The sequence below is a fragment of the Geodermatophilus sp. SYSU D01105 genome (genome assembly GCF_054050095.1).
This window is the reverse complement of the sequence record NZ_JBJGYR010000004.1, coordinates 112268-167300: the sequence shown is the minus strand read 5'-3', so window position 1 is coordinate 167300 and position 55033 is coordinate 112268. Positions and strand designations below refer to the sequence as shown.

The window sequence follows — 55033 nt, the reverse complement described above, 5'->3', positions numbered from 1 at the left end:
GAGCAGCAGGAGTCGGGACAGCAGCAGCAGTCCGGCGAGCAGCAGGAGCAGTCGGGGGACCAGCAGCAGCAGTCCGGCGAGCAGCAGGAGCAGTCGGGGGACCAGCAGCAGCAGTCCGGCGAACAGCAGGAGTCGGGACAGCAGCAGGGATCCGGCCAGCAGCAGGGATCCGGCCAGCAGCAGGGGTCCGGCCAGCAGCAGGAGTCCGAGGAGCAGGAGTCCGAGGAGCAGGAGTCCGAGGAGCAGGAGTCCGAGGAGCAGGAGTCCGAGGAGCAGGAGTCCGAGGAGCAGGAGACCGAGGAGCAGGAGACCGAGGAGCAGGAGACCGAGGAGGAGCAGGTCAGTCCGTAGGCCGGCCGTCGTGACGACCCTGATCATGTGAGGGGGAGCGGTGGGCAGGGTCTTCCTCAGCCACGCCAGCGAGGACGCCGAGCTGGCCGGCACCGTGCACGGGTGGCTGTGCGCCGACGGACACGACGTCTTCCTCGACCAGGACCTGCGGGACGGCATCGTCGCCGGTGACGAGTGGGAGCAGCGGCTGCTCGAGCGCCTCCGCTGGGCCGACGCGGTCGTCTGCCTCGTCACGTCGGCCTACACCCGGTCGGTGTGGTGCACGGCGGAGGTGACCTTCGCCCGGTCACGGGGCAGCCGCCTGGTGCCGGTCCGCGCGGAGGCCGGCGCGCGGCACCCGCTGCTGACCGCCGTCCAGCACGTCGACGTCACGAAGGGCGAGGAACGAGCACGGGCCGGTCTGGCCGAGGCACTCGTACGGATCGACTCCGCCGGCGGTCGCGGCTGGCCGGACGACCGCTCGCCCTTCCCGGGCCTGCGCCCCTTCGACGTCGACCAGCACCGGGTGTTCTTCGGCCGCGAGCACGACGTCGAGCAGCTGGCCGCACTGCTCAGGTCACCGGCCGAGCGCGCCGACGGGACCGCTCTGCTGGTGGTGGGGCCCTCGGGGTGTGGCAAGTCCTCGCTGGTCCGTGCCGGCCTGCTGCCGGTGGTGGCCGAGGAGCCCGAGTGGTGGACCCTGTCGCCGTTCCTCCCCGGCACCGACCCGGTCGGCGCCCTGACGCGGGAGCTGGCGGCCGCGGCCCGGCTCCTGGACCGGGACTGGTCGCTGGCCGACGTCCGTTGCCGGCTCGACCACAGGGGGCTGACCGAGCTGGCCGACGAGCTGCTGCTCGCCGTCCCCGGGCACCGCCGACGTCGGCTGCTGGTCGTGGCCGACCAGTTCGAGGAGGTGCTGACCCAGGCGGCTCCGGGCGACCGGGCTCGCTTCGCCGCTCTCCTGCGGCCGGCGTTGACCGGGCCGGTCCAGCTGGTCGCCACCCTGCGGCCGGAGTTCCTCGAGCCACTGCTCACCGACCCCGACCTCAACGCGCTGCCCAAGCGCATCCACCCGGTGCAGCCCCTGCGCCGGGAGTCGCTGCGCGCGGTCGTCGAGGAGCCCGCCCGGCTGGCGGGCATCGAGGTGGACGACGACCTCGTCACCCGGCTGGTGGCCGACACCGACAGCGGTGAGGCGCTGCCCCTGCTGGCGTACACCCTGGCCCAGCTGGCCGAGGGGATCGGCCGGGGCGGCCGGTTGCTCACGAGCCGCTACGAGCAGCTCGGCGGGGTCCAGGGGGCCCTCACCCGCCAGGCCGAGGCCGCCCTCGCCGACGCGATCGCCGCGACCGGCCGCAGCCCCGACCAGGTGGTCAAGGAGCTGCTCCGGCTGGTCACCGTGGACGAGCAGGGCCGCCCCACCCGGTGGCGCGTGTCCCGCGACGAGCTGCCCGAGCAGGTGGCCATCGAGCTGGACGCGTTCGTCGCCCGCCGGCTGCTGACCACCGACCGCGAGGACGACCGCGTGGTCGTCGGGGTCGCCCACGAGGCCTTCCTCACCGCCTGGCGGCCGCTGCGGGAGGCCATCGAGGCCGCGTCCACCGCGCTGCGGGCCCGTCGTGCCGTCGAGCAGGCCGCGGCCGAGTGGGTGGCTGCCGACGAGCCGCTGTCCCGGCTGTGGGAACGCGGCCAGCTGGCCGCCGCGCTGGCCGACACCGGGGCGCGCCTGCAACGAGGACGTGCGCAGGGGACGCTGGTCACCGACCGGGTCGAGCTCAGCGCGCGGGCCCGCGAGTTCCTCCGGTCCAGCATCCGGCGTGACCGGCGACGGCGGCGCCGCAGCACGGTCGTGCTCTCGGTGCTGCTGGTCCTCGCGCTCGCCGGGGCGGGCCTGGCGACGCTCGCGCAGAACGCCGCGCAGCGCAGCGAGCGGGCGGCGGTGGCCCGCCAGCTCGTCGCGCAGGCGGACGAGGCGCGGGCGACCGACCCGCGCACGGCTCTGCTGCTCGGCATCGCGGCCGAGCACCTCAGTCCCGACGCGGAGACCCGGTCCAGCCTGGTCGAGACCCTCACGCACACCCGGTACGCGCGCACCCTGCCCCACGACGACGACGTGGTGGACCTGGCGCTCACCGGGGACGGGGCCACCCTCGCCACGGCCGGCATGGACGGCCGCGTCGTGCTGTGGGACGTCGCCGACCCGGCCCACCCGGCCCGGGTCGGGCCGCTCTTGACCGGCCACCGGGAGTTCGTCTACTCGGTCGAGTTCTCCCCGGACGGGCGCACCCTGGCCTCGGCCAGCGGGGACGGGACGGTGGTCCTGTGGGACGTCAGTGACCCGGCCGGGCCCGAGGCGATCGGCGACCCGCTGACCGGCCACACCGGCCAGGTGCACGCGGCGGTGTTCAGCCCGGACGGGCGCACGCTGGCCACCGCGAGCGCCGACGGCACGGTCCTGCTGTGGGACGTCGCCGACCCCGCCCGACCCCGTCGGCTCGGGGCACCGGTGCCCGCCGGTGGTGACCGCGTGACCACGGTGGCCTTCTCCCCGGACGGGCGCGTGCTGGCCTCCGCCGGTTTCGACCGCGTCGTCCGGCTGTGGAACGTCGCCGACCCGGCCGCCCCACGGCAGATCGGCGAGCCGCTGACCGGTCACCGCAACGCGGTGTGGGCGGTGGCGTTCGCCCCGGGGAGCCCCGTCCTCGCCACCGCGAGCGCCGACGGCACCGCCCTGCTGTGGGACGTCGCCAACCCCCAACGGCCCCGCCGGCTGGGACAGCCCCTGGCCGGCCACGTGAGCCAGGTGTTCTCGGTGGCGTTCGCCCCTGACGGCCGCACCCTGGCCACCGCGAGTGCTGACCGGACCGTCCGCCTCTGGGACCTCGCCGACCCGGCCGACCCGCAGCCGCTCGGCGATCCCCTCACCGGGCACACCGACCGAGCGAACGCGGTGGCCTTCGCTCCGGACGGGAGGACGCTGGTCAGCGGGAGCACCGACCGGACGGTGGTGCTGTGGGACCTCGCCGACCCGGCTCGGCCACGGCCGATCGGCGCGCCCCTGACCGGGCACCCCGACGACGTGTACTCGGTGTCCTCCGCCCGGGACGGGCAGCTGCTGGCCAGTGGCGGGGCCGAGGGATCGGTCCTGCTGTGGGCCGCAGGGGACGGCGGCCGGCGGGAGGTCGGCCGGATCCCCGCGGACCCGGGCGGTGGGGTGCGCCCGGTCACGCTGACCCCGGACGGGCGCGTGCTGGCCACGGCCGGCTCGGACGGGGCGGTGTCGCTGTGGGACCTCACCGACCCGGCCCGGCCGACCCCGTCCGCGGAGCCGCTGGCCGGCCACGAGGGACAGGTGTACGCGCTGGCGTTCAGCTCCGACGGACAGGTCCTCGCCAGTGCGGGTGCCGACGGATCGGTCCGCCTGTGGGACGTCGCCGACCCCGACCGTGCGCGAGCGCTCGGCGGGCCGCTCACCGACCACACCGGGCAGGTGTTCTCGGTGGCGTTCGCGCCGAGCGGACGGGTGCTGGCCAGCGGCGGCTCGGACAACGCGGTCGTCCTCTGGGACCTCGCGGACCCGGCCGAGCCGCGCCGACGGGGCCCCGCCCTGGAGGACCACACCAGCTCCGTCACGTCCCTGGCCTTCGCCCCGGACGGGCACACCCTGGCCGCGGGCGGTGCCGACCACACGGTCCTGCTGTGGGACGTCGCCGACCCCGACGACCCCCGCCGGTGGTGGCCCGTGCTGACGGGACACACCGGCCCGGTGTCCTCGGTGGCGTTCGGCCAGGACGTCAGGACCCTGGCCAGTGGCGGTGCGGACGGCGCGGTCGCCCTGTGGGACCTCACCGACCGGGACCGGCCCCGCCTGCTCGGTCGCCCGCTGGACGAGCAGGGCGGGCCGGTGAACTCCGTCGGGTTCGCCGGTGAGCTGACGCTGGTCAGCGGCGGCGGGGACCGGGCAGTTCGGCTGTGGGACCTCGGCCCGCTCCGTCAGGTCCGGGAGCAGCCTACCGAGCGGGCCTGCGCCATCACCGGTCGCGGACTCGACCGCGCCGAGTGGGACCGCTACGTCGCGGGACTGGCGTACCGCGACACGTGTGCAGCCTGATCATCGCCCCCTCGTCGCGGGAGGTTCGCAGTGACGACCCGGACTCCGACCGACGCCCTCATCGATGCCTGGCGCGAACAGCGGAGCTGGTCCCGCACCGCCAGCCGGCTCAAGAAGCGGCTCGTCCGGTGGCGCACCACGGCTCTCGCGCTGGCCATCGCCGGGGCCGTGCTGGCCACGCTCGCCACCCAGGTCGGGCTCGGCAGCAGCGTCGGCCGGGGACTCAGCGTCGCCGCCGCCGTGGTGCTCGCCGTGGTGCCGGTCATCCGCACCGCGCAGCTGGGACGCGACCGGGTCGAGGCCTGGACCCGGGCCCGGTCGGTCGCGGAGGGGCTCAAGGAGGAGGTCTACCTCTACCTCACCGGGACCCCGCCGTACGACGGCGCCGGCCGGGAGGCCGAGCTCGCGAAGCGGACCTTCGCCATCACCGACGACGCCGAGGACCTCGCCGGCCACACCCTCGGCCGGCCGAGCGAGGACGAGCCGCTGCCGCCCGTCGAGGACGTGCAGTCCTACCTCAGTGCCCGCGTGCAACCGCAGATCGACCGGTACTACACGCCCGGAGCGGCCCGGCAGCAGCGGCGGCTGGCGACGTTCCGCGCGATCGAGTTCGGGCTGGCGCTGCTGGGCGCGTTGCTCGGCGCCGTCGCCGCCGCCACGCGGCTCGACGCCGTCGGCGCCTGGGTCGCGGTGGTCACGACGGTGGGGGCGGCGATCACCGCGCACGTCGCTGCGGCCCGCTACGAGCACCTCGTCATCGCCTACCTGTCCACCGCCCGGCAGCTGAGAGCCCGGGTGGCGCAGTGGCGCGACGGCACGGACCACAGCCCCGGAGCGGCCGCCCGGCTGGTGCGCGACTGCGAGGACGTCATCTCGCGCGAGAACGAGAGCTGGATGGCCGCGTGGAGCCGCGACGACGGCGGGAGGGCCGAGTCCGCACCCGCCGGGCGCTGACCGGCCGCGGCCGCGACGGGGCACCTGCGGCGGCTCGTGAGCCGCCGGCCGGGGACCCGCGGCGATGTGCGCCTCGGGCGCGGGCGACGGGTCCGACGACGCCGTGAGCGCACATCACCGATGCCCGCCGAGGCCGGCTGCCGCCGTCCTCGGAGGGTGTGCCCATCCGACGCGCGGCGCCGGTGGGCACACCCTCCGAGGACTCAGCAGGCTACGGCCCGGTCACGGCGCGGTGGGGCCCTCGTTCGACTTGGCCGGGGGGATCAGCGGGTCCGGCACGGGAGCGTCCGTCCCCCGAGGGCCGCCCGTGCCCGACGCCGGCGCGGGGGGCGGCACGACGACGTCGACCCCCTCGACGGTGACCCCCTCGGCATCGGCCGTGTCGGTGCCGGCGTGGTGGCGGCCGGACGCACGACCGGTCAGCTTGTCGATGCTGCCCTGCAACGGAGCCGGGGCGGCGGTCCTGGCCTTGTCGAGGGCCTGCTGGACCTCGGGTCGTTCCATCACCCCGGCCGCGGCCTGCCTGATCTGCTCGTACCGGTCCTGTCCGGCGCGCGCGCCGAGCACGTACCCGACACCGAAGCCGAGTGCCAACGACAACCTGCCCATGCCTCTTCTCCAGCCCTTCTCGAGTCGTTCCCCTGTCTCGGCGAGCACCTTCGGCGCCGCCTCGGCCGCCGCGCCCACCGTGAGCAGCGCGTGCAGACCCGTCCGTCCGGCGTTGCCGGCGCCCGCGGCCACCCTGGGGAGGGCTGCCACGACCGCCTCGGTGGCCGCACCGGTGGCCTGCAGGGCCGAGTCCGTCCCGGCGCGGGCGGCACGCCAGGCCGCCTCCCCGGTCGTGGCCAGCCACGGCGCGAGGCGCGCGGTGACCGCGTCGGTGTGGGTCCGGGCCGCCGTCGAGGCCTCGCGTCCCCACCGCGCGGCGTCGACGGCCGCACGGCCGACCGACCGGGCACCTGCCGACGCGCCCTCCCACGCCAGGCGACCCGAGGCCTCCAGGACCGGTCCGGCCGCCGCGGCGAGCTGAGCGGCTCGAGCGCGGGCGGCCGCACCGGCGGCGGCTGTGCCGACGGCGGCGCGGCGCGGCGCCGGCCTGCGCCGGGCGGGTGCGCGTCGCCGGAGGGTCGCCGACCCGAGAGCCGGCCGGCCGCGCCGGCGCACCGCCGCGACGACGGCCGCGGCCAGGCCCACGAGCACGAGCACGGCGGCCGCCACCGAGCGACCGCGTCCCGCGGAGTCGCTCCCGGCGAGCCGGCCGCCGTCCGCTCCCGGTGCGGCTCCGGTCGTCGCGCCCTGCGTCGGCCCTGCCTCGGTCTGCATCGGCTCGCCCTGCGTCGGCTCGCCCTGCGTCGAGTCGGCTCCGGCGGGCTCGGCCTCGGTCGGCAGGAGGCTCTCCGAGCCGGCCCGCGAGTACTCGATCCCGTAGTGCCGGTAGAGCTCCGCCTCCTGCTCCTGGGACAGCTCCCGCGAGGGACCGAACCGTGGCGCGGCGTCGACGTCGGCCCGGATGACCGCGACCTGCACCCGGTTCCCGCTCCCGGTGGCGTCGAGGAGCGGGACCACCACGGTGACCTCGTCGCGTTCGGCGTACAGCCACTCCGGCAGCCCGGTCGCCTCGTCGGCCAGCAGGGCGGCGCACACGCCGATCTCCTCGCCGTCCCGGTCGACCACCGTTGCGCCGACCCAGTCCCTCGCTGCGTCCCGATCCGGCAGTGTCATGGCTTCTTCCTGTCGTGAGCGGCGGGCGACGGAGCCGCCACGCGGGCGGCCGTCGCCCCGAGCTACCCACCGGTGGGCGCGTCAACCCGGCGTCGTCGGCCCGGGCGTGCCGCGGGGACCCGTCGGCGCCGCGCGCTCACCAGCGTGATCGCCGTCCTCCCACCGATGAGAACCGCCGTCGGCCATGGTCTCTCCCACGACACCGGACATCCCGGCGCGGACACAGCAGCCGGGCGATCAGTTGAGGAGCACGCTTTGGGCGCGATCAAGGTCCACGAGTTCACCACCGTCGACGGGGTGGTCGACGTCCCCATGTGGACGGTCGACTACGGCTTCCCCGAGGACCTCGCCGCCTCGATCGGTGCCCTCACGGCCTCGTCGTCGGGCATCCTGCTGGGCCGCACCACCTTCGAGATGTTCGCGCCGGCCTGGTCGACCCGGACCGTGGAGGAGGACGAGGGCGCCCCGTTCTTCAACGACACCCGCAAGTACGTCGTCTCCTCCACGCTCACCGACGCCGAGTCGGTGTGGCAGAACTCGACCGTGGTCGGGGGGTACGACGCCGACCGCCTGCGCGCGCTCAAGACCGAGGTGGACGGCGACTTCTACGTGAGCGGCAGCGCCACCCTGGTGCGCGCCCTGCTGGCCGACGGCCTGGTCGACGAGCTGCACCTGTACGTCTACCCGGTGGCCCTCGGGGAGGGCATCCGGCTCTTCCCGGACGGCGCCCCGCGGACGCCGCTGTCCCTGCTCGGTGCCGAGAGCCTCAGCAACGGGGTGGCGCACCTGAGCTACGGCCAGGCGCCCGCCGCCGGCTGAGCACGGCCGGGAGGGCCGGGCTCCCGTCCCGGGAGTCCGGCCCTCCGCCGGCCGTGCGGGGAGCGCTGCAGCAGCCGGCCCAGCCGGTCGGCGTGCCGGCGCAGGACCGGGAGGAAGGGCGCCTGCAGGGCCCTCCACCATGACCCTGCCGGTGTCGGGGACGACGTGATGGGGGGAGCCGATCGGCCGTGGCCGGCCCGGCGCTACCCGGGGAAGGGCAGCGGCGAGACCCCGGGCGGATCCGCGACCACCCGTGCGCGCGGTCGCCCGCGGAGCCCGCGCTGCGCGGTCGACGCCCGCCGCGCCGCCTGGCGGGCCACCCGCCGCGCCGACTCCTGCCGTTCCGCGGTACGGCGGGCGTGCAGCTCGAGGGCCTCGTCCGTGCCCGGCGCGGAGAAGCCCTCCGCGGTGAGCCGGCAGGCGGCCAGCCGGACCCACCGCGTCCGGTCGTCGACGTCCCGGACGCCGACGACCAGCCCCACCCCCTGGCGCCGCAGCGCGAGCGACACCCCGCGGACGGCGGCCTCCGCGGCGCCGGCCGCCTCCGCAGCGGGGCCGTGGAGCCACGTGACGTGCCCGACCTCGGCGCGGGCGCGGTCGTCGCGCTCACGCCAGGCGATGTCGGACAGCGGCGAGAGCGCGACCTCGAGCGCGTGGCCGAGGTCGTCGACGACGACGTGCAGGTCGGTGCCGCCGTCGGCGCCCGGCACCCGCTCCACCCGGGGCCGGTGGCCCTGCCCGGTGAGCCACCCCGTCAGGCCGTGCTGGTACCGCAGGTGCTCGTACGCGCGACCGGCCGCGGCCCCCGGACAGAGGAGGCCGCACGGTGCCTCGGCGGGATGACGGAAGGAGGGCCGGCCCCCGGCGATCGAGACCCGCAGCCGCGACCCGCAGCCGCCGGCCTCGCGGGAACACCAGAACCCGCCGCCGTAGTGCCGCTCCAGCCGCCGGGCCTCGACGGGGCTCTCCGGCAGCGCGACCGCGTGCGTGCCCGCGGGCCCGTCGGTCACCGCCCACACCAGTTCGCTCGACACCCGGCCCTCCTCCACTCCGGGACGGACGGTAGGGCGGGGGTACGACAGGACGGCGGTGTCCGGCTGCGGGCTTCGCCCGCGCGGAGCGGGGGTATCGCGGCACCACGTTGTCCGGCGGGTTTCCTGCGACGAGGGAGGACCAGCGATGAGCACCCGGGTGGAGAAGTCGATCCAGGTCGACGTGCCGGTGCGCACGGCCTACGACCAGTGGACGCAGTTCGAGGACTTCCCGCACTTCATGGGCGGGGTGCGCGAGGTGCGCCAGCTCGACGACGAGCGGCTGCACTGGGTCGCCGAGATCGCGGGCGTCCGCCGCGAGTGGGAGGCCAGGATCCTGGAGCAGGTGCCCGACCAGAAGGTCGCCTGGGCCGCGACGGAGGGCGCGACCAACGCCGGAGCGGTCCGGTTCCAGCCCGCCGGGGCCGGTTCGACCATCGTGTACCTGTCCCTGGACTACGAGCCCGAGGGGCTGGTGGAACAGGTCGGCGACAAGCTCGGCATCGTGGAGCGTCAGGTCCGCAGTGACCTCGAGCGCTTCAAGGCCCTGGTCGAGAGCGAGGGCTACGCCAGCGGCGGGTGGCGCGGCTCCGTCAACGAGCACCTCGACGTCGGCACCCCGGATGCGGGTGCCGCCTTCGCCACCCGCGGGGACAGCGGCAAGGCGGGGGTCTCGGCGACGACTGTCGTGGCCGGTGTCGCCGCGGTGGCCGGTGCCGCGGCCGCGGGCGTCGCCGCTGCCTCGTCCTCGGGCGGCCGCGAGGCCGAGGAGAACGAGGGGACGGTCCAGCCGCAGGAGGTCACCGTCGTCGCGCAGCCGCCCGCCGACGCGGTGCGCGACGACGTCCTGATCGAGGAGTCGGACCCGGAGGGCTACACCACGTCACCCTCCACGGAGGGCGTCGAGAAGGGCGTCCGCGGTACCGGCGACGACCCCATGATCGGAGGCGGCAGCCGCTGACCCCCGTGTCGGTGGAGGGCCGGGTCCCTCCACCGACCGCGGGTGCGGCCGTGCCGCCGCCACGCCCGCCGGGACGGCCGGGCTCAGCGGGGGCGGCCCCGGCGACGGGCCGGCCGCGCCAGGGACCAGTCGAGCACCCAGGTCTGCCCCGGCGCGAGGCCGGCCCACCGGCGCGACGCGTCCCGCACCGACGCCGCGGCGGCCTCCAGTCGTTCCCGCGGGTACTCGGCGGCGGCGAGCTCGGAGGGGAGGACCTGCGCGCCCCGCGCGAGACGACCGACGAGGTCGGCCAGCCCCTCCGCGCGCTGAATCCGTCCGGCACGCTCGCGCTTGAGCCGCTCGGACCGCTCGGCGGCGTGCGGGGGCTGGCGGCCCGACACGTGCCGCATGCTCCGCCACACCACGCCGTCGGCCACGCACCCCCAGATCCCGTCGGACACCTCCAGCCCGGCCTCGACCACCGCGTGCACGAGGTCGTGCGGGAGGTCGGCACCCCCGCCGGCGCCCCGCATGGCGAACACCACGCCGTCGTCACGCTCGACGAGGGTCTCCACCGGACGGCGGTCGGCCATCCGCCGGAAGGTCATCCGCACAGCCGCAGTGTCGGCCGCGGGTCAACGGGGTTTCAGCGCCGCGCCTCGGAGGGGGAGCGGCCGTACCGCCGTCGGTAGGCGGCGGCGAAGCGGCTGGCGCTGGAGAAGCCCCACGCCGCGGCGACGTCGCTGACCGTGAGGGCGGGCCGCGCCAGGAGGTCCGCGTGCGCCCGCTGCAGCCGGATCCCGGTCAGGTACTCGGTCGGCGTGCAGCCGAGCCACTCGCGGAAGCCCTCCTGCAGCCGCCGGACGCTGGTGCCGGCCAGCGCGGCCATCTCCCCGGCGGTCCAGGGCCGGGCCGGGTCGCCGTGCAGGTGGTCCACCACCCGCTTGACCGTCCGGGGCTGGGCCACCACCGCCCGGCCGCCGTCCGGGCAGCTGCTGAGCAGGAACCCCGCGGCGATCGCCCCCGCGAGCTGCTCGCGCACCACGCTGGTGCCGAACAGGTCGGGTGCGCGCAGGTGGGCGGAGAGGCCGGCGACCAGCTGGCGCCACGCCAGCCCCTGCCCCGAGTCGAGGTCCACCTGGTCGGGCAGCGAGCACCGCGTGCCCGCGCGGTCGCTCCCGAGGACCCGCTCGGCCTCCCGCTCCAGCCACGCGCTGTCGAACTTGACCCCGAGGACGGTGCAGGTCGCGTCCCAGTGGCTGATCAGCGACGGGGTGTCGGCCCGGAACACCGTCCCCTGCCCGGGCAGCGAGGTCACCCGGCCGTGGCGTCCCCTGCTCTCGAGGTGCCCGGTCAGCGGCATGTTGACCTCGTAGGCGCCGGGGTAGTCGCACTCGATCGCCACGTCGGCCCCCCAGCCCACGTGCCCCACCAGGACGTGGCCCAGGTCCAGCGTGCGCAGCGTCAGCCGCGGCTCGGAGGCGCCGCCCAGCTGGCGCAGCTCGTGCGGGAAGTACGCCTCGGCGACGACGCGGGACGCCTGCCCCCAGTCGGAGGGTCCGCTGCGCCGCCGTCCGGACACGCGTTCGAGGTTACCCGAGCCGCCGGCCCGCCTGAGACGCCGATCACAACACCGCCGCGCAATGGGTGCCGGCGCCGCGCGATGGGTGTCGTGGGCTCCCCGCCGCCGACCTAGCTTTCCCGACCAACCACGGCCCGCCCGTGGAGCCGACCGAGTCCGGAGGGGACCGATGACGATCACCCAGCAGCCCGCCGACGCCACGGAGCAGCGCGACCTGTCCTGGCTCGACGACGTCACGATGACCGAGCTCGAGCGCAACCCCTACCCGACCTACGAGCGGCTCCGCCGCGAGGCGCCGCTGGCGTTCGTGCCGGTGCTCGGCTCCTACGTCGCCTCGACCGCCGAGGTGTGCCGCGAGATCGCCACCAGCCCCGACTTCGAGGCCGTCATCACCCCCGCCGGCGGCCGGACGTTCGGCCACCCGGCGATCATCGGGGTGAACGGCGACGTCCACGCCGACCTGCGCTCCATGGTGGAGCCGGCGCTGCAGCCGGTCGAGGTGGACCGGTGGATCGACGACCTCGTGCGGCCCATCGCCCGCAGCTTCCTCGAGCAGTTCGAGGACGACGGGCACGCCGAGCTGGTCGGCCAGTACTGCGAGCCGGTCAGCGTGCGCGCCCTCGGGAACCTGCTCGGCCTCCGGGACGTGTCCTCCGACCAGCTGCGCGACTGGTTCCACAAGCTGAACCGGTCGTTCACCAACGCCGCGATGGACGAGAACGGCGAGTTCGCCAACCCGGAGGGCTTCGCCGAGGGCGACGCCGCCAAGGCGGAGATCCGCGCGGTCGTCGACCCGCTCATCGACCGCTGGACCACCGAGCCCGACGACAGCGCGATCTCCCACTGGCTGCACGACGGCATGCCGCCCGGCCAGACCCGCGACCGCGAGTACATCTACCCGACGATCTACGTCTACCTGCTCGGCGCGATGCAGGAGCCGGGCCACGGCATGGCCTCCACGCTGTTCGGGCTGTTCAGCCGGCCCGAGCAGATGGAGGAGGTCGTCGACGACCCGACCCTGATCCCGCGGGCCATCTCCGAGGGCATGCGGTGGACCTCGCCGATCTGGTCGGCCACCGCCCGCATCTCCACGAAGCCGGTCACCGTCGCCGGCGTCGACCTCCCCGCCGGGACCCCGGTGATCCTGTCCTACGGGTCGGCCAACCACGACACGGACCGGTACGAGGCGCCGACCGTCTACGACCTGCACCGCCCGCCGCTGCCGCACCTGGCCTTCGGCGCCGGCAACCACGCCTGCGCCGGCATCTACTTCGCCAACCACGTCATGCGGATCGGCTTGGAGGAGCTCTTCGAGTCCATCCCGGTCATGGAGCGCGACACCCGGGAGGGCGTCGAGTTCTGGGGCTGGGGCTTCCGCGGCCCGACGAGCCTGCACGTCACCTGGGAGGTCTGAGATGACCTGCGCCCCTGCACAGACCCACGCGGTCACCGTCGGGGACCGGCGCGTCGAGTGCGCACCGGACCAGTCCCTGCTCGACGCGTTCCTCCGCGCGGGCGTGTGGATGCCGAACTCGTGCAACCAGGGCACCTGCGGCACGTGCAAGCTGCGCGTCCTCGACGGCGAGGTCGACCACCGCGGCTCGCCGTCGGAGACCCTGACCGACGAGGAGCGGCGAGCCGGCATGGCGCTGGCCTGCCAGGCCAGCCCGCGGTGCGACACCGTCGTCAGCTCACCGGCCGCCTCCGGTCCCGTCCGCGGCACCCACCCGCTGCGCGACCTGGTGGCCACCGTCCTCGACGTGGAGGACGTCGCGCGCGACACCCGGCGGCTGCTGCTCGGCCTCGACGAGCCGCTGGCGTTCTCCGCCGGGCAGTACGTGGAGCTGGTCGTCCCGGGCAGCGGCGTGCGCCGCCAGTACTCGCTGGCCAACACCCCCGAGGAGGACAAGGTCCTCGAGCTGCACGTCCGCCGGGTCCCGGGGGGCCTCGCCAGCGACGCGTGGCTGTTCGGGTCCGTGGCCGTGGGCGACCGGGTCGAGCTCACCGGCCCGCTGGGCGACTTCTGCCTCCCCGCCGAGGCCGAGGACGAGGGCGAGCCCATGGCCTGCATCGCCGGCGGGACCGGGCTGGCCCCGTTCGTGGGCATCGTGCGGACGGCGCTGCGGCGGCGACCCGACCGCGAGATCGTGCTCTTCCACGGCGTCCGCGGGGCCGAGGACCTCTACGACGTCGACCGGCTGACCGAGCTCGCGGCCACCCACCCGGGCTTCCGGTTCGTGCCGGTCCTGTCCGAGGAGCCCGATCCCGCCTGCCGGGCCGGCTTCCCGACCGACGCCTTTCTCGAGGACGTCGCCAGTGCGCGCGGCTGGTCGGGGTGGCTGTGCGGCCCGCCGCCGATGGTCGAGGCCGGGGTCAAGGCGTTCAAGCGCCGCCGCATGGCGCCCCGCCAGATCCAGCGGGAGAAGTTCACCCCCGCCGACGCCCTCGGCACGGAGGCCGCCGGGGCATGAGGACAGCCGGGAGCGCCGGCGCCCGGTCCGACCGGGCGCCGGCGCTCCCCGCTCTCCCTGGTCAGACCCGGGGCAGCCCCACGAGGATGCCGTCCCCGTCCCGCATCGGATCCAGCGGATCGGTGTCCACGTGCCGCGCCGTCCGCCACTCGCCCGGGGCCCAGGCGCGCACCAGCAGACCGTCCTCGGCCAGGGCGACCAGCGCGCCGCCCTCCGTGGCCAGCATCTCGGCCTCCACCCGTTCCTCGTCGCCGACCGCGATCCGCACCGTCCACACCGGCATGCCGCGTTCCCCCTCGCCTCGGAGGTGCTCATAGCTGGCACCCGCACTGCGAGAACCCAACCCGTCCTGGGGGACGAGCGTCAACACCGCGTGGGCGCGTCGTTGTCCCCCGGGCGCGTCGTGGCCGACCAGCCGACCGCGAGCAGCCTCCGCGGGCCGTCCCCGGTGGCACAGTTCCCGCATGGACGAAGCGGGCGCCCGGGCGACGCTGCAGCACTACTTCGACCACACCGCGGCCGGGGAGGACGAGGTCGCACACCAGATCTACGCCGAGGACGCCGTCCTGGAGTTCCCGCAGTCGGGCGAACGGTTCGAGGGCGTCGCGAACCTCCTGGGCTGGCGGGTGGCGTACCCGGCGCAGGTCGACTTCGAGATCCAGCGCGTGCGGGGCCAGGGCGACGTGTGGGTCGTCGAGCTCCGGCTCCGCTACGACGGCGGGCCGTGGAAGAACGGCGTCGACATCCTGGAGTTCCGTGGCGAGCTGGTGGTCCGCGAGACGGCGTACTCCATGGACCCCTGGGAAGCGCCGCAGTGGCGGGCCCGCTGGCGGGCGGCACCGCCGGTCGGCTGACCCGCCGCGCCGGCCCGCCGTGTGCGTCACCGGGACGGTCCGGGATCGGGCACGCTTCGGCGCATGAGCGACACCGCGCAGGTCGCGCTGACGGTCGTCTGCTACGCCGTGGCGGCCCTGGCCCAGCTGACCGCCCTCGTGCTCCTCGCGCGGGAGGCCCGGCGCAGCAGCAGCGTCCTCCGCCGGTGGCACGAGGCCGACCCGCGACAGCGCGCGGAGCTCCCCGGCCTGGTCGGCGACCTGCTCGGCAACTCCTTCGACCGCGGCGCCGCCGTCGTCCTGCTGGTGGTGGGCGTCGTGACCGGCGCGCTGGGCCACTTCCTCAGCCTCTGACGCAGGGTCGTCCCCGAACGCGGAACCGGGGTCGGATCCGGGCGTTCCCCGATGGTCCGTGGCGCCCGGCGACGACAGGCTCGTGCCATGACATCGACACCGGTCCCTGACGCCGCCCCCCTCCGCTCCGCCCGCCCGCAGCTGCGCCGCAGCAGCACCGACCGGATGGCCGGCGGTGTCTGCGGAGGCCTCGCCGACCACCTCGGCGTCGACGCGGTGCTGTGGCGGGTCGGCTTCGTCGGCCTCACCCTCGCCGGTGGCGCCGGCGTCGTCCTCTACCTGCTGCTGTGGGTCCTCGTCCCCGCCGGCCCCACGCACCCGGGGGAGGCGCTCAGCCCGCTGGAGCAGCTGGTCCGCCGGCTGCACGACGCGGTCACCCGGGCCCGCGCGCGGACGCCGCAGGGCTGAGGCGCCGTTCACCGATGAGTCCGCGGCGGCGACCCGGTCCTCCCTCCGGGGGTGCCGAGGGGCGCCCGAGGAGGGACGAGATGACCGACGACGAGATCAGGGCGGCCGTCGCCGCCGAGCGCCGCGAGCAGGTCGCCCTGTACTCCTCGCTGTCCCCGCAGCAGTGGGACGCCCCGAGCCTGTGCGCGGGCTGGCGGGTGCGGGAGGTGCTGGCCCACACCACGATGCCCTTCCGCTACTCGCTGCCCCGGGTGGTGCTGGAGCTGGTGAAGGCGCGGGGCAGCTTCGACCGGGTGGCCGACCGGCGGGCGCACCGCGACGCCGAGACGCTCAGCCCGGCCCAGCTCCTGGCGTCCCTCCGGGACCACGTCGACCACCCCTGGTCGCCCCCCGGCGGCGGGCCGCTCGGGGCCCTGTCGCACGACGTCATCCACGGCCTGGACGTCTCCGTGGCCCTGGGGCTGGACGACGAGCACGCCTCGACCGAGCGGGTCGCCACGGTGCTGGCCGGGTTGCGGCCGAAGAACGTCGCCTACTTCGGCGTGGACCTCGACGGGGTCCAGCTGCAGGCGACCGACACCCCCTGGACCCACGGCGCCGGCCAGGCGGTCCGCGGCCGCGCCCGGGACCTGCTGTTGCTGGTCTGCGGCCGGCGGCTGCCCGCCGGCCGCCTGGAGGGGCCGGCCGCCGCGCGCTTCGCGACCGCCGGCTGACGGCCCGGGGGCAGCACACGACGATCGACCCTGCCGCAGCCCGGACGACGGTGGCACCGTCGCAGCACGCGGGTTCGGGCCGGCAGTGAGGAGCGTCGGGCATGGACGAGGCCACCGTTCGGGCAGCGCTGCTGCACTACCTCGACGCCAGTGCGGCCGGGGACGAGGACACCGCCTCGGAGATCTACGCCGAGGACGCCGTCCTGGAGTTCCCGCAGTCGGGGGAGCGGTTCGAGGGCGTCGCGAACTTCCGGGAGTGGCGGCGCCAGTACCCCGCGAGCCGCATCGACTACGCGCTCGACCGCGTGCGGGGCGGCGGCGACGTGTGGGTGGCGGAGCTGCGGGTCAGCTACGACGGCGGCCCGGAGCTCCGCGGCGTCGACGTCCTCGAGTTCGACGGCGGCCGGGTGACCCGCGAGACCATCTACGTGGCCGACCCCTGGGAGCCACCGGCCTGGCGCGCCCGGTGGCGGGCCGCGCCAGCCCGCGCTGCGGACACCACCGGCTGAGGGACCCGCGAATCGCGCACCCGCAGGCGGGTCGCTACGGTTGCCAACAGCCACAGTCCGGTGACCGCTCGTAGAGCAGCGAGGGCGAACCGGACGGCGCCGGGGGAGGGCCGCCGTCGACGCGTGGAGGAGGGGCAGCCGCAGCGTCCTCCCGCGGGACCGGGACAGGCACGGGGGGATCGGAGGTGCTCATGTCCATCCACGAACGCGGCCAGGCACGACCCGCAGGGGCCTCGACCCGCCGGGCCCGCTGAGGCCCCCGCGGCCGGGCACCGGCACGAGGACACGCGCATGGACATCCCCGCGATGCGGGCCTGCTTCGCCAAGGCGGCCGCGGCCGGCGACGAGGCGCCGCTGTACTTCTACTCCCACCTGTTCCTGACCCACCCCGAGACCCGGAAGCTGTTCCCCGTCTCGATGGCCCACCAGCGCGACCGGCTGTTCTCCGCGCTCGGGGACGTCGTCGCCCACGTCGACGACCTCGACCGGCTGGTCCCGATCCTGCAGGCGCTGGGTCGCGACCACCGCAAGTTCGGCACGGTCGCCGAGCACTACCCGGCCGTGGGCGCCAGCCTGCTCGCGACGCTCAAGCACTTCGACCCCGAGTGGAGCCCGGCCCTCGAGCAGGACTGGACGGCGGCCTACCAGCTCGTCGCGGAGGTGATGATCGAGGCCGCCGACGAGGCCGCCGACTCCCCGCCGTGGTGGGACGCCGAGGTCGTGGCCCACGAGCGCCGCACCGTCGACACCGCGGTGATGTGGCTGCGCCCCGAGCCGGAGTTCCCCTTCGAGGCGGGGCAGTCCATCTCCCTGGAGAGCGACGTGCGCCCCAAGCTGTGGCGCTACTACTCGCCGGCCAACGCCCCGCGCCCCGACGGGCTGCTGGAGATCCACGTCCGGGCCTACGACGGCGGGCCGGTGAGCACCGCCCTCGTGCGCCGCGTCGGACAGGGCGACGTGCTGCACCTGGGACCCCCGCTGGGGCACATCCTCTACGACGCGGAGTCCGACCGGGACCTGCTGCTCGTCGCCGGCGGCACCGGGCTGGCGCCGCTCAAGGCGGTCGTCGACCACGTGGCCCGCAACGGACCGCCGCGGCGGGTCGACCTGTTCGTCGGCTCCCGCACCGAGGAGCGCATCTACGACCGGGCCGACCTCGAGCGCCTGGCCGCCGAACACCCCTGGCTGACCGTGACCTTCGCCGTCTCCGGAGACGACCTGTCCTCGCTGGAGCAGGGGGACGTCGGTGAGGTCGTCGCGCGGCGCGGCCCCTGGACCAGCCGCGACGTCTACGTCGCCGGCCCCGCGGCGATGGTCGAGGACACGACGACGCGGCTGGTCAAGGACGGCGTCCGCCCCGAGCGCATCCGCAGTGAGGTGTTCGCCCCGAGCCGGCTGGGACCCAGCCTTGACGGAGAGGTGACCGAGTGACGATCGAGCAGGCCGGGCAGGGGCGCCGCGAGCGCCGGCTGAGCCCCGGGGACGTCCGCAGCGTCCAGTTCGACCGGGGCACCATGCTGCGCCCCGGGTACAGCGACGTCGAGGTCGACCGCTTCCTCGACCGGGTGGCCGAGGAACTGGCCTCCCTGCACGCGGAGAAGGCCGAGCTGCGCGACCAGGTCAACGCCCTCCGTGAGCAGGTCGCCGGCGCCACGGCCGTGGAGGCGCCCAGTGAGCAGGCCGTGCGGATCCTCGCCACCGCCCAGCAGACCGCTGACAGCTACGTCGCCGAGGCGGAGGACTTCAGCCGGCAGATGACCGCCGACGCCCGTGCCCAGTACGAGGAACAGGTGCGGCGGGCCCGTGAGAACGCCGGGGCGATCATCCAGGCCGCGCAGGAGGCCGCGGCGAGGATGGCCGGCGGTGGTGCGCAGCCGCTCCCGGCCCAGGGCGGCGAGCGGACGACCAGCCAGGACCTCGAGGACCAGGTGGCCTACCTCAAGGCCTTCGCCCAGGCCTGCCGGGTCCAGCTCCGCGCCTACCTGGAGGCCCTGCTCGCCGACGTGGAGAACGAGTGGGGCCGTGCCGACCCTGCCTCGCTCCAGCAGCTGCCGCCGCGTGCACCAGCGGGGCGGACCGAGACGCCGGCGCTCCCGCGGAACGTCGCCCGCGAGGTGCCGCTCGACGACCGCACCAGCGAGAGCCCGAAGGTCAGCGGCACCGAGGGGAGCGGGGTGGTCAGCCGGCGCAGCTGAGCGGTCCGGACCGGTCGGCAGGCGGGCGGCGCACCGTCACCCGATCGGGCGGAGGCCCCGGTCACGGAGGGCGACGCCTCGGCGCGGCCCATGGCGTCCGGCCATGATCGCCTCGATGCGTCACCGCCGCCGCCGCAGCCTGCCGGTCCTCCTCGCCGGCGTGGGGCTGCTGACCGCCACCTCCGCCTGCGCCGACCGCGGTTCGGGCGAGGCCGCGGCCCCGTCGTCCAGCGCGAGCTCCGCTGCCGGCCCGGCCGCCCCCAGCCCGGCCGCCGAGGAGGCGGGGCTCAGCAGCGAGGACGAGCTGGCTGCCGGCCTGCTGCCTCCCGAGGCGTTCGGCCCGGACGCCCAGGTCGTGACCGTCGACGTCCGCCAGCTCACCACCTCCGGCTCGGGCGGGCTGCCGCCGGGCGGGACGGTCACCCCGCCGGAGTGCGGGCAGAGCGTCGGGTCGACGCGGCTGACCCCCGAGGACTTCGGTGTCGTCGTCGCGCAGACGGCGACCACCGGTACCGGCGTGACCGCCCAGGTGCTGGCCGAGAGCGAGCAGGTGGACGGCCAGGAGCCGGAGTTCGACGAGCTGGTCGCCCGGTGCCCGGAGGTCACGGTGGAACTGCCCGACGGCTCCCGGGCCACCATCTCGTTCACCGACTTCGAGGTCCCCGACGTGGGCGACACCAGCGACGGCGTCGCCTTCACCACCGCCGTGCAGGGCGCGGACGGGACCAGCGTGACCGTCCCGACCCTGATCGCCGTGGCCGCCGACGGGCAGCGGCTGCTCTTCCTGCAGCAGACCGTCGCGACCTCGGCGCCGCTGGACGAGGCGGCCTTCACGGCACTGTTCGAGGACGCGTTCGAGGCCCAGCAGCAGGCCTGACACCCGATCGGGCGACAGGAGGGCCGGAGACGCCCTCCGGCCCTCCTCGTCCCGGTACAGATCGACCCCGACCGCGCCGATGGAGTGCGGCAGGGACGCACGGGACCGCCGCCCAGCCGGGTCGCGTCGTGCGCGGGGAGGAGCGGACGTGGCGGCAGTGCGCAACCGGATCGGTGCGACCGTTCTCGCGCTGGTCATCGCGGTCGCGGGAGGCGTCCTGGCGGCGGCGCCCGCGCAGGCGGCGCCGGCGGTGCGGATCGAGAAGATCTACTACAACAGCCCGGGCACCGACACCCGCTCGACGGTCAGCCTGAACGCCGAGTACGTCCTCCTCCGCAACACCACGACGCGGACGCAGACGATCACCGGCTGGACCGTCCGGGACGCCGCCGGGTGGGTCTACGCGTTCCCGGTCACCACCATCGCGGCCGGCAAGAGCGTCGTGCTCCGCACGGGCAAGGGCACCAACGCAGGCGCCACCCGCTACTGGCAGCGCACCAACTACGTGTGGAACAACGACAAGGACACCGCGCAGCTGCGCACCCGGGCCGGTGCGCTGGTGCACTCCTGCAGCTACAACGCGCCCACGGCGGTCTCCAGGACCTGCTGACCTGGCGGCCTCAGCCGACGGGGACGTCCTCGGGCTCGGTGAGCCGCCACGGCCGGACGACGGTGACCAGCACGGTGATCGCCACGAGCAGGGCACCGACCACGACGATGCCCATCGCGGCGGCGTCGTTGCCGAGCACGCCGACGAGCGGGGCCACCGCGGCGCCGACGCCGAACTGGACGGCGCCCAGCAGCGCCGCGGCCGCGCCCGCCGCCTCCCCGTGCCGCGAGAGCGCCAGGGCCGGCGCGTTCGGCAGCGCGAGGCCGCCGGAGAACAGGACCGCCCACAGCGGCACCACGACACCGGCCAGCCCGCCGGTGCCCGTGAGCGCGAGTAGGAGCAGCACCGCGCCGGCGACCGTCCCGGCGACGATGCCGGCGACCAGCACCTGGGCGGAGGTCCACCGGCGCAGCACGAGGGGGTTGAGCTGGGTGGCGGCGATCAGCCAGACCGCGCCGGCCCCGAACAGCAGCCCGAACTGCTGCTCGTCGAGCCCGAACTGGCGCTGGAAGACGAACGAGGAGCCGGAGACGTAGCTGAACAGGCCGGCCATCGTCAGGCCCGCCACGACGACCAGGCCGACGTAGGTCCGGTCCCTCAGCAGCCCGCGGTAGGTCCGCAGCGTCCCGGCCAGGCCGCTGCTGCGGCGGCGCTCCGGGGGCAGGGTCTCCCGCAGCCCCAGCGCCCCGACGGCGAGCAGCAGCAGGCCGTAGACCGCCAGCAGCGCGAAGATGCCGCGCCACGAGGTGAACCGCAGGATCTCCCCGCCGATGGTCGGGGCGAGCACCGGCGCGGCGCCGAGGACGAGGAACAGGCGGGACAGCATCGTCGCCGCGGCGCGCCCGGTGTACAGGTCGCGGACGACGGCCAGCGCGATCACCGCGCCCGACGCGGTGCCCACCCCCTGCAGCACGCGCAGCACCCCGAGGACGGCGACGTTGGGCGCGACCAGCACCAGCAGCGAGGCCACCACGTACAGCGCCGTCCCGGCCAGCAACGGCCGCGTGCGCCCGAAGGCGTCCGACAGCGGGCCGAGCACCAGTTGTCCGAGGGCGAGGCCGACCAGCGTGCCGGTGAGCGTCAGCTGGATCATCGCCGACGTCGTCCCCAGGTCCGCGGTGATCGTGGGCAGGGCCGGCAGGTACATGTCGATGGTCAGGGGCCCCACCGCGACGAAGGCCCCGAGCACCAGCGCGAGCAGGGGCCGACTCATCGGCGGTGCCGCGGGGGAGACGGCTGCGGGGGTGTCCCGGGTGGCGGGGTCCTGCGTGGTGGTCACGGGGGTCCTTCGGCTCGGACGGCGTCGACACGGCCCTCGTCGGCCGCCACGTACGACGAGGACAAGTCCGACCGGTGCCGGCTCATTCCACCGGCTCCGCGCGCCGGCCCTACTCCAGCGTGCCGGTGTAGATGACCTCCTCGGCGAGGGCCCGGAGCTTGACGTTGCGGTCGTTGCTGGCCCGGCGCAGCAGGTCGAACGCGGCGTCGGTCGGTGATCCGCAGCCGGGTCGTGAGGATGCCGATGGCGATGCCGATCCTGCGGTTGCCCTCCAGCGCCGCCTGCAGGCCGGTCGTGCTGCGGTGGGCCTCATCCAGGTCGCGCTGCAGCCGGTCGACCTGGGAGGACATGCGTTCCTGGAGCTCGGCCTGCCGGATGCGCAGCGCGGCGCGCACGACGGGCTCCCGCGGCCGGGCGGGGGGGACCGCGCCGTCCCCTGAGGGCTCCCGGCTGTGAGGAGTCGTGGACAAGGACCACCCACACGTGCGAGCCGTCGGCGGCGAGCGCCGGGCGGCGGGGCGCCGTCTGTTCGACCCCACGCGTCTCGGGAGACCCCAGCCGCCCGGGACCCGGCTCGTGCCGAGGCGGCCGCGGGTCGGCCAGGATGGTCGCCCGTCCCCCGACCAGCCCAGGAGCGCAGTCGTGACCGCTGTCCCCGGTTCCCCGCCGCCGGCCCCCCACGTGGTGCCGGCGTTCTTCGTCACCCAGCGGGTCACCCTGATGGTGAACCGCTACGAGGTCGTCGCCGCCAACCCCGACGGCAGCGAGGCGCACACGCTGGCCTTCGCCGAGCAGAAGCGGATGAAGCTCAAGGAGGAGGTGGTCTTCTACAGCGACGCGAGCAAGAGCCGCCGGCTGTTCTCCTTCAAGGCGCGCCAGCGGCTCGACGTCCACGCCGAGCACGACGTCCTCGACGAGCACGGCGCCGTCCTCGGCACGTTCAGCAAGCGCTTCGGGGCCAGCCTCCTGCGCTCCACCTGGGAGCTGTCGGCGCCGGGGATCACGGCCGTCGGCCGAGAACGCCGCCCGGTCATCGCGATCCTGCGGCGGATCTGGGAGCTCATCCCGTACCTCGGCGACGTCTGGATCCCCTTCGTCTTCCACTTCGACTTCGTCGACACCACGACCGGGGCCACGGTCCTGGTGAGTGAGCGGCAGAAGAGCATCCGGGACCGGTACACGGTGACCGTGCCCGACCCGCGGCTGGACTTCCGCGTCGCCGCGGCCATGGCCGTGGCGCTCGACGCCCTGCAGAGCCGCTGAGGGCGCCGGCCGGTACATGACGACTGCTCGACAGAGGCAACTCCCCCCGTCAATGGGGGTGCCGGGCGGCCGTCCCGTTCCCTAGATTCACCGGCAGCGGGGGTGGTCGTGAGCAGACCCGTCGAGCGCGGGCCCGGCTGCACCTGCGGGTGGGCAGAGACCATGCTCGACGGGACCGACCGCAGGCCGTCCGGACGTCGGTGGGCCGTGGGCTGCGGCGCGCTCCTCCTCCTCGCCGCGTGCACGTCCTCCCCCGCGGAGCGGGCGGAGGAGGCGGGCCCGGTGGCCGACTGCGGCACGGCGGAGCGGGCCGCGCCCGACCCCGACCGGCCGGTCGTCACGCTGGACCTCCGGCTCGAGGACGACCGCCGCACGGTGACCGGGACGGAGACGGTGGCCTTCACCCCGGACCTGCCCGTCCAGGAGCTGTGGTTCCGGCTGATCCCCAACGCGCCGCAGTCGGCCGGCCACGAGCTGCGGGTCGACGCCGTCCGGGGGGACGACGTGACCGGCGGCCGGCACGTCGCCGCCGAGGCCGCGCCCGGGACCCCCGGCGGTCTCTACCGGGTCGACCTGCGGGCGCCGGTCCCGGCCGGGCAGACCGTGTCCGTGGAGCTGGACTTCACGCTGCGGCTGACCACCGGCCGGACCCCGGCCGGCTTCGACCGGTTCGGCGTCCGGGAGGACGTCACCTGGTGGGCCAGCGGCTTCCCGCTGCTGACGTGGGAGCCCGGGCACGGCTGGGCGCGGGACCCGTTCAGCGAGATCAGCGGCGAGACGACCGCCGCCACGGTGGCCGACACGACCATCCGGGTGTCGGCGCCCGAGGAGCTCACCGTCGTCATGACCGGCGACCAGGAGCAGCCGCAGGCGGCGGCCGGCGGCCGGCGGGTGTGGGAGTCGCACGAACCGGTCTCCCGGGACGTGAGCGTGGCGGCGGGGGAGTTCGACAGCGCGCAGGTGCAGGCGGGCGACACCGTGGTGACCGCCGCCGTGCTGCGGGGGTCGGACACCTCCGCCGAGGAGCTGGCCGAGGACACCGCCGCGGCGATCACCCTGCTGGAGGCCCGGTTCGGGCCGTTCCCGTACCCGACCCTCACCGTGCCGCTGGTGGACGACGACGGCGGCGGCGAGGAGTACTCCTCCTCGATCCTGCTGGGCGACGAGGACTTCGGCCTGGTGGTCCACGAGGTCGCGCACATGTGGTTCTACGGCATGGTCGGCAACTCCCAGTTCCGCGACCCCTGGCTCGACGAGTCCTTCGCCACCTATGCCGAGACGGTCGTCGAGGACTGGGGGTACGACGAGGACGACCTGGACCGGGGTGGGCCGGTCGCCGGCACGATGGCCCAGTTCACCGACCAGGACGACTACGAGCGCCGGGCCTACTCGAAGGGCGCCGCCGCCCTCCTGGCGGCGCGGGAGGCGGTCGGGGCGGCGGCCTTCGACGAGGCGGTCCGCTGCTACGTCGACACGCAGGCGTGGACGATCGCGCGGCCCGAGGACCTCGCCCGCGCCCTCGAGGGCCTCCCGGACGCCGTCGACGTCCTGGTCGACGCCGGGGCGCTCGACCGGGCGGACGTGGAGGCCGCGGGGAACTGACCGGTCGCCCGCCTCGTCCGGCCGTCAGGCGGGCGCCGGCGGCGCGTACAGGTCCAGCGGCGCGGTGCCGGGGTAGCGGACGGTGAACCGGCCGCGCGTCCGCTCCGCACCACGGTGTCCGCGGTGGGCCGGCGCCGACCCGACGGGCCGGCCGGCGGGCAGCAGGCTGCGGTGGTCCAGGTAGTCGAACACCGCCAGCGGGGCCGGCGAGACGCCGAGCCGGCGCAGGTGCTCGGCCACCGGGTGGTCGCCGAGCTCCAGCGCGCCGGAGGCCGCTCCGATGCCCAGGCGCAGCCGGCCGGCCATCGGCACCACCGTCTCGACGAGCTGCCCGTCCCGCTCGCTGTACATGACCGCGGGCCGCCGGTCGGGGAACACCGGCCCGGCGGATCGGACGGTGAGCGACAGCACCGGCGTCGCGCCCTCGGCCAGGGACACCCGCCGGGCCGTCCGCTCCTCGGCGAAGTCCATGTCGGCGACGAACTTCGGGAACCCCCACAGCGCGACCCCGGCGTCCCGGGCCTCGGCCGTGGTCACCGGCAGGTGCAGCACGAACAGCGGCAGCCGGCGGCGCAGCAGCGGCAGCAGGCGTGGGGCCGGGCCGCGGGTCACCACGGCCGCGACCGAGAGCTCCCCGTAGGGCGCCAGCAGTCGGGGCGGGTCGTCGGCGGTGGTCACCGCGCGGTAGCGGAAGGCGGCCACCGACAGGAGGGCCCGCCCGTCGGCCCACCGGACCGGCCGCAGCAGGCCGGCGGGGAGGGCGGCGGCGACCGCGGCGGGGTCGGCGGGGTGCACCGAGGCGAAGCAGGCGCTGTCGGGGTAGCGCAGCGGCAGCCGGAACGAGCGGTCGCCGACCCGGACCTCCGGGGACGGACCCGCCCACTCGTCGGGATCGTCCCGGTTGGTCACGGCGGCTCCCCTCGGCGGCTGCCCCCAGCCTGCACGGCGCCGTCACGGTGTCCAGGGGCGCCCGGCCCCGTGGAGGGATCCCCCTCCCGGGGGAACCGGACGATCCGGCACCGCGCTGGGGTGGAGAGCGACGGGGACGCCGCCGATGCCTTGACCGTGGTGGAGCACGCCCCCGGCGCGCAGCGTGGCGCGCGGACCCGCCAGCGCACCGACCGGTCGCTGCGGGTCGTGCGCGCGGCCGCTGCCGTGCTGGGGGCGACCTACGTGGCGTCGCTGGCCGCGTCGGGCCTGGGTGCCACCGGCCGGCTCGCCGTCCTGGCCGGCGGGGGGAAGCTGCTGTTCCTCGCCGGGCTGGCCGCGCTGCTCGCCGCGCGGGCGGCCGTCGCGACCCGGGACCGGGCCGCCTGGCTGTGCTTCGCCGCCGCGGTGGCCTCCTACCTGGCCGGTGCGCTCGCCCAGCAGCTCCACTACGCCTCCCTGCCGGTGGTGCCGCGCCCCTCGTGGGCCGACGTCGGCTGGATGGGCCTGTACCCGTTCGCCTACGTCGGCCTGGTCCTCCTGCTGCGGGCGCGCGTGCGCCGGCTGACGTCGAGCACGTGGCTCGACGGCGTGGTGAGCGGGCTGACCGCCGCGGCCCTGGGCTCGGCGTTCGCGCTGGGCGCCCTCCTGCGGACGGCGGAGGGGCCGCCCGGCGCCGTCGTCACCGCCGTCGCCTACCCCGTCGCCGACCTGCTGCTGCTCGTGCTCATCGCCGGCGCGCTGGCCGTCGTGGGCCGCGGCGCCGGTGGTGTGTGGTGGTGGCTGACCGGCGGCATGGCGCTGTTCGGGGTCACCGACACCGTGTACGCCTACCAGGTCGTCCACGACTCGTTCGTCCCCGGCTCGGTGCTGGACCTCGGCTGGGGGCTGGCGTTCGGCTGCTTCGGCCTGGCGGCCTGCTCCGCTCCGCGGTCCGGGGGGACCACGCGGCTGGAGGGGCTGGGCGCGCTCGCCGTCCCCGGGGTGTGCGCCGTGGCCGCGCTGACCCTGCTGTTCACCGGCTACCTGGAGGGCGGCGACCCCCTGGCCGGCGTGCTCGCCCTCGGCGCCGTCCTGGCCGCTCTGGCACGCACCGCCCTCACCTTCCGCGACGTGCGCGCGCTCGCCGACAGCCGCCGCCAGGCGCGGACCGACGACCTCACCGGCCTGCCCAACCGCCGGCAGGTGTTCGAGGCGCTGGCCGGTGTCGACGCGCACCTGCGCGCGGGCGGCAGCGTCGCGGTGCTCGTGGTCGACCTGGACCGGTTCAAGGAGATCAACGACTCGCTGGGCCACGCCGTCGGGGACGCGCTGCTGCGCCAGGTCGGCCCGCGTCTGCTCGCGCAGCTGCGTGGCGGGGACCTGCTCGCCCGGCTCGGCGGCGACGAGTTCGTCGTCGTGGCGTCCGACCTGGACGACACCGGTGCCCTCGCCCTCGCCCAGCGGCTGTGCGCCACCCTGGAGGAGCCGTTCCGGCTGGGCGGCATGGCGCTGCGCGTCGACGCCAGCGTGGGCATCGCCGTCGGTCCGCAGCACTCCCGGTCGGCCGAGGAGCTGCTGCAGATGGCCGACCTGGCCATGTACTGCGCCAAGGCCACCCGCTCCGGGGCCGCCGTCTACGACGAGGAGCGGCACGGCTCCGGGCGGCACCGGCTGGAGGCCGTCGAGCAGCTGCGCCAGGCCATCGCCGGCGGCGAGCTGGTCCTGCACCACCAGCCCAAGCTGACCCTGGCCACCGGCGCGGTCGAGGGCGTGGAGTGCCTCGTGCGCTGGCAGCACCCCACCCGCGGGCTGCTGTACCCCGACGCGTTCGTCGAGCTGGCCGAGTCCGCGGGGCTCATGTCGTCCCTGACGTCGGCGGTGGTCGACCTCGCCCTCGCCCAGCGCCGCGCGTGGGCCGACGACGGCCGCGAGCTCACCGTCGCGGTCAACGTCAGCCCCTCGGACCTGGTCGACGAGCGGTTCCCCGACGAGGTCGCCGCGCTGCTGCACCGCCACGGCGTCCCCGCGTGCGCGCTGGTCCTCGAGGTCACCGAGAGCCTGCTCATGGCCGACCGGGAGCGCGCCGCCCGCGTCCTCGCCCGGCTGCGCGAGGCCGGCGTCGGCGTCTCCATCGACGACTACGGCACCGGGTACTCCAGCCTGGCCTACCTGGCCGCGCTGCCGGTGACCGAGCTGAAGCTGGACCGTGCCTTCGTCGCCGCGCTGACCGGCAGCCCCCGGTCGGCGGCGATCGTCACCTCGACCCTGCAGCTGGCGCACGCGCTCGGCCTGACGCTGGTGGCGGAGGGGGCCGAGGACCAGGCGACCGTCGACGCCCTGGCCGTCCTCGGCTGTGACGTCGTCCAGGGGTACCACCTCAGCCGGCCGCTGACCGCCGGGCAGCTGGCCGACTGGCTGGACGCCTGGTCGGCCCGCCGCGACCGCGTCGGCTGAGCGCGGGGCTCAGCGGGGGAGGGGGAAGACCAGCAGCGAGCTGGACGCGGTCGCCACGGCCTGCCCGGCGGCGTCGCGGACCTCGCCCTCGGCGAAGGCGACGCGCCGGCCCGGCTTGACCACCGTGCCGACGGCGGTGAGCGGCCCGCTGCCGGCGTGGACGGACCGCAGGTAGTTGACCTTGATCTCGATCGAGGTGTAGCCCGTGCCCTGCGGCAACGTGGAGTGGACCGCGCACCCCGCGACGGTGTCGAGCAGGGTGCACACCAGGCCGCCGTGCACGACGCCGATCGGGTTGTAGGCCGACTCGTCGACCGCGCAGCGGAACTCCACCCGCCCCTCGGTGACCGAGACGACGTCCATGGGGAACAGCCGGGCGATCGGGGGCGGGGGGAGGAGCCCGTCGCGGATGGCCTCCAGCGTCTCCAGCCCGCTGCGCTCCAGTGCCCCGGCGGCCACCACCATGGGGTCGTGCCAGGTCACCGTGCGCGAGCGCGGCTCCCCCCAGGCGGCGGGGGAGGTGGTCGGGTCGGCGGTCTGCTCGGTCGTCACCCGGCTAGGTTCGCACATCGAACCCAGCGGGTCGCGCTCGGCCGGCCGACCGCCCTCCCGGGGCACCCCGACGACGACAGCGGGCGGGGACCCCGGAGGGTCCCCGCCCGCTGTCGTTTGCCCGGTCACGCCGGGGTCCCGCCTCGGCTCCTGGCCCCGTCCCGGGTCCCGCCCTGAGCCTGCGAAGGGTGGGGAGGACGGGGTCTCGCCTCGGCTCCTGGCCCCGTCCCGGGTCCCGCCCTGAGCCTGCGAAGGGTGGGGAGGACGGGGTCCTGTCTCAGCTCTTCGGCCGTGCGCCGGCGCGCAGGGCGCCGAGCAGGTCGTGGTTGAGCCGGGAGATGGTCTCCATCGAGATGCCCTTGGGGCAGGAGGCCGAGCACTCCCCGATGTTGGTGCAGCCGCCGAAGCCCTCACGGTCCTGCTGGGCGACCATGTTGACCACGCGGTCGTTACGCTCGGGCTGCCCCTGCGGCAGCAGCCCGAGGTGGGTGACCTTGGCGGCCGTGAACAGCATCGACGACGCGTTGGGACAGGCCGCCACGCAGGCGCCGCAGCCGATGCAGGTCGCGGCGTCGAACGCGGCGTCGGCGTCCTTCTTCGGCACCGGGACGGAGTGGGCCTCCGGGGCGGTGCCGGTCGGGACGCTGATGTAGCCGCCGGCCTGGATGATCCGGTCGAACGCCCGCCGGTCGACGGCGAGGTCCTTGATCACCGGGAACGGCGTCGCACGCCACGGCTCGACGTCGATCGTGTCGCCGTCCTTGAACGACCGCATGTGCAGCTGGCACGTGGTGGTCTGCTGCGGCCCGTGCGCCATGCCGTTGATCATGACGCCGCACATGCCGCAGATGCCCTCGCGGCAGTCGTGGTCGAACGACACCGGGTCGTCGCCGGCCTGGATCAGCTGCTCGTTGAGCACGTCGAGCATCTCGAGGAAGGACATGTCCGGCGAGATGTCGGTGACCTTGTAGCTGACCATGCGGCCCTTGTCGCGCGGGCCGTTCTGCCGCCAGATGCGCAGGGTGAGGGTCATGCCGCGCTTCTCGGCCCGCGCGTCCTGCGCGCCGACCGTCGAGTGGGCGCCCTCGTGGGTGACTGTCACTTGTAGCTCCGCTGGGCGAGGTGGACGTACTCGTACTCGAGGGCTTCGCGGTGCAGGACGGGCGGAGCGCCTTCCGGCGTCCACTCCCACGCGGCGACGTAGGCGAAGTTCTCGTCGTCGCGCAGCGCCTCACCGTCGGGCGTCTGGCTCTCGGCCCGGAAGTGCCCACCGCAGCTCTCGTTGCGGTGCAGGGCGTCGACGCACATCAGCTCGGCGAGCTCGATGAAGTCGGCGACCCGGCCGGCGTGCTCGAGGGTCTGGTTGAAGCCGCCCTCGGTCCCGGTCACCCGCAGGTTGGTCCAGAACTCCTGGCGGATCTCGGGGATCCGGTCCAGGGCCTTGCGCAGGCTCTCCTCGGAGCGCTCCATGCCGCAGAGGTCCCACATCAGCCGGCCCAGCTCCCGGTGGAACGAGGCGGGGCTGCGGGTGCCGTTGATGGAGAGCAGCTTCTGCACCTGCGCCTGGACCCCCTGCAGCGCCTCGACGGCGGCGGGGTGGCTGTCGTCGACCTTGGGGAAGGGGGCGTCGGCCAGGTACTCGGTGATCGTCGACGGCAGCACGAAGTAGCCGTCGGCCAGGCCCTGCATCAGGGCGCTGGCGCCGAGCCGGTTGGCGCCGTGGTCGGAGAAGTTGGCCTCACCGATCACGAACATGCCCGGGATCGTCGACTGCAGGTCGTAGTCGACCCACAGGCCGCCCATCGTGTAGTGGACCGCCGGGTAGATGCGCATCGGGGTCTCGTACGGGTTCTCGCCCGTGATCTGGGCGTACATGTCGAACAGGTTCCCGTACTTGGCCTCGACCGCCGGCCGACCCATCCGCGCGATGGCGTCGGCGAAGTCGAGGTAGACGCCCAGCCCGCCGGGGCCGACGCCGCGGCCCTCGTCGCACACGTTCTTGGCCTGTCGCGAGGCGATGTCGCGGGGCACCAGGTTGCCGAACGAGGGGTAGATGCGCTCGAGGTAGTAGTCCCGCTCGGCCTCGGGGATGTCCCGCGGGTCGCGGGTGTCGCCGCGCTCCTTGGGCACCCACACGCGGCCGTCGTTGCGCAGCGACTCGCTCATCAGCGTGAGCTTGGACTGGTAGTCGCCCTTGACCGGGATGCAGGTCGGGTGGATCTGCGTGTAGCAGGGGTTGGCGAAGTACGCGCCCCGCTTGTGCGCCCGCCAGATCGCCGTGGCGTTGGAGCCCTTGGCGTTGGTCGACAGGTAGAACACGTTGCCGTACCCGCCGGTGGCCAGGACGACGGCGTCGCCGAAGTGCGTGCTGATCTCGCCGCTGACCAGGTCGCGGGCCACGATGCCGCGGGCCCGGCCGTCGACGACGATCAGGTCGAGCATCTCGGTGCGCGCGTGCTGCTCGACGCTGCCGGCCGCGATCTGCCGCTCCAGGGCCTGGTAGGCGCCGTAGAGCAGCTGCTGGCCCGTCTGGCCGCGGGCGTAGAAGGTCCGCGACACCTGGGTGCCACCGAAGGAGCGGTTGTCGAGCAGGCCGCCGTACTCGCGGGCGAAGGGCACGCCCTGGGCCACCGCCTGGTCGATGATGTTGACGCTGACCTCGGCGAGGCGGTGCACGTTGTTCTCGCGGGCGCGGAAGTCGCCGCCCTTGACCGTGTCGTAGAACAGCCGGTGCACGGAGTCGCCGTCGTTGCGGTAGTTCTTGGCGGCGTTGATGCCGCCCTGCGCGGCGACGCTGTGCGCGCGGCGCGGGCTGTCCTGGTACCAGAACGACTTGACCTTGTAGCCGGCCTCGCCCAGGGTCGCGGCGGCCGAGCCGCCGGCCAGGCCGGTGCCGACGACGATGATCGTCATCTTGCGGCGGTTGGCGGGGTTGACCAGCCGGCCGCGGAAGCGGCGGGTGCTCCAGCGCTCGCCGATCGGCACGTCCATGGGTGCCTTGGTGTCGGCGATCGGGTCACCGACGGTGAAGAGGTCGAGAGGCATCGCGGTGGAGCTCCTTAGTCGATGAGCCCGAAGAGGACGGAGAACGGCACGAGCAGGAAGCCGCCGATGAGGACGACGGAGAACGCGAGCGCGAAGAGGTTCACCGTCTTCTCGCGGCGCCGGTTGCTCTGGCCGAGGGTCTGCGTGGCGCTCCAGATGCCGTGCCGCAGGTGCATGCCGAGCAGGATCAGGGCGATGGCGTAGAAGATGACCACGATCGGGTTGGAGAAGCCCGCGACCAGGCGGTCGTAGGGCGTGGTGCCCGGTCCCTCGGGGTTCGCGACGCCGAGCGTCAGGTCGAGGATGTGGTAGATGATGAACGCCAGGACGATCACGCCGCCCCACCGCATGGTGCGCGAGGCGTAGCTCTGGGCCACCGCCTTCTTGGTGACGTACCCGTGGGGCCGGGCGCGCTTGGCCTGGCGCCACAGCGAGACCGCCGCCCAGATGTGCGCCCCGACCGCGACCAGGAGGACGACGCGGATGATCCACAGCGTCGTCTGCGCGGGGACCGCCGGCTCCCCGATCGTGCGGATCCACTCCGAGTAGTGGTTGAACGACTCGCGGCCGGTGAAGGCCTTGAGGTTCCCGATCATGTGCGCGATCAGGTAGAGCACCAGGATGATGCCGCTGACCGCCATCACGATCTTCTTGAAGACCGAACTGGTCTTCGCTGCCTTCGGGGTCCTGCGCTGACCCGCTTGCGTCACCGTCACCACGGCTGCCAACGCTAGGTCGTCGCCGTGCCGTCGGCCACGTCAACGCGAGGTGACACAGCTCTCGTAAGGGTGCCCTAACCGCTCCGACCCGCTAAGGTGCGCTCGGCCGCCGTTCAGGTGCGTCTCGCGGCGGAGCCCGACCGGGGCCGCCGGTGCACCCCGGAGGGGGAGGAGCACGGCATGGCCGGACCCACTCGCGGCTTCCTGGGCCGCCGACAGAACCGGGACCCCCGGCTCCCGCCCGGGCAGTACGACGCCGGCCGGGACTGGCCGGTGCTCACCGCGGAGCCGACGCCCCGGATCAGCCCCGAGACCTGGAGCATCACCGTCGACGGGCGGGTGGAGAACCCGACGACCTGGACCTGGGACGAGGCCCACCGGCTGCCCCGATCGGAGTACCGCGGGGCCATCCACTGCGTGACCACGTGGTCGAAGTTCGACACCTGGTTCGCCGGGGTCAGCGTGGACACCCTGCTCGAGGCGGCCCGGCCGACCGCCGACGCGCACTTCGTCATCGCGACGTCCAAGACCGGCTACACCACGAACCTGCCGCTGGAGGACGTCACCGGTGGCAAGGCGTGGGTCGTGTGGGAGTACGACGGCGGCCCGCTGCCGGTCGAGCACGGCGGGCCGGTGCGGCTGCTCGTGCCGCACCTGTACTTCTGGAAGAGCGCGAAGTGGGTCACCCGGCTGACCCTGCTGCAGCGCGACCAGCCCGGGTTCTGGGAGCAGAACGGCTACCACGACCGGGGTGACCCCTGGCGCGAGCAGCGCTACCAGGGTGACTGAGCTGCCGCACCGTCCGCAGGCGCCCAGGGGCGGCTGGCGGACGGCGACCGTGACCGAGGTGCGGCACCCGCTCGAGGACGCCGTCCTGCTGCGGCTCGACGTCGCCGACCGCGTCGAGCACATGGCCGGACAGCACTACGTCGTCCGCCTGACCGCGCCGGACGGCTACCGCGCCCAGCGGTCCTACTCGATCGCCTCCGCACCCGGCGACCCGCAGGTCGAGCTGTTCGTCGAGCGCCTGTTCGAGGGGGAGGTCTCCACCTACCTCGCCGACGTGGTGCAGCCCGGCGACGAGCTGGAGGTGCGCGGCCCGATCGGCGGCTGGTTCGTGTGGGACGGCGCGATGCCGGCGCTGCTGGTGGGCGGGGGCACCGGCGTCGTCCCGTTCGTGGCGATGCTGCGGACCGCGCGCGACCTCGGCCGCACCGACCTCCTGCGCACCGCCGTCTCCACCCGGACGCTGGCCGAGCTGCCCTACGCCGACGAGCTGGTGGCGGCCGGCGCGCTCGTGGTGACCACGCGGGAGGCGCACGGCATCCGGCCGGCCGGGCGGCTCACCCCGGCCGACCTGGTGCCGCTGTGGGAGCCGGGCCAGACGGCCTACGTGTGCGGGTCCCCGGCCTTCGCGGAGGCGGCCAGCCAGCTGCTGGTCGGGATGGGCGTGCCGGCCGCCGACATCCGGGTCGAGCGGTTCGGGCCCAGCGGCTGACCCGCGGCCGGCCCGGCCCGGGCGACGGGCCACCCGCGACCTTGCCGTCGGGCATGCCGCCGCACGCGCCGGGCGGGTGCGGCTCCCCGTGTCGGGGGCGCCGCGGGCCGCCCGGGAGAATGGGCGCATGCGCAGCGAGGTCTCCCCGGTCGAGCACGTCGACGAGGAGCTGCGCGGGGAGATGCTGCGGTGCTGGACCGAGGTGACCAACGCCGGAGGGGCGGTCGGGTTCGTCCCCCCGGTGACGGAGGAGGACGTCGAGCCCTTCCTCGACGCGCTGGTCGCCCGCGTCAACGAGGGGCGGGAGGTCGTCGCGCTGCTCCGGGTGGACGGCGAGGTCGCGGGGTTCGCCGTGCTGTCGCTGTCGGTCAGCCCGCTGCGGCAGCACTGGGCCACGGTGCTGCGCGTGCAGGTGCACCCGAGCCGGCAGGGGCGGGGCCTGGGCCGGGCGCTGATGACCGGCGTCCACGACATCGCGCGGCGGCGCGGCCTGGAGTTCCTGCACCTGACCGCCCGTGGCGGCACCGGGCTCGAGCGGTTCTACCAGGGTCTCGGGTACGCCGAGTTCGGCCGGATGCCCGGCGCGATCCGGGTCGCGCCCGGTGACGACCGCGAGGAGATCCACCTGACCTGCCGGCTGTAGCGGCCGTCCCGGGGGTTGAGCGCCGGTCGCCCGTCCTGGATCCCGGGGCCGGTGCGCGGACTGCAGATCACCTCACCGGCGGGCTTCGAGGACTTCATCGGGGAGCTCGGCCGCCCGCCGACGCGCCCGGGCCTGCCCGAGCCGAGCGAGCCCGACGTGCCCCGCCTCGTCGAGGCCGCCGCCCGCTACTGCGGCGAGGTCCTCGGCCCGCCGCTCTCGCTGGCCGACGTCGCACCCCCCGGCTGACCGTCCCGCCTGCTCCGGCTCAGGCCAGCGGGTCGCGCCCGCCCAGCGTCCCCTCGGCGGAGACCAGCCCGAGTCGGGCGAAGAGCTCCTCGGCGTACCAGCCCTCCTGCGCGGTCCGCCGGACGACGGCCGCGTGCGGTGCCCGGCCGTAGGCGAAGGCGTTGAGCGCGGCGGAGGAGTCCCAGACGCTGAAGGTGCCCTGCAGGCCGATCGGGGCCTCGCCGATGCCGAGGGCCAGGCGCAGGCCGGGGCTCTCGTGCAGGTCCGCGGAGACCGGCGGGACGGCGCGCCAGAACGCGAGCGCCTTGCGCGGGGTGAGCCGGGCGCGGGTCACCGCCGCGACCGGGCCGTCCCAGCGCTGCGGCCAGGGGCGGCCGAAGGGCTCCTCCCGCGACCACCGGCCGCGGGCGGCCAGTGGCCGCAGCCGGGCGGTCCACTGCTCGTCGGCGATCCGCTGCCAGCGGCCGACGACGGGGCCGGCAGCGAAGGCGTCGGCCGCCCGGGCGTCGTCCCACACCGCGAGGAGCGCCCAGCGGCGCGGGTCGGCGTCCCGCACGGTGAAGGTCCGCCCCGTGCCGGTGCCCAGCAGCTTGGCGAACCGCAGGCCGGGAGTGCGGCGCAGCGCCCGGCGGTCGGTGGCCATCCGCACCAGGGCCCGCGGGACCGCCCGGCCGGGCACGCCCCACACGTGCAGGGTGGCCAGCCGTCGCGAGGTCATGTCCACCGATCCTCCCCGCCCCGCCGTCCCCGCGCCTCCTCCGGACGTGTGCCCCCGCCGGTTGGCGGGGTAGGTCCTGCCCGGTCGTGCCGGCACTCGAGCAGCCGGGCGGACGGCGGGCCGATGGAGAGGGAGGCCCCCGTGGCGCAGTCGGTTCGCGAGCAGCTGGGGGAGACCGACGCCCCCGCCGAGGACCAGGTGGCCCAGGCGTTCGACCGGATCGTCGACGAGGGTGCCCAGCGGCTGCACCGCTCGTGGCGGGAGGTGCTGACGACCGGTCTGGCCGGTGGCCTGGAGGTGGCCACGGGGGTGGTGGCGCTGCTGGCCGTCTACGCCGAGACCGGCAGCCACCTGCTGGCCGGCGTCGCGTTCTCCATCGGGTTCGTCGCGCTGATGCTGGCCAAGAGCGAGCTGTTCACCGAGGGCTTCCTGGTCCCGGTGACCGCGGTGGTCGCGGGCCGGGCCAGCGCGGCGCAGCTGGGCAAGCTGTGGGCGGGCACCCTCGTGGCCAACCTGGTCGGCGGCTGGTTGGTCATGTGGCTGGTCGTGCACGCACTGCCCGAGCTGGGGACCACGGCGGTCGAGTCGGGGCGCACCTTCGTGGAGGCGCCGCTGGACCTGCGCGCGGTCTGCCTGGCGCTGCTGGCCGGCGCCTTCATCACGCTGATGACCCGGATGCAGCACGGTGCGACCTCCGAGGCCGGCAAGCTGGCCGCGTCGGTCGCCGGGGCCTTCCTGCTCGCCGGCCTGGTGCTGTTCCACTCGATCCTGGACTCGCTGATCCTCTTCGGCGCGCTGCACGCCGGCGCCCCGTACGGCTACGGGGACTGGCTGGCCTGGTTCTGGTACACGACGCTGCTCAACGTCGCCGGTGGGCTGCTCGTGGTCACCTTCCTGCGGTTGGTGCGCAGCAAGGAGCTCATCGAGCGGGAGCGGGCCGCCGCGTCCTGAGGGCGCCGTCCGCCGAGCCTCCCGCGCGACGGGCCCGCGGCTGGCCATGCTGGCGCACGTGATCGAGCTCGACGGCCTCACCAAGCACTACCGGGACCGCGTCGCCGTCGACGACCTCACCGTCCGCATCGAGCCCGGCCGCGTGACCGGCTTCCTCGGCCCCAACGGCTCGGGCAAGACGACGACGATGCGCTGCGTGCTGGGCCTGACCCGCCCCACCGCCGGGACGGCGACCGTGCTCGGCCTGCCCTACCGGGAGCTGGACCGGCCGATGCGGCGGGTCGGCGCGCTGGTCGACCCGCGGGCCCGTCACCCCGGGCGGACGGCGTACCAGCACCTCGCGGTGCTGGCGCAGAGCAACGCCCTGCCGATGCGGCGGGTCGACGAGGTCGTCGAGCTGGTCGGGCTGGGCAGCGTGGCCCACGAGCGGGTGCGCGGCTTCTCCCTCGGCATGGGCCAGCGGCTGGGCATCGCCGCGGCGTTGCTGGGCGACCCGGAGGTCCTGCTGCTCGACGAGCCGGTCAACGGGCTGGACCCGGAGGGGATCCGCTGGGTGCGCGAGCTGCTCCGCGACCTGGCCGCGGAGGGCCGGACCGTCCTGGTGTCCAGCCACCTGATGAGCGAGATGGAGGACACCGCCGACCACCTCGTCGTGCTCGGCCGGGGCCGGCTGCTGGCCGACGTGTCGATCGCCGACCTGCTGGGTGCGCACGCCGCCGTCCGGGTGCGCAGCCCGGAGGCGCCGGTGCTGTCGATGGCGCTGCGGCGGGCCGGCGCGCACGTGTCGCTCGAGGTCGACGGCGCGCTCCGGGTCGCGGGCCTGGACGTGACCGAGGTCGGGGACGTCGCCTTCGACGCCCGGGTGCGGGTGCACGAGCTCACCCGCGTGATGGCCTCGCTGGAGGCGGCCTACCTGGCGCTGACCGGTGAGGACGTCGAGTACCGGGCGGGTGTGGCGTGAGCCCCTCCCGGACGACCGGCGGGGTGCCGGCGCGGGCGGTGCTGCGCAGCGAGTGGACCAAGCTGCGGTCGGTCCGGTCCACCTGGTGGTGCACGGTCGTCCACCTCGCCGTGGTCGCGGCCTTCGGCTGGCTGGCGGCGGCGAGCACGCAGTCCGCGGTGCGGGCCGACCTGGCCGTGGGTGTGGCGCTCACCGGCTTCGGCTTCGGCCAGCTGGTGCTCGTCGTCCTCGGGGTGCTCGCGGTGACCGCCGAGTTCGCCACCGGGTCGGCGCTGGTCTCGCTCACCGTGGTGCCGCGGCGCACCCGGCTGCTGGTGGCCAAGACCGCCGTCGTCACGGCGTGGGCGGTGCTGCTCACCGCGCTGCTCGCGCTCGTCTGCTGGCTGGCCGCGCGCACGCTCACCGCCGTCCCCGGCGGGGTGCCGCTGGGCGACCCGGCGGTGCTGCGCTCGCTGGGGCTGCAGGTGGCCTCCGCGGCGCTGGTGACGGTGCTCGCGGTCGGGCTCGGCGCGGTGCTGCGCTCGACCGCCGGCGGGGTGGGGCTCGGCGTGGTGCTGGTGTTCGTGCTGCCGCCGCTGCTCGCCCTGGCCGGGGGCGTGGTGGCCTCCCGGGCCTCCCAGGCGCTGCCGGCGCTGCGGGTCGGCGAGGACCCGTTCCTCGCCGTCCCGACCAGTTGGCCGGTGGGGCTGGTCGTCTGCGGCGCGTGGGCGCTGGGTGCCTGGGCGATCGGCGCGGTGCTGCTCGAGCGCCGCGACGTCTAACCCTGCGCGGCGGCCCGCCGGATCGCCGTCAGGTACCGGGCGGTGGCCAGGCGCTGGACGGCGGTGCTGACCGGACCCCCCAGACGCGCGAGCGGGGAGGCCAGGCGGGCGAAGACCCGCAGGGTGAACACGACCTCGCCGCCGGCCGTCCGCCGCACGAGGAACGCCTCCTCGCCGCTCTCCGGGTGTCCGGGCAGGGTGCCGTAGGCGAAGCCGCGCTCGTCGCCGGTGGTCTGCGCCCACACGACCCGGCACGGGATGTCGTAGCCCAGCCGCGGCAGGCCGGCGGTCAGGACGACGACGGTGCCGGGCTCGGACGCCGGACCAGTGGCCCGCACCCGCAACCCGACGCTGCGCTGGGCCCGCCAGTCGAACACCGCGGCGACCGCGCGCGCGAAGACCCCCGGCCCCGCCCCGACGACGATCGAGCGCTCGACGGTGTCGTAGCCGGCCGGCAGCGCCGCCTCCCGTGTCGCGCCCACCTCGGGATAGGTGAGCGGCGTCGTGGCGTACGCGGCCGGGTCCGCGGCGCGGAGCAGGCCCATCAGCGCCGGCTCCCGTGGGTCCGTCCCGGGGCCCGTCCCTCGGTCATGGCCCCAGTCTGCCGTGGCCCGGCCCGTGGACCGCGCCGCCGCCCTCGTGCTCGCGGCGCCGACCGGCGTCCGGCGCCGCGACGTCCCGGCGTGATCCCGTAGGTTGGGGCGCACTGTGCTGCCCGCCGTCACCGCCACCCGCTACGTCGTCCCGCTGCGCGAGGGTGGCTCGCTGCCCGGTCTCATGGAGGCCGACGACTTCGGCACCTACGTGGTCAAGTGGCGGGCCGCCGGGCAGGGCATGAAGGTCCTGGTCGCCGAGGTGGTCTGCGCCGAGCTGGCCCGCGCGCTGTCGCTGCCGGTGCCCGCGCTGGTCACCGTGGACGTGGCGCCCGAGCTGGCCGTGGGGGAGCCCGACCCCGAGGTGCAGGAGCTGCTGCAGCGCTCGGCCGGGGTGAACCTCGGCCTGGACTACCTGCCGGGGGCGCTGGACTTCGAGGCCGGCGTCGCCTCGGTGGCGCCGGAGCTGGCCGGCCGGGTGCTGTGGTTCGACGCGCTCATCGGCAACGTCGACCGCTCGTGGCGCAACCCCAACATGCTGTTCTGGCACGGCCGCCTGCAGCTGATCGACCACGGCGCGGCGCTCACCTTCCACCACAACTGGCCCGGGGCCGCCGCCGCGGTCGCCCGGCCCTACGACGCCGGCCAGCACGCGCTGGTCGAGTGCGAGCCGCGGGTGGCCGACGCCGACGCCGCCCTCGCGCCGCGGGTCACCCGGCCGGTGCTCGAGACGGTGCTGCGGCAGGTGCCCGACGAGTGGCTGGAGGGTCCCACCCCGGAGGAGGGCCCGGACGCCGTCCGCACCCGCTACGTCGACCAGCTGCTGGCCCGGCTGGCCGCCCGGGACGCGTGGCTGCCGCCGCTGGTGGCCACCGCCGCCGCGGGCGGGACGCGCCGCACGGCACGCCGTGGCGAGAACCGGCCGTCGTGGCTGGGCCCTCCGCCGCCGGAGGGGGTCACGCAGCGATGAGCCGGGACACCTTCGAGTACGCGGTGCTGCGGGTGGTGCCGCGCGTCGAGCGGGGGGAGGCGCTCAACGCCGGGGTGCTCGTCTACTGCCGGCAGCGCGACTACCTGGGGTCCCGCGTCCACCTCGACGTGGCGCGGCTGCGGGCCCTGGACCCCACCGCCGACGCCGACGCGATCCGCCAGGCGCTGCAGGCGGCCGCCGACGTCTGCGCGGCCGACCCCGCCTCCGGCGCGGCCGGCCGCGAGGCGCTGGGCTCCCGGTTCCGGTGGCTGACCGCTCCGCGCAGCACCGTCGTCCAGCCCGGCCCGGTGCACACCGGCCTCACCGAGGACCCGGACGCCGAGGCCGACCGGCTGCTGCGGCTGCTGGTGCTCCCCGTCGAGACCTGAGACCGCCCGGCTCAGGCCGGGGGGAGCGGGCCGAAGAAGCCGACGATCCGGCGCAGCGCCCCCGCGCCGTCCAGCTCGCCGAAGTCGGTCCCCTCGAGCGCGACCGAGCCGTCGGCGGCGACCATCCGCCAGCCGAACCGCACGTAGCCGTCGTGCTCGTCGACGCCGCTGACGACGTCGATGTGGGCGCCCGGGTTCTCCTCCTGGAAGGACCCGATCAGCGCCGCCAGCCCGTCGCGCCCCTCGACGCGGGACAGCGGGTCGCAGTAGACGCCGTCCTCGGCCCAGCACGTCTCCAGCAGGGTCCGGCGCGCGGTCGCGTCGGGCTCCCGCCACGCCGCGGCGTACTTCTCGACGGCCGCGCTCCCCACGGTCAGCGTCACGCCCGGCACGCTAGGGGGACCGGCGGCGCCGTCGGCAGGGGCCAACGACCCGGCTCCGCCCCTCCCGGGCGCCGCCCCGAGCCCGAGCGGGGTGGGGGCAGGAGGCCCGCCGTCAGCCGGGGAGGAGCGCGTCGATCCGGCGGGCCAGCTCCAGGTCGAGCTCGGTCACCCCGCCGGCGGAGTGGGTGGCCAGCGTCAGGTGCAGGGTGCGCCAGCGCAGGTCGACGTCCGGGTGGTGGTCCATCTGCTCGGCGACGAAGCCGATGCGCACGATCGCGGCGACGGCGTCGGGGAAACCGGGCAGCTCGACGCTGCGCCGGATCCCCGCGCCGTCCCCGCTCCACAGCGGCAGCCCGGCGAGGGCGGCGGCCAGCTCGTCGGGGGACAGCAGCGGCGGTCGGGGCACGGCGGTCAGTGTGCCGCGCCCGGCGGCCTCGCCGCAGGGTCCGCGGCGCGCGGAGCGGGGGGTGGGACGAGGCCGTCCGTCAGAGGTGCAGGCCGCACTCGGTCTTGGTGCGCCCCGCCCAGCGGCCCGCGCGCGGGTCCTCGCCCGGGGTCACCGGACGGGTGCAGGGCGCGCAGCCGATGGAGGCGTAGCCGATCTCCTGCAGCGGGTTGACCGGCACCCGGTGCGCGGCGATGTAGGCGTCGACGTCGTCCTGGGTCCAGGCGGCCAGCGGGTTGACCTTCACCATGCCGCGCTTGGCGTCCCAGTCGACGAGCCGGGTGCCCGCACGGGTCACCGCCTCGTCCCGGCGCACGCCCGAGCCCCACGCCACGTAGCCGGCCAGCGCCTCCGCCAGCGGCCGGACCTTGCGCAGCGAGCAGCACAGGTCGGGGTCGCGCTCGTGCAGCCGCGGGCCGTGCTCGGCGTCCTGCTCGGCGACGGTCTGCGGCGGGGTGACGTTGACCAGCGTGATCGGCAGGACGCCGCTGATCCAGTCGCGCGTGCCGATGGTCTCGGCGAAGTGGTAGCCGGTGTCGAGGAAGACCACGTGCACGCCGGGCACCGCCCGCGAGGCCAGGTGCGCCAGCAGCCCGTCGGCCATGGACGACGTGATCGCGAAACCGTCCCCGAAGGTCTCCCCGGCCCACCGCAGCACGGCGAGGGCCTGCTCCACCGGGTCGGTGATGCCCTCGAAGCGGGCGTCGGCCTCTCGGGCGAGCTCGGGGGTCGGCGCGATCGCGGTCGTCATGGGTGCTGGACTCCTGTCCCGGTCAGCCGGACGGTGAAGGTCCGCAGGCAGGCGGCACAGTGCCACTCGCCCGCGTCCCCGTGCGGGGTGAGCTCCTCGTCCCCGCAGTACGGGCAGAAGAACACCGGCAGGTGCCGACGGCTTCCGCCGCCCGCCTCCTCCTCCGTCACAGCAGCCCCGTCACAGCAGCCACGACTCCTCGGCCCGCGCGACGTAGGCGGCGAAGCCCTCGCCGTCCTCGCGCCGCTGGAGGTACCCGCGCAGCACGCGCTCGCAGTAGTCGGCGGTCTCGGCCTTGGTGACCTTGTGCCCGCGGAACTTGCGGCCGAAGGAGGCCTCGGTGCCGAGGTGGCCGCCCAGGTGCACCTGGAAGCCCTCGACCATCTCGCCCGAGTCGTCACGGACCATCGAGCCCTTGAACCCGATGTCGGCGGTCTGGAACCGGGCGCAGCTGTTGGGGCAGCCGTTGACGTTGATGCCGATCGGCACGTCGAAGTCCGGCAGCCGCTTCTCCAGCTCGGCGTAGAGGTCCTGGGCGTGCTGCTTGGTCTCGACGATCGCGAGCTTGCAGTACTCCAGGCCGGTGCAGGCCATCGTGCCGCGGCGGAACGCGCTCGGCCGGACGAGCAGGTCGTGCTCGGCCAGCGCGGCGACCAGGTCCTCGACCCGCTCGTCGGGCACGTCGAGGATGACCATCTTCTGCTGCGTCGTCGTCCGGGTCCGCCCCTGCCCGTACTCCTCGGCGAGGTCGGCGATCCGGGTCAGCACCGTGCCGCTGATCCGGCCGGTGCGCAGCGCGAAGCCGACGGCGTTGCGGCCGTCCTTCTGCCGGGCGACGCCGACGTGGTCGCGCGTGGCGTGCTTCGGGGGCGCCGCCGCCGGGCCGTCGGGGAGCGGCTGGCGGAGGTACTCCTCCTCCAGGACCTGGCGGAACTTCTCCGGGCCCCAGTCGGCCATGAGGAACTTGATGCGAGCGCGGTTGCGCTGCCGGCGGTAGCCGTAGTCGCGGAAGATCGAGGTGCACGCCGCCCACACCTCGGTGACCTGGTCGGGCCGGACGAAGACGCCGACCCGCTGGGCGAACATCGGGTTGGTCGACAGGCCGCCGCCGACCCACAGGTCGTAGCCGGCCTCACCGGCCTCGTTGCGGACGCCGACGAAGGAGACGTCGTCGATCTCCGGCTCGGTGCAGTGGTCGACGCAGCCGGACATCGACGTCTTCCACTTGCGCGGCAGGTTGCTGAACTCCGGGCTGCCGACGTACTTCGCGACCGTCTGCGCCATGACCTCGCTGGCGTCGAGGACCTCGTCCTCGAGGACGCCGGCCAGGGGGCAGTTGAGCATCCCGCGCGGGGTGTCGCCGCAGGCCTCGGTCGTGGTCAGCCCGACCGCCTCGAGCCGCCGCCAGATCTCCGGGACGTCCTCGATGCGGATCCAGTGGTACTGGATGTTCTGCCGGTCGGTGACGTCGGCGACGTCGCGGCCGAACTCGGTGCTGATGCCGCCGATGGTGCGCAGCTGGGCGCTGGTCAGCGACCCGCCGTCGGTCCGCACCCGCATCATGAAGTAGGAGTCCTCGAGCTCCTCGGGCTCGAGCACGGCGGTCTTGCCGCCGGGGATGCCCTGCGCCCGCTGGGTGTAGAGGCCCATCCAGCGCATGCGCCCGCGCAGGTCGCTGGGGTCGATGCCGCCGAAGCCGGTGTGCGCGTAGATGTCGAGGATGCGCTGACGGACCTCGAGCCCGTCGGAGTCCTTCTTCATCCGCTCGTTCGGGTTGAGCGGCTCCCGGTAGCCCAGCGCCCACTGGCCCTGGCCTCGCTGCGGGCGGTTGCTGGTGCGGGGGGTGGTCACGAGGGCACTTCCTTCTGCGCCGTCCGTCCGGGCGCTGGCACCGGGACGGGGAGGGGCGCTGCCAGATCGGGAGGTCGCAACCGGGGGCTGCGAGGGGACCGCGGTGTCAGCGCGCGGCGCGACAGATTGCGCTGCTCACCAGCGCGAGGTCGACGTGACGGCGCGCGACGAGGAACAGTCCGCGATCAGTCACGCCCTCCATGGTCCCACACGCGGGCGCACCCGCGGGCTGTGACTCAGGAGACAGGGGCGGCGGCCCCGTCCATGGCGTCGCGGATGCGGGCGACGGACTCGGCCAGGGGCGTGACGGAGGTGTCGATGACCAGCTCGGCGCGCGCCGGCGGCTCGTACGGGTCGTCGATCCCGGTGAAGCCGGGGATCTCCCCGGCCCGGGCGCGGGCGTAGAGCCCCTTGACGTCGCGGTCCTCGCACACCTCCAGGGGGGTGGAGAGGTGGACCAGCACGAACCGGCCGTGCTGCTCGACCAGCGCCCGGGCCTCCTCGCGAGCCGCCTCGTAGGGGGCGATGGCCGCGACGACGACCGTCCCGCCGTGCTTGACGACCTCACCGGCCACGAAGCCGATCCGCCGGATGTTGAGGTCGCGGTGCGCGCGGGAGAAGTCGAGCTCGCTGGACAGGTGGGTGCGCACGACGTCGCCGTCGAGGACGGTGACCGGTCGTCCCTCGGCCTCGAGGTCGGCGACGAGGGCGTCGGCGATCGTGGACTTCCCCGCGCCGGACAGCCCCGTGAGGAACACGGTGACGCCGCGCTGCTGCGTGCCTGCCATGCCGCCAGTCTCGCCCAGGGACCGGGAACGCCGCGGACCCGGGCGGGGGGTCACTCGGGGCGGTCCTCGGCGAAGGACCGCCACGCCTCCTCGAGCGCGGCCAGCTCGGCCACCGGGCCCGGCAGCTTGCCGGCGACCACGTCGGCGAGGGTGACCTCCTCCAGCACCCGCCGGTAGGCCTCGCGGGCCGCGACCCACACCGACGCCAGCGGGGCGGCGGTCCCCGGGTACTCGACGTCCTCGGGCCGCTGGCCGTGCACCTCGGCGAGGAAGCCCTGCTCGACGCGCATGACGCGCGCGATGGAGACCTCCTCCGGCGGCAGGGCGAGCCGGTAGCCGCCCTCCCGGCCGCGCTGACTGGTCACCAGCCGGGCGTGCTGCAGGTCGCCGAGGATGGACTGCAGGAACCGGCCGGGGATGTTCTGCGCGGTGGCGATGCGGTCGCAGGTGAGGGCGCCGGGCGCCGCGGCGGCCAGCTCGACGGCGGCACGGACGGCGTAGTCGACCCGGGCGGTGATGCGCACGACAGCCATCCTGCACTGTCTGGGAGGGTGTGCCGGTGTCCCAGCTGCGATTCACCACCCTGGTGGAGGCGCCGCTGACCGTGTCGTTCGACGTCGCCCGCTCCCTGGGCCGTCCGTGGCGGGTGCCGCTGGAGGAGGTCGTCTCCGTCCGGCCGGTGCGGGACGTGTACGCCGTGGCCCCCGGTCGCGGGTGGCGGTGGCTCACCCACTCCCGGCGGTTCACCGCGACCGCCGCCGGCACGCTCGTCGACGAGCAGGTGGACTGGGCGACCGCCCTGCCGCGGCCGCTGGGCCGGGTGCTCGACCGGCTGCTGCGCCGGCGGGTGCTGCGGTCGATGCAGGCCCACCTCGACGCCTACGCCGCGGCCGCCGCCCGGCGCGCGCTCGACGTTGTCCAGGTGGTGGGGGCCGCGCTCGTCGAGGGCGACCGGGTGCTCGTGGCGCAGCGCTCGGGCGGCCCCTACGACGGGTTCTGGGAGTTCCCCGGCGGCAAGGTCGAGCCGGGCGAGGACGACCTCGCCGCGCTGGTGCGCGAGATCGGCGAGGAGCTCGGGGTCGTCGTCGTGCCGCAGGCCTTCGTGGGCGAGGTGGTCCTGGACGGCGTCGTCGCCGGGGGGCTGCCGGGCGCGTCGACGCTGAGGGTGTGGTGGGCGCGGATCGCCGCGGGGGAGGAGCTCACCGCGCACGAGCACGCCGAGCTGCGCTGGCTGACCGCCGACGAGCTCGAGGCGCTGGACTGGATCCCGGCCGACCGCCCCCTGCTCCCGGCCGTGCGGGCCCTCCTCGCCCGCCCCTGACACGCCGTGGACGCCGTCCCGGGAGGGACGGCGCCCACGGCGCAATTGCCTGAACGGCCCCACTGCGGGGCCCTCCTCCTACTTGAAGACGTCCTTGACCTTCTCGCCGGCCTGCTTGAGGTTGCCCGACGCCTGGTCGGCCTGGCCCTCGGCCTTCAGGTCGCGGTCGCCGGTGGCGTCGCCCGCGGCCTCCTTGCCCTTGCCGGACAGCTCCTCGGCCTTGTTCTTCATCTTGTCGATGCCGCTCATGCCGGACTCCTCTCGTCGGTCGGGTGGTGTGCTACCCCGACCGGGCGATCCCGACACCCGGCCCACGACTCGGTGTAAGTGTTCCGGCCAGATGTGACGTGAGCCGTAAACCCTGCGGTGGAGGGAGGGGGTGGCCCGCGCAAGCGGGATTCCACCCTGTGAGATCCTGAGCCGAGGTCACAAGTCGGTGACGGTCGTGGACGCTCTTCGCGGGCCCCGCCTAACGTCGCCCGACGTACCGGCCAGACTCGGTACCTGTCCGCACGACCACCGGCTGTCCGGCCGCAGGCGCTGGACGCTGGCCAACCAGTCCGTTCCCCCCGCGCCGCGCGGGACGAGGGAGGCATTGCACGTGAAGTTGAGCAAGCGCTCTGCTGCGCTCATCGCGACCGGGTTGTCCGGCGCGATGCTGCTGTCCGCCTGTGGCGGCGACGACGAGGGCGGCGGCTCCGGGGCCAGCGCCGACGGCGGCACCTTCAGCATGTACATCGGCGAGCCGGAGAACCCGCTCGTCCCCGGCAACACCACCGAGAGCGAGGGCGACCAGGTCGTCAACTCGCTGTGGACGGGTCTGGTCAAGTACTCGCCCGAGGGCGAGGTCGAGTTCACCGGTGTCGCGGAGTCGATCGAGTCCCAGGACAACCAGAACTGGACGATCACGCTGAAGGACGGCTGGACCTTCCACGACGGGACGCCGGTCGACGCGCAGTCCTTCGTCGACGCGTGGAACTACACCGCCAACCCCGCGAACGCCCAGGACGGCGGCTCGTACCTGTCCCGCATCGCCGGGTTCCAGGAGCTGCAGGACGGCGCCGCGCAGGAGCTCTCCGGTCTGGCCGTCGTCGACGACCGCACCTTCACCGTGCAGCTGAGCCAGCCCTTCTCGCAGTGGCCGGCGGTCGTGGGCTACAACCCCTTCTACCCGCTGCCGGACTCCTTCTTCGAGGACCCGGAGGCCTTCGGCACCCGGCCGATCGGCAACGGCCCGTTCCAGGCCGAGGAGGACTTCGTCCCCGGTGAGGGCGTCACCCTGACCCGGTACGACGACTACGCCGGCGACGACAAGGCGCAGGCCGCGTCGGTCCAGTACATCGTCTACGCCGAGGTGGGCACCGCCTACACCGACGTCCAGGACGGCAACCTCGACATCGTCGACGTCATCCCGCCGGACGTGATCGACTCGGCGCGCGACGAGTTCGGTGACCGGTTCATCGAGACCGAGTCCTCGCAGATCACCTACCTCGGCATGCCGACCTACGACCCGCGCTTCGCCGACAAGCGGGTCCGCCAGGCCATCTCCATGGCCGTGGACCGGCAGGCGATCAGCGACGCGATCTTCAGCGGCACCCGCGCCCCGGCGGACTCCTTCATCCCGCCGGTCCTCGACGGCTACCGCGAGGGTTCCTGCACCTACTGCACCCTCGACGCCGACCGGGCCAACCAGCTCCTCGACGAGGCGGGCTTCGACCGCAGCCAGCCGATCGAGCTGTGGTTCAACTCCGGTGCCGGCCACGACGCCTGGATGGAGGCCGTCGGCAACCAGCTCCGGCAGAACCTGGGCGTGGAGTTCGTGCTCCAGGGCAACCTGGACTTCGCCGAGTACCTGCCGCTGGGTGAGGAGAAGGGCTACACCGGCCCGTTCCGGTACGGCTGGAGCTTCGACTACCCGAGCGCCGACAGCTACCTGACCCCGCTGTTCAAGCCGGAGTCGTTCCCGCCGCTGGGCTCGAACTACTCCTTCTACGACAACCCGCAGTTCAACGACCTGGTGCTCCGTGGCGACCAGGCGGCGACGACCGAGGAGGCCATCGCCGACTGGCAGGCCGCCGAGGACCTCCTCGCCGAGGACATGCCGTTCGTCCCGATGTTCTTCACCGAGATCCAGTCGGTCACCTCGGAGAACGTCGACAACGTGCGGCTCGACCTGTTCCAGCGGGTGGTCGTCTCCGAGGTCACCGTCACCAGCTGACCCCACCCGCAGGACCCGCACCACCCGCCGGGGGCGCCCGTTCTGACCAGGACGGTCGCCCCCGGCGGCGCGCGTGCCCCGTACCGGGCACGATGGAACCCGTGTCACCGGAGGGCCTGCGGTGACACGACGACCCGAGGGGGAACATGGGCCGCTACGTCGCGCGCCGCCTTCTGCTCACCATCCCGGTACTGCTCGGGGCGTCGTTCCTGATCTTCGCGATGGTGTACGCGCTGCCCGGCGACCCGATCCGCGCCCTGGGCGGTGACCGGCCACTCTCGCCGGCCGTCGTCGCCGAGCTCCGCGAGCGGTTCCACCTCGACGAGCCGCTGTGGTCCCAGTACTGGGAGTACCTGAAGAACCTGTTCCAGGGCGACCTGGGCACCGACTTCCGCGGCCGGCCCGTCCTCGACACCATCGAGCGGACGCTGCCGGTCACGATCGAGCTCACCATCGTCGCCGTCGTCTTCGAGGCGGTCATCGGCCTCATCGCCGGTGTGCTGGCGGGCATCCGCCGCAACAGCTTCTTCGACAACCTGGTGCTGGTCTCGACCACGCTGATCGTCTCGATCCCGATCCTGGTGCTGGCCTTCGTCGCCCAGCTGCTGTTCGGCCTCGAGCTCGGCTGGTTCCCCATCGCCGGCACCCGCGAGGGCCTCTACAGCTACATCCTCCCGGGCCTGGTGCTGGCCTCCGGCTCGCTGGCCTACGTCGCCCGGCTCACCCGCACCAGCGTCGCGGAGAACCTGCGCGCCGACTACGTCCGGACGGCGAGGGCCAAGGGCCTGCCCAACCGGACGGTCATCGTGCGGCACACCCTCCGCAACAGCCTGATCCCGGTGGTCACCTTCATCGGCGCGGACATCGGCACGCTGCTGGGCGGCGCGATCGTCACCGAGTCGGTGTTCAACCTGCCCGGCATCGGGCGGGAGGTCTTCGACTCCGTCCGGTCCCAGGAGGGCGCGGTCGTCGTCGGCATCGTGACCCTGATGGTCTTCTTCTTCATCTTCTTCAACCTGGTGGTCGACGTGCTCTACGCCGTCCTCGACCCGAGGATCCGCTATGACTGATCAGCAGCAGATGGACCTGCGGCATGACGAGGTCGAGGCCGGCACCACCACCGGGCTGGCCAGTCCGTCGGTCGACGTCACCGAGGCCCGGCAGAACAGCCTGTGGAGCGACGCCTGGGGTGAGCTGCGGCGCAACCCGCTGTTCTGGATCGGTGCCCTGCTCGGGCTGCTCTTCCTGCTCATGGCGATCGTCCCGCAGCTGTTCGCCCGCGGTGCCGACCCGCGGGCCTGCGACCTGGCCAACTCCAAGGCGCTGCCCTCGGCCGACCACTGGTTCGGCTTCGACACGCAGGGCTGCGACTACCTCGCCAACGTCGTCTACGGCGCCCGCAACTCGCTGATCATCGGGGTCTTCGCGGTCCTCGTCGTCCTCGTGCTCGGCGTGATCGTGGGGGCCATCGCCGGCTACTTCGGCGGCGCCACCGACGGCGTCCTGTCCCGGATCGCCGACATCTTCTACGCCCTGCCGCTCATCCTCGGCGCCCTGGTGCTGCTGCGCGTCGGCCCCTCGACCGACCTGCCGATCATCAGCGACCGGGGGCCCGGGGCGGTCGCCCTCGCGCTGGCGCTGTTCGGCTGGATGACGGCGATGCGGCTGGTCCGCTCGCAGGTCATCGCGGTCAAGAGCTCCGACTACGTGGCCGCGGCGCGGGCGATGGGCGCGTCGAACAGCCGGATCCTGGTGCGGCACATCCTGCCCAACGCCGTCGCGCCGGTGCTGGTCTACACGACCATCACCATCGGCGTGCTCATCGCCGCGGAGGCCACGCTGACCTACCTCGGTGTGGGGCTGCAGCGGCCGGCGATCTCCTGGGGGCTGCAGATCGAGGCCGGGCAGGAGTCGATCCGCAGCGCCCCGCACCTGGTGCTGTTCCCCAGCATCGTCCTGACCCTGACCGTGATGGCCTTCATCATGATGGGCGACGCGCTGCGCGACGCCCTGGACCCGAGGCAGCGCGCATGACCCGACCCGACCTGTCCTCCAGCACCGCCGCGGCGCCCGCGGTGGGCGCCCCGGTGCTCGAGGTCGACGACCTCCACGTCGAGTTCCGCACCCGCTCCGGTGTGGTCAACGCCGTCAACGGCGTGAGCTACAGCCTGGCGGCGGGGGAGACCCTCGCCATCCTCGGCGAGTCCGGCTCCGGCAAGTCGGTCTCCGCGCAGGCGATCATGGGCATCCTCGACAGCCCGCCCGCGGTCATCACCGGCGGCGGCATCTGGTTCGACGGCAAGGACCTGCTCACGCAGTCCCCCGAGGAGCAGCGGAGGGTGCGCGGGCCGGGGATCTCGATGATCTTCCAGGACGCGCTGTCGTCGCTGAACCCCGTGTACAGCGTCGGCTACCAGATCGGCGAGATGTTCCGCGCCCACCGCGGGATGTCGAAGAAGGACGCCAAGAAGCACGCGGTCGAGCTGATGGACCGCGTGCGCATCCCGGCGGCCGCCTCGCGGGTCGACGACTACCCGCACCAGTTCTCCGGTGGCATGCGCCAACGCGTCATGATCGCCATGGCGATCGCCCTCGACCCCCGCGTGCTCATCGCCGACGAGCCGACCACCGCCCTCGACGTCACGGTGCAGGCGCAGGTCATGGACCTGCTCAAGGACCTGCAGCGGGAGACCGGGATGGGGCTCATCCTCATCACCCACGACCTGGGCGTGGTCAACGAGGTGGCCGACAACGTGGCGGTCATGTATGCCGGGCGGATCGTCGAGCGGGGCACCGTGGACGACGTCTTCTCCAACCCGGCGCACCCCTACACCGACGGGCTGATGAGCTCGGTGCCGCAGGTGGAGGCCAAGGGGGGCCGGCTGCGGCCGATCGCCGGCCAGCCGCCGAACCTGGCCGCCATCCCCGGCGGCTGCCCCTTCCACCCGCGGTGCTCGCGCCGTCGGCTGGGTGCCGCCGCGGCCCCCGGCCGGGAGTGCGCCACCGACGTGCCGCCGCTGCGCCTGGTCGTCCCGGGCCGCGAGGCGGCCTGCCACTACAGCGAGGAGGTCCTCGGTGTCTGACGACAGCTCCGGGAGCATCGCAGCGAGGAACGAGCGAGGAGCGGACCGGAGCGCGGAGTCGGACCGGACGACGGTGTCCGACGACCTGCCCACCGGCGCCACCGCGGCGACCGCGGCCCGGCACGGCGCCACCGGCGAGACGCTGCTGGAGATCCGCGACCTGAAGAAGCACTTCCCGCTCACCCAGGGGGTCGTCTTCAAGCGGACCATCGGCCACGTCCGGGCCGTGGACGGCGTCAACCTGACCATGCGCCGGGGTGAGACCGTCGGCCTGGTCGGGGAGTCCGGCTGCGGCAAGTCGACGGTGTCCAAGCTGCTCGTCGCGCTGGAGAAGCCGACGGCGGGGTCGATCGTCTACAAGGGCCGCGACGTGGCCAAGCTGGGCGGTCGGGCGCTCAAGGACTACCGCCGCGAGGTCCAGATCATCTTCCAGGACCCGTACGCGTCGCTGAACCCGCGGATGACCGTGGGCGACATCGTCGCCGAGGGCTGGTCGGTGCACGCCGACGTGGCCCCGAAGAAGGGCCGGCTGCAGCGGACCCAGGAACTGCTCGACCGCGTCGGCCTCAACCCCGACTACGTCAACCGCTACCCGCACCAGTTCTCCGGCGGCCAGCGGCAGCGCATCGGCATCGCGCGGGCGCTGGCGCTGCGGCCGGAGATCATCGTCTGCGACGAGCCGGTGTCGGCCCTCGACGTCTCGGTGCAGGCCCAGGTGGTCAACCTGCTCGAGGACCTGCAGGACGAGTTCGGCCTGTCCTACCTGTTCATCGCCCACGACCTGTCGGTGGTGCGGCACATCTCCGACCGGGTCGCGGTGATGTACCTCGGCAGCATCGTGGAGGAGGGCACCGACGAGCAGGTCTACACCTCGCCGTCGCACCCCTACACGCAGGCGCTGCTGTCGTCGGTGCCGCTGCACGAGCCGGCGCTGCGCGGGCAGAAGGACCGGATCCTGCTGCAGGGCGACGTCCCCAGCCCGGCCAACCCGCCCTCGGGCTGCCGGTTCCGCACCCGCTGCTGGAAGGCCCAGGACATCTGCGCGGAGGAGGCCCCGGCGCTCGTCGACCGCGGCCAGGGCCACCCGTCGGCGTGCCACTTCGCCGAGGCCCGCATGGTCGTGCCTGTCGACGCGGAGTGAGCGGCCTCCTCGCGATCATGGAGCCCGGGAGTGGACCCGCCGTCGGCTGGCGGGGTGTCGCATCCGGGACCTCATGATCGCGGAGGCTCAGGGAGAATGCCTCGCCGTGACCGCTGACCGCCGCCTGCTGCTCGTGCACGCCCACCCCGACGACGAGACGATCAACAACGGGGCCACGATGGCTCGTTACGTCGCCGAGGGGGCGGCGGTCACGCTGCTCACCTGCACACTGGGTGAGGAGGGCGAGGTCCTCGTCCCGGAGCTGGAACTGCTGGCCGCCGACCACGCCGACCAGCTCGGCGGCTACCGGATCAGCGAGCTGCGGGCCGCCATGGAGGCCCTCGGGGTCACCGACTGGCGCTTCCTCGGCGGCCCCGGCCGCTACCGGGACTCCGGGATGATGGGGACGCCGGCCAACGACAAGCCCCGCGCGTTCTGGAGGGCCGACCTCGCCGAGGCGGTCGCGTACGCGGTCGCCGTCGTCCGCGAGGTGCGACCGCAGGTCGTCGTGACCTACGACGAGAACGGCGGCTACGGCCACCCGGACCACATCCAGGCCCACCGCGTGGCCATGGGGGCGGTGGACGCCGCCGCCGACCCCGCGTACCGCCCCGACCTCGGGGAGCCGTGGCAGGTCGCCAAGGTGTACTGGTGCTGCATGCCGCGGTCGGTCCTGCGCGAGGGCATCGAGGCGATGCGCGCGCTGGGGGAGGCCTCGCCCTTCGACGACCTCGGCGACGTGGAGGAGGTGCCCTTCGCCGTCCCCGACGAGCAGGTCGCCGCCGCCGTCGACGGACGGGCGTACGCCGCGCAGAAGGACGCCGCGATGCGGGCCCACCCCACCCAGATCACCGTCGACGGCCCGTTCTTCGCACTGTCGAACAACCTCGGCCAGGAGGTCCTGGGGACCGAGTACTACCGGCTGGTCCGCGGCGAGCGCGGCCCGGTCGGGCCCGACGGCAGGGAGGACGACCTGTTCGCCGGCCTCTCCGGATGATCCGGCGCACGGGGGCCGCGCTGCTGGTCGCCGCGGTCGCCGGGTGGCTGGCGCTGGTGGAGGTGTTCTGGCTGCCGTTGCGGGTGGCCGGCGTGCCGGTGCCCGTGTCGGTCGTGGCGGCCGTCGCCGGCAACCTGCTCCTCGTGCCGCTGGCGGCCCGGTTGACGGGGTCCCGTGTGGCGGCGGCGCTGCCGGCGCTGGTCTGGCTCACCGTCGCCGTCGCGGGCAGCATCCGCCGTCCCGAGGGTGACCTGCTGATCACCGGCGGCGGGTTCGCCGGCTTCGTCAACCTCGCCTTCCTGCTGCTGGGCGTGGTCGCCGCCGCCTTCGCCGTGGGTCGGGTGCTCGCGGCGCCGGTCAGCCGGGCGCGTACCGGTAGTGGTAGCGGTGGTGCTCGATGAAGCCGGCCTTCCGGTAGAGGGCCCGGGCGGGGGCGTTGTCCGACGCGACCTGCAGGTACACCCACTGCGCCCCACGCTGCGCGCCCCAGCGCTGGAGCGCGGCCATGACGGCGGTGGCCAGGCCTCGGCGCCGGTGCTCCTCCTCGACGGTGACCGCGGCGACCCCCAGCCACCCGTCGGTGAGCACGCCCCGCGCGACGGCGGCCAGCGGCGCCGGCGACGGCTCCAGGCGCACCGAGGCGAAGACGACGTCCTCGGCGTTGGTGAGCACCGCGCGGGCCGACGCCGGCAGCGGCCGGCCGCGGTGGCGGTAGCCGGCCAGCCAGGCGTCGTCGGGCGCGGGGGAGAGGTCGACGGGGACGCCGTCCGCCGGCGGGACGGACAGCGGCGCGGTGAGCACGAGCACGTCCTCGTCCCGTTCCCACCCGGCGGCGGCGAACGCGGCGTCGGCGGTCCGGGACTGGCGGCCGGGCAGCATGGCGCACGGGCGCAGGCCGCGCTCGGCGTACCAGGCCGCGACGGCCACCACCGCGTCCGGCAGGGCTCTGCCGGGGTCGCCCACGACCAGGGCCGAGTTGGCCCGCCCGGTGAACCCGCCGCCCGCGCGCAGCAGCCACTCGCCGAGGGGCGCCTCCTCCGACCCGCGCCAGCCGCGTGCGGCGAGGCGCTCGAGGCCGGCGACGTCGAGGGGCGAGCGGCTCTGTCCCATGGCCTGATCCTGCGTCCCGCACCGGCGGGCTCCCTCCGCGGGGTGCCCGGCAGGCCACCCGTCGCGCTCGGTGCCCGGGGGACGGGCCATACTGATCGCGCGAACGACGACCCCGGCGTGCCCGGCGGTCACTGCCTGCGCGTCCCCGGGAGGGAACCTCCGTGACCTACGTCATCACCCAGCCCTGCGTCGACGTCCTCGACAAGGCGTGCATCGACGAGTGCCCGGTGGACTGCATCTACGAGGGCGACCGGATGCTCTACATCCACCCCGACGAGTGCGTCGACTGCGGTGCCTGCGAGCCCGTCTGCCCGGTGGAGGCCATCTACTACGAGGACGACGTCCCGGACAAGTGGAAGGACTTCTACAACGCCAACGTGGAGTTCTTCTCCGACCTGGGCAGCCCCGGCGGCGCCGCGAAGACCGGCAAGATCGCCAAGGACCACCCGCTCGTGGCCGCGCTGCCGCCCCAGGCGGAAGGGCACTGACGACCACCGTCGAGGGGACGGCGGCCGGCCGGCTGCCGGACTTCCCCTGGGACTCACTGGCCGGTGCGCGGGCCAAGGCGGCCCGGCACCCCGGCGGCGTCGTGGACCTCTCCATCGGGACGCCGGTCGACGACACCCCTGAGGTGCTCGCGGCGGCGCTGGCCGGTGCGGGCAACGCCCCGGGCTACCCGACCGCGCTGGGCACCGCCGACCTGCGCACGGCCGCGGCGGAGTGGCTGCGGCGCCGGCTGGGCGTCCACCTGGCCGACCCGCTGGGCGCCGACCCGTCGGTGATCCCGACCATCGGCTCCAAGGAGCTGGTCGCGCTGCTGCCCACGATGCTGGGCCTGCGCGGCGGTGGGAGCGTCGTCGTCCCCGAGGTCGCCTACCCCACCTACGAGGTGGGCGCGGTGCTGGCCGGCCTGGCCGTGCGGCGCACCGACAC

Annotated in this window: 61 protein-coding genes (2 of these 61 cut by a window edge); 38 read left to right on the top strand and 23 right to left on the bottom strand. The window is 74.7% G+C overall.

The window, feature by feature from the left end; all coding sequences use genetic code 11:
• The 3 genes in view from ACI79I_RS05270 to ACI79I_RS05260 are tightly spaced (at most 40 nt apart) and all read left to right on the top strand, a layout consistent with a single transcriptional unit that may run on beyond the window.
• Window positions 1-351, top strand: the 3' portion of a protein-coding gene (locus ACI79I_RS05270) for a hypothetical protein (protein WP_456991232.1). Its footprint begins 1230 nt before the window's first position; 351 of the gene's 1581 nt are visible here — the last part of the coding sequence; its start codon lies beyond the left edge, outside the window; its stop codon occupies window positions 349-351.
• A 40-nt stretch (window positions 352-391) separates the two neighbouring features.
• Window positions 392-4441, top strand: coding sequence for an nSTAND1 domain-containing NTPase (locus ACI79I_RS05265; protein ID WP_456991231.1), 4050 nt, complete (start codon window positions 392-394; stop codon window positions 4439-4441).
• A 30-nt stretch (window positions 4442-4471) separates the two neighbouring features.
• A complete protein-coding gene (locus ACI79I_RS05260) occupies window positions 4472-5395 on the top strand; it encodes a DUF4231 domain-containing protein (protein WP_456991230.1) in 924 nt (307 codons plus the stop codon).
• 222 nt (window positions 5396-5617) lie between these two features.
• Here the strand turns inward: ACI79I_RS05260 and ACI79I_RS05255 are convergent, their stop codons facing one another.
• Entirely contained in the window at window positions 5618-7117 is a 1500-nt protein-coding gene (locus ACI79I_RS05255; protein WP_456991229.1) for a hypothetical protein, read from the bottom strand.
• Window positions 7118-7372: 255 nt separating this feature from the next.
• On the opposite strand from ACI79I_RS05255, the gene ACI79I_RS05250 reads away from it, so the two are divergent.
• The gene (locus ACI79I_RS05250) at window positions 7373-7936 is read left to right on the top strand and encodes a dihydrofolate reductase family protein (protein WP_456991228.1); all 564 of its coding nucleotides are present in this window, start codon (window positions 7373-7375) and stop codon (window positions 7934-7936) included.
• 203 nt (window positions 7937-8139) lie between these two features.
• Here the strand turns inward: ACI79I_RS05250 and ACI79I_RS05245 are convergent, their stop codons facing one another.
• Complete coding sequence (locus tag ACI79I_RS05245; protein WP_456991227.1) at window positions 8140-8970, bottom strand: hypothetical protein; 831 nt, start codon at window positions 8968-8970, stop codon at window positions 8140-8142.
• A gap of 145 nt (window positions 8971-9115) precedes the next feature.
• Here ACI79I_RS05245 and ACI79I_RS05240 point away from each other — a divergent pair, with 145 nt between their 5' ends.
• Complete coding sequence (locus ACI79I_RS05240) at window positions 9116-9928, top strand: SRPBCC family protein (RefSeq protein WP_456991226.1); 813 nt, start codon at window positions 9116-9118, stop codon at window positions 9926-9928.
• 83 nt (window positions 9929-10011) lie between these two features.
• On the opposite strand, the gene ACI79I_RS05235 is transcribed toward ACI79I_RS05240, so the two are convergent.
• Together ACI79I_RS05235 and ACI79I_RS05230 are read right to left on the bottom strand one after the other, a co-directional pair.
• On the bottom strand, window positions 10012-10521 hold the full coding sequence (locus ACI79I_RS05235) for a hypothetical protein (RefSeq protein ID WP_456991225.1): 510 nt from the start codon (window positions 10519-10521) through the stop codon (window positions 10012-10014).
• Window positions 10522-10553: 32 nt separating this feature from the next.
• A complete protein-coding gene (locus ACI79I_RS05230) occupies window positions 10554-11489 on the bottom strand; it encodes an AraC family transcriptional regulator (RefSeq protein ID WP_456991223.1) in 936 nt (311 codons plus the stop codon).
• 169 nt (window positions 11490-11658) lie between these two features.
• On the opposite strand from ACI79I_RS05230, the gene ACI79I_RS05225 reads away from it, so the two are divergent.
• Both ACI79I_RS05225 and ACI79I_RS05220 read left to right on the top strand, forming a co-directional pair.
• Window positions 11659-12903, top strand: coding sequence for a cytochrome P450 (locus ACI79I_RS05225; protein ID WP_456991221.1), 1245 nt, complete (start codon window positions 11659-11661; stop codon window positions 12901-12903).
• Between the two features lies 1 nt (window position 12904).
• Window positions 12905-13960: a 2Fe-2S iron-sulfur cluster-binding protein gene (locus ACI79I_RS05220; RefSeq protein WP_456991220.1), complete on the top strand. Its 1056-nt coding sequence runs from the start codon at window positions 12905-12907 to the stop codon at window positions 13958-13960.
• Between the two features lie 61 nt (window positions 13961-14021).
• Here the strand turns inward: ACI79I_RS05220 and ACI79I_RS05215 are convergent, their stop codons facing one another.
• Complete coding sequence (locus ACI79I_RS05215) at window positions 14022-14243, bottom strand: hypothetical protein (protein ID WP_456991218.1); 222 nt, start codon at window positions 14241-14243, stop codon at window positions 14022-14024.
• Window positions 14244-14424: 181 nt separating this feature from the next.
• On the opposite strand from ACI79I_RS05215, the gene ACI79I_RS05210 reads away from it, so the two are divergent.
• The 9 genes from ACI79I_RS05210 (at window position 14425) to ACI79I_RS05170 (ending at window position 20459) form a co-directional block, all read left to right on the top strand.
• A complete protein-coding gene (locus ACI79I_RS05210; RefSeq protein WP_456991217.1) occupies window positions 14425-14814 on the top strand; it encodes a nuclear transport factor 2 family protein in 390 nt (129 codons plus the stop codon).
• Between the two features lie 63 nt (window positions 14815-14877).
• Window positions 14878-15147, top strand: coding sequence for a hypothetical protein (locus ACI79I_RS05205; protein ID WP_456944347.1), 270 nt, complete (start codon window positions 14878-14880; stop codon window positions 15145-15147).
• Window positions 15148-15234: 87 nt separating this feature from the next.
• Window positions 15235-15555 (top strand): PspC domain-containing protein, encoded by a 321-nt coding sequence (locus tag ACI79I_RS05200; RefSeq protein ID WP_456991215.1) that lies wholly within the window; start codon window positions 15235-15237, stop codon window positions 15553-15555.
• A gap of 80 nt (window positions 15556-15635) precedes the next feature.
• Complete coding sequence (locus ACI79I_RS05195) at window positions 15636-16268, top strand: maleylpyruvate isomerase family mycothiol-dependent enzyme (RefSeq protein ID WP_456991214.1); 633 nt, start codon at window positions 15636-15638, stop codon at window positions 16266-16268.
• Window positions 16269-16369: 101 nt separating this feature from the next.
• Window positions 16370-16777 (top strand): nuclear transport factor 2 family protein, encoded by a 408-nt coding sequence (locus ACI79I_RS05190; protein ID WP_456991212.1) that lies wholly within the window; start codon window positions 16370-16372, stop codon window positions 16775-16777.
• Between the two features lie 291 nt (window positions 16778-17068).
• A complete protein-coding gene (locus ACI79I_RS05185; protein ID WP_456991210.1) occupies window positions 17069-18208 on the top strand; it encodes a globin domain-containing protein in 1140 nt (379 codons plus the stop codon).
• Window positions 18205-18972 carry a DivIVA domain-containing protein gene (locus tag ACI79I_RS05180; RefSeq protein WP_456991209.1) on the top strand — a complete coding sequence of 256 codons (768 nt, stop codon included), beginning with the start codon at window positions 18205-18207 and terminating at the stop codon, window positions 18970-18972. The genes ACI79I_RS05185 and ACI79I_RS05180 overlap by 4 nt, the downstream gene beginning before the upstream one ends.
• Before the next feature lie 103 nt (window positions 18973-19075).
• On the top strand, window positions 19076-19849 hold the full coding sequence (locus tag ACI79I_RS05175; RefSeq protein ID WP_456991208.1) for a hypothetical protein: 774 nt from the start codon (window positions 19076-19078) through the stop codon (window positions 19847-19849).
• A 148-nt stretch (window positions 19850-19997) separates the two neighbouring features.
• Window positions 19998-20459, top strand: a complete 462-nt coding sequence (locus tag ACI79I_RS05170) for a lamin tail domain-containing protein (RefSeq protein WP_456991207.1) — start codon at window positions 19998-20000, stop codon at window positions 20457-20459.
• A gap of 10 nt (window positions 20460-20469) precedes the next feature.
• Here ACI79I_RS05170 and ACI79I_RS05165 read toward each other — a convergent pair whose 3' ends face one another.
• The gene (locus ACI79I_RS05165) at window positions 20470-21738 is read right to left on the bottom strand and encodes a multidrug effflux MFS transporter (RefSeq protein ID WP_456991206.1); all 1269 of its coding nucleotides are present in this window, start codon (window positions 21736-21738) and stop codon (window positions 20470-20472) included.
• A 109-nt stretch (window positions 21739-21847) separates the two neighbouring features.
• The gene (locus ACI79I_RS05160; RefSeq protein ID WP_456991204.1) at window positions 21848-22051 is read right to left on the bottom strand and encodes an ANTAR domain-containing protein; all 204 of its coding nucleotides are present in this window, start codon (window positions 22049-22051) and stop codon (window positions 21848-21850) included.
• A gap of 329 nt (window positions 22052-22380) precedes the next feature.
• Between ACI79I_RS05160 and ACI79I_RS05155 the strand changes: the two genes are divergently transcribed.
• Window positions 22381-23001, top strand: a complete 621-nt coding sequence (locus ACI79I_RS05155) for a hypothetical protein (protein ID WP_456991203.1) — start codon at window positions 22381-22383, stop codon at window positions 22999-23001.
• A gap of 282 nt (window positions 23002-23283) precedes the next feature.
• Window positions 23284-24603 (top strand): M1 family aminopeptidase, encoded by a 1320-nt coding sequence (locus ACI79I_RS05150; protein ID WP_456991202.1) that lies wholly within the window; start codon window positions 23284-23286, stop codon window positions 24601-24603.
• Window positions 24604-24627: 24 nt separating this feature from the next.
• On the opposite strand, the gene ACI79I_RS05145 is transcribed toward ACI79I_RS05150, so the two are convergent.
• Window positions 24628-25512: an acetoacetate decarboxylase family protein gene (locus ACI79I_RS05145; protein WP_456991201.1), complete on the bottom strand. Its 885-nt coding sequence runs from the start codon at window positions 25510-25512 to the stop codon at window positions 24628-24630.
• Between the two features lie 120 nt (window positions 25513-25632).
• Here ACI79I_RS05145 and ACI79I_RS05140 point away from each other — a divergent pair, with 120 nt between their 5' ends.
• The gene (locus ACI79I_RS05140) at window positions 25633-27966 is read left to right on the top strand and encodes a putative bifunctional diguanylate cyclase/phosphodiesterase (RefSeq protein ID WP_456991200.1); all 2334 of its coding nucleotides are present in this window, start codon (window positions 25633-25635) and stop codon (window positions 27964-27966) included.
• Between the two features lie 9 nt (window positions 27967-27975).
• On the opposite strand, the gene ACI79I_RS05135 is transcribed toward ACI79I_RS05140, so the two are convergent.
• The 4 genes from ACI79I_RS05135 to ACI79I_RS05120 all read right to left on the bottom strand — a co-directional run bounded on the left by ACI79I_RS05135 (window position 27976) and on the right by ACI79I_RS05120 (window position 32273).
• Window positions 27976-28518, bottom strand: coding sequence for a PaaI family thioesterase (locus tag ACI79I_RS05135; protein ID WP_456991199.1), 543 nt, complete (start codon window positions 28516-28518; stop codon window positions 27976-27978).
• 277 nt (window positions 28519-28795) lie between these two features.
• On the bottom strand, window positions 28796-29620 hold the full coding sequence (locus tag ACI79I_RS05130) for a succinate dehydrogenase/fumarate reductase iron-sulfur subunit (RefSeq protein ID WP_456991197.1): 825 nt from the start codon (window positions 29618-29620) through the stop codon (window positions 28796-28798).
• Entirely contained in the window at window positions 29617-31563 is a 1947-nt protein-coding gene (locus ACI79I_RS05125; RefSeq protein ID WP_456991196.1) for a fumarate reductase/succinate dehydrogenase flavoprotein subunit, read from the bottom strand. Before ACI79I_RS05125 ends, ACI79I_RS05130 begins: the two co-directional genes overlap by 4 nt.
• 14 nt (window positions 31564-31577) lie before the next feature.
• On the bottom strand, window positions 31578-32273 hold the full coding sequence (locus ACI79I_RS05120; RefSeq protein WP_456991195.1) for a succinate dehydrogenase cytochrome b subunit: 696 nt from the start codon (window positions 32271-32273) through the stop codon (window positions 31578-31580).
• A 189-nt stretch (window positions 32274-32462) separates the two neighbouring features.
• On the opposite strand from ACI79I_RS05120, the gene ACI79I_RS05115 reads away from it, so the two are divergent.
• From ACI79I_RS05115 to ACI79I_RS05100, 4 genes are all read left to right on the top strand, one after another.
• On the top strand, window positions 32463-33071 hold the full coding sequence (locus ACI79I_RS05115; protein ID WP_456991194.1) for a sulfite oxidase-like oxidoreductase: 609 nt from the start codon (window positions 32463-32465) through the stop codon (window positions 33069-33071).
• Window positions 33064-33780: an FAD-binding oxidoreductase gene (locus tag ACI79I_RS05110; RefSeq protein WP_456991193.1), complete on the top strand. Its 717-nt coding sequence runs from the start codon at window positions 33064-33066 to the stop codon at window positions 33778-33780. Before ACI79I_RS05115 ends, ACI79I_RS05110 begins: the two co-directional genes overlap by 8 nt.
• 127 nt (window positions 33781-33907) lie before the next feature.
• A complete protein-coding gene (locus tag ACI79I_RS05105; RefSeq protein WP_456991192.1) occupies window positions 33908-34423 on the top strand; it encodes a GNAT family N-acetyltransferase in 516 nt (171 codons plus the stop codon).
• A gap of 51 nt (window positions 34424-34474) precedes the next feature.
• Entirely contained in the window at window positions 34475-34669 is a 195-nt protein-coding gene (locus ACI79I_RS05100; protein WP_456991191.1) for a hypothetical protein, read from the top strand.
• Between the two features lie 19 nt (window positions 34670-34688).
• On the opposite strand, the gene ACI79I_RS05095 is transcribed toward ACI79I_RS05100, so the two are convergent.
• Window positions 34689-35387 (bottom strand): monooxygenase, encoded by a 699-nt coding sequence (locus tag ACI79I_RS05095; protein ID WP_456991190.1) that lies wholly within the window; start codon window positions 35385-35387, stop codon window positions 34689-34691.
• Window positions 35388-35528: 141 nt separating this feature from the next.
• Here ACI79I_RS05095 and ACI79I_RS05090 point away from each other — a divergent pair, with 141 nt between their 5' ends.
• From ACI79I_RS05090 to ACI79I_RS05080, 3 genes are read left to right on the top strand one after another with little or no spacing between them, the layout of a single operon-like run.
• Window positions 35529-36338 carry a formate/nitrite transporter family protein gene (locus ACI79I_RS05090; RefSeq protein ID WP_456991189.1) on the top strand — a complete coding sequence of 270 codons (810 nt, stop codon included), beginning with the start codon at window positions 35529-35531 and terminating at the stop codon, window positions 36336-36338.
• A 58-nt stretch (window positions 36339-36396) separates the two neighbouring features.
• Window positions 36397-37299, top strand: coding sequence for an ABC transporter ATP-binding protein (locus ACI79I_RS05085; protein ID WP_456991188.1), 903 nt, complete (start codon window positions 36397-36399; stop codon window positions 37297-37299).
• Window positions 37296-38060 carry an ABC transporter permease gene (locus ACI79I_RS05080; RefSeq protein ID WP_456991187.1) on the top strand — a complete coding sequence of 255 codons (765 nt, stop codon included), beginning with the start codon at window positions 37296-37298 and terminating at the stop codon, window positions 38058-38060. The genes ACI79I_RS05085 and ACI79I_RS05080 overlap by 4 nt, the downstream gene beginning before the upstream one ends.
• Here ACI79I_RS05080 and ACI79I_RS05075 read toward each other — a convergent pair.
• Window positions 38057-38605 carry a DUF1990 family protein gene (locus tag ACI79I_RS05075; protein WP_456991186.1) on the bottom strand — a complete coding sequence of 183 codons (549 nt, stop codon included), beginning with the start codon at window positions 38603-38605 and terminating at the stop codon, window positions 38057-38059. The genes ACI79I_RS05080 and ACI79I_RS05075 overlap by 4 nt on opposite strands.
• Before the next feature lie 163 nt (window positions 38606-38768).
• Here ACI79I_RS05075 and ACI79I_RS05070 point away from each other — a divergent pair, with 163 nt between their 5' ends.
• Complete coding sequence (locus tag ACI79I_RS05070; protein ID WP_456991185.1) at window positions 38769-39623, top strand: HipA family kinase; 855 nt, start codon at window positions 38769-38771, stop codon at window positions 39621-39623.
• The gene (locus tag ACI79I_RS05065; protein WP_456991184.1) at window positions 39620-40012 is read left to right on the top strand and encodes a DUF3037 domain-containing protein; all 393 of its coding nucleotides are present in this window, start codon (window positions 39620-39622) and stop codon (window positions 40010-40012) included. Before ACI79I_RS05070 ends, ACI79I_RS05065 begins: the two co-directional genes overlap by 4 nt.
• Window positions 40013-40023: 11 nt before the next feature.
• Here the strand turns inward: ACI79I_RS05065 and ACI79I_RS05060 are convergent, their stop codons facing one another.
• The 7 genes from ACI79I_RS05060 to ACI79I_RS05030 form a co-directional block, all read right to left on the bottom strand.
• Window positions 40024-40395 carry a nuclear transport factor 2 family protein gene (locus tag ACI79I_RS05060; RefSeq protein ID WP_456991183.1) on the bottom strand — a complete coding sequence of 124 codons (372 nt, stop codon included), beginning with the start codon at window positions 40393-40395 and terminating at the stop codon, window positions 40024-40026.
• Window positions 40396-40507: 112 nt separating this feature from the next.
• Complete coding sequence (locus ACI79I_RS05055; protein WP_456991182.1) at window positions 40508-40801, bottom strand: 4a-hydroxytetrahydrobiopterin dehydratase; 294 nt, start codon at window positions 40799-40801, stop codon at window positions 40508-40510.
• A gap of 79 nt (window positions 40802-40880) precedes the next feature.
• Window positions 40881-41591 (bottom strand): phosphoadenylyl-sulfate reductase, encoded by a 711-nt coding sequence (locus tag ACI79I_RS05050; protein WP_456991181.1) that lies wholly within the window; start codon window positions 41589-41591, stop codon window positions 40881-40883.
• On the bottom strand, window positions 41588-41761 hold the full coding sequence (locus ACI79I_RS05045) for a hypothetical protein (protein WP_456991180.1): 174 nt from the start codon (window positions 41759-41761) through the stop codon (window positions 41588-41590). Before ACI79I_RS05045 ends, ACI79I_RS05050 begins: the two co-directional genes overlap by 4 nt.
• A gap of 10 nt (window positions 41762-41771) precedes the next feature.
• Complete coding sequence (locus tag ACI79I_RS05040) at window positions 41772-43442, bottom strand: nitrite/sulfite reductase (protein ID WP_456991179.1); 1671 nt, start codon at window positions 43440-43442, stop codon at window positions 41772-41774.
• Window positions 43443-43678: 236 nt separating this feature from the next.
• Window positions 43679-44230, bottom strand: coding sequence for an adenylyl-sulfate kinase (cysC, locus tag ACI79I_RS05035; RefSeq protein WP_456991178.1), 552 nt, complete (start codon window positions 44228-44230; stop codon window positions 43679-43681).
• A gap of 50 nt (window positions 44231-44280) precedes the next feature.
• The gene (locus tag ACI79I_RS05030; RefSeq protein WP_456991177.1) at window positions 44281-44763 is read right to left on the bottom strand and encodes an RrF2 family transcriptional regulator; all 483 of its coding nucleotides are present in this window, start codon (window positions 44761-44763) and stop codon (window positions 44281-44283) included.
• Between the two features lie 26 nt (window positions 44764-44789).
• On the opposite strand from ACI79I_RS05030, the gene ACI79I_RS05025 reads away from it, so the two are divergent.
• Window positions 44790-45551 (top strand): (deoxy)nucleoside triphosphate pyrophosphohydrolase, encoded by a 762-nt coding sequence (locus ACI79I_RS05025; RefSeq protein WP_456991176.1) that lies wholly within the window; start codon window positions 44790-44792, stop codon window positions 45549-45551.
• 78 nt (window positions 45552-45629) lie between these two features.
• On the opposite strand, the gene ACI79I_RS05020 is transcribed toward ACI79I_RS05025, so the two are convergent.
• Window positions 45630-45800 (bottom strand): CsbD family protein, encoded by a 171-nt coding sequence (locus ACI79I_RS05020; protein ID WP_456991175.1) that lies wholly within the window; start codon window positions 45798-45800, stop codon window positions 45630-45632.
• Between the two features lie 352 nt (window positions 45801-46152).
• Between ACI79I_RS05020 and ACI79I_RS05015 the strand changes: the two genes are divergently transcribed.
• The 7 genes from ACI79I_RS05015 to ACI79I_RS04985 all read left to right on the top strand — a co-directional run bounded on the left by ACI79I_RS05015 (window position 46153) and on the right by ACI79I_RS04985 (window position 53391).
• Window positions 46153-47769 carry a peptide ABC transporter substrate-binding protein gene (locus ACI79I_RS05015; RefSeq protein ID WP_456991174.1) on the top strand — a complete coding sequence of 539 codons (1617 nt, stop codon included), beginning with the start codon at window positions 46153-46155 and terminating at the stop codon, window positions 47767-47769.
• Between the two features lie 146 nt (window positions 47770-47915).
• Complete coding sequence (locus tag ACI79I_RS05010; RefSeq protein ID WP_456991173.1) at window positions 47916-48839, top strand: ABC transporter permease; 924 nt, start codon at window positions 47916-47918, stop codon at window positions 48837-48839.
• Window positions 48832-49803, top strand: a complete 972-nt coding sequence (locus ACI79I_RS05005; RefSeq protein WP_456944391.1) for an ABC transporter permease — start codon at window positions 48832-48834, stop codon at window positions 49801-49803. Before ACI79I_RS05010 ends, ACI79I_RS05005 begins: the two co-directional genes overlap by 8 nt.
• Window positions 49800-50852, top strand: a complete 1053-nt coding sequence (locus ACI79I_RS05000) for an ABC transporter ATP-binding protein (RefSeq protein WP_456991172.1) — start codon at window positions 49800-49802, stop codon at window positions 50850-50852. Before ACI79I_RS05005 ends, ACI79I_RS05000 begins: the two co-directional genes overlap by 4 nt.
• A complete protein-coding gene (locus ACI79I_RS04995; RefSeq protein WP_456991171.1) occupies window positions 50845-51993 on the top strand; it encodes an ABC transporter ATP-binding protein in 1149 nt (382 codons plus the stop codon). The genes ACI79I_RS05000 and ACI79I_RS04995 overlap by 8 nt, the downstream gene beginning before the upstream one ends.
• A gap of 106 nt (window positions 51994-52099) precedes the next feature.
• A complete protein-coding gene (mshB, locus tag ACI79I_RS04990; protein WP_456991170.1) occupies window positions 52100-52990 on the top strand; it encodes an N-acetyl-1-D-myo-inositol-2-amino-2-deoxy-alpha-D-glucopyranoside deacetylase in 891 nt (296 codons plus the stop codon).
• Complete coding sequence (locus tag ACI79I_RS04985) at window positions 52987-53391, top strand: hypothetical protein (protein ID WP_456991169.1); 405 nt, start codon at window positions 52987-52989, stop codon at window positions 53389-53391. Before mshB ends, ACI79I_RS04985 begins: the two co-directional genes overlap by 4 nt.
• Here the strand turns inward: ACI79I_RS04985 and ACI79I_RS04980 are convergent.
• Window positions 53348-54100 (bottom strand): GNAT family N-acetyltransferase, encoded by a 753-nt coding sequence (locus ACI79I_RS04980; protein WP_456991168.1) that lies wholly within the window; start codon window positions 54098-54100, stop codon window positions 53348-53350. The genes ACI79I_RS04985 and ACI79I_RS04980 overlap by 44 nt on opposite strands.
• A gap of 161 nt (window positions 54101-54261) precedes the next feature.
• Here ACI79I_RS04980 and fdxA point away from each other — a divergent pair, with 161 nt between their 5' ends.
• Together fdxA and dapC are read left to right on the top strand one after the other, a co-directional pair.
• Entirely contained in the window at window positions 54262-54588 is a 327-nt protein-coding gene (gene fdxA, locus ACI79I_RS04975) for a ferredoxin (protein ID WP_344689634.1), read from the top strand.
• Window positions 54585-55033, top strand: the 5' portion of a protein-coding gene (gene dapC / locus ACI79I_RS04970; RefSeq protein WP_456991317.1) for a succinyldiaminopimelate transaminase. Its footprint extends 673 nt past the window's final position; the window shows 449 of its 1122 coding nt (coding positions 1-449); the start codon lies at window positions 54585-54587; its stop codon lies beyond the right edge, outside the window. The genes fdxA and dapC overlap by 4 nt, the downstream gene beginning before the upstream one ends.

Bases quoted from the DNA above. Each gene is read 5' to 3' on its own strand.
- ACI79I_RS05255 (WP_456991229.1), bottom strand. From the start codon at position 7,117: ATGACACTGCCGGATCGGGACGCAGCGAGGGACTGGGTCGGCGCAACG.
- ACI79I_RS05240 (WP_456991226.1), top strand. From the start codon at position 9,116: ATGAGCACCCGGGTGGAGAAGTCGATCCAGGTCGACGTGCCGGTGCGC.
- ACI79I_RS05225 (WP_456991221.1), top strand. From the start codon at position 11,659: ATGACGATCACCCAGCAGCCCGCCGACGCCACGGAGCAGCGCGACCTG.
- ACI79I_RS05220 (WP_456991220.1), top strand. From the start codon at position 12,905: ATGACCTGCGCCCCTGCACAGACCCACGCGGTCACCGTCGGGGACCGG.
- ACI79I_RS05215 (WP_456991218.1), bottom strand. From the start codon at position 14,243: ATGCCGGTGTGGACGGTGCGGATCGCGGTCGGCGACGAGGAACGGGTG.
- ACI79I_RS05210 (WP_456991217.1), top strand. From the start codon at position 14,425: ATGGACGAAGCGGGCGCCCGGGCGACGCTGCAGCACTACTTCGACCAC.
- ACI79I_RS05205 (WP_456944347.1), top strand. From the start codon at position 14,878: ATGAGCGACACCGCGCAGGTCGCGCTGACGGTCGTCTGCTACGCCGTG.
- ACI79I_RS05200 (WP_456991215.1), top strand. From the start codon at position 15,235: ATGACATCGACACCGGTCCCTGACGCCGCCCCCCTCCGCTCCGCCCGC.
- ACI79I_RS05195 (WP_456991214.1), top strand. From the start codon at position 15,636: ATGACCGACGACGAGATCAGGGCGGCCGTCGCCGCCGAGCGCCGCGAG.
- ACI79I_RS05190 (WP_456991212.1), top strand. From the start codon at position 16,370: ATGGACGAGGCCACCGTTCGGGCAGCGCTGCTGCACTACCTCGACGCC.
- ACI79I_RS05185 (WP_456991210.1), top strand. From the start codon at position 17,069: ATGGACATCCCCGCGATGCGGGCCTGCTTCGCCAAGGCGGCCGCGGCC.
- ACI79I_RS05175 (WP_456991208.1), top strand. From the start codon at position 19,076: ATGATCGCCTCGATGCGTCACCGCCGCCGCCGCAGCCTGCCGGTCCTC.
- ACI79I_RS05160 (WP_456991204.1), bottom strand. From the start codon at position 22,051: ATGAGGCCCACCGCAGCACGACCGGCCTGCAGGCGGCGCTGGAGGGCA.
- ACI79I_RS05125 (WP_456991196.1), bottom strand. From the start codon at position 31,563: ATGCCTCTCGACCTCTTCACCGTCGGTGACCCGATCGCCGACACCAAG.
- ACI79I_RS05115 (WP_456991194.1), top strand. From the start codon at position 32,463: ATGGCCGGACCCACTCGCGGCTTCCTGGGCCGCCGACAGAACCGGGAC.
- ACI79I_RS05105 (WP_456991192.1), top strand. From the start codon at position 33,908: ATGCGCAGCGAGGTCTCCCCGGTCGAGCACGTCGACGAGGAGCTGCGC.
- ACI79I_RS05095 (WP_456991190.1), bottom strand. From the start codon at position 35,387: ATGACCTCGCGACGGCTGGCCACCCTGCACGTGTGGGGCGTGCCCGGC.
- ACI79I_RS05075 (WP_456991186.1), bottom strand. From the start codon at position 38,605: ATGGGCCTGCTCCGCGCCGCGGACCCGGCCGCGTACGCCACGACGCCG.
- ACI79I_RS05065 (WP_456991184.1), top strand. From the start codon at position 39,620: ATGAGCCGGGACACCTTCGAGTACGCGGTGCTGCGGGTGGTGCCGCGC.
- ACI79I_RS05050 (WP_456991181.1), bottom strand. From the start codon at position 41,591: ATGACGACCGCGATCGCGCCGACCCCCGAGCTCGCCCGAGAGGCCGAC.
- cysC (WP_456991178.1), bottom strand. From the start codon at position 44,230: ATGGCAGGCACGCAGCAGCGCGGCGTCACCGTGTTCCTCACGGGGCTG.
- ACI79I_RS05030 (WP_456991177.1), bottom strand. From the start codon at position 44,763: ATGGCTGTCGTGCGCATCACCGCCCGGGTCGACTACGCCGTCCGTGCC.
- ACI79I_RS05020 (WP_456991175.1), bottom strand. From the start codon at position 45,800: ATGAGCGGCATCGACAAGATGAAGAACAAGGCCGAGGAGCTGTCCGGC.
- ACI79I_RS05010 (WP_456991173.1), top strand. From the start codon at position 47,916: ATGGGCCGCTACGTCGCGCGCCGCCTTCTGCTCACCATCCCGGTACTG.
- ACI79I_RS05005 (WP_456944391.1), top strand. From the start codon at position 48,832: ATGACTGATCAGCAGCAGATGGACCTGCGGCATGACGAGGTCGAGGCC.
- ACI79I_RS05000 (WP_456991172.1), top strand. From the start codon at position 49,800: ATGACCCGACCCGACCTGTCCTCCAGCACCGCCGCGGCGCCCGCGGTG.
- ACI79I_RS04985 (WP_456991169.1), top strand. From the start codon at position 52,987: ATGATCCGGCGCACGGGGGCCGCGCTGCTGGTCGCCGCGGTCGCCGGG.
- ACI79I_RS04980 (WP_456991168.1), bottom strand. From the start codon at position 54,100: ATGGGACAGAGCCGCTCGCCCCTCGACGTCGCCGGCCTCGAGCGCCTC.